Origin of the sequence: Nostoc sp. JL31 (assembly GCF_017114965.1) — a bacterium.
GTDB lineage: Bacteria > Cyanobacteriota > Cyanobacteriia > Cyanobacteriales > Nostocaceae > Nostoc > Nostoc punctiforme_A.
Genome location: NZ_JABXKO010000083.1, coordinates 1 through 57,671, shown reverse-complemented (window position 1 = coordinate 57,671; position 57,671 = coordinate 1). Strand labels below are relative to the sequence as shown.

Annotated in this window: 55 protein-coding genes and 2 pseudogenes (1 of these 57 running past the window's edge); 27 read left to right on the top strand and 30 right to left on the bottom strand. The window is 41.6% G+C overall.

Features of this window, described 5'->3' with window-relative positions:
- Window positions 1-42, bottom strand: the start of a protein-coding gene (gene nifE, locus HWQ43_RS19310) for a nitrogenase iron-molybdenum cofactor biosynthesis protein NifE (protein ID WP_292737015.1). Its footprint begins 1,353 nt before the window's first position; 42 of the gene's 1,395 nt are visible here — the first part of the coding sequence; it begins with the start codon at window positions 40-42; the stop codon falls past the left edge of the window.
- A 359-nt stretch (window positions 43-401) separates the two neighbouring features.
- On the bottom strand, window positions 402-1,358 hold the full coding sequence (nifH, locus tag HWQ43_RS19305; protein ID WP_094331809.1) for a nitrogenase iron protein: 957 nt from the start codon (window positions 1,356-1,358) through the stop codon (window positions 402-404).
- A 254-nt stretch (window positions 1,359-1,612) separates the two neighbouring features.
- Here nifH and HWQ43_RS19300 point away from each other — a divergent pair, with 254 nt between their 5' ends.
- Window positions 1,613-1,819 carry a hypothetical protein gene (locus HWQ43_RS19300; protein WP_292737012.1) on the top strand — a complete coding sequence of 69 codons (207 nt, stop codon included), beginning with the start codon at window positions 1,613-1,615 and terminating at the stop codon, window positions 1,817-1,819.
- A 28-nt stretch (window positions 1,820-1,847) separates the two neighbouring features.
- Here HWQ43_RS19300 and HWQ43_RS19295 read toward each other — a convergent pair whose 3' ends face one another.
- Both HWQ43_RS19295 and HWQ43_RS19290 read right to left on the bottom strand, forming a co-directional pair.
- Complete coding sequence (locus tag HWQ43_RS19295; RefSeq protein ID WP_292737010.1) at window positions 1,848-2,981, bottom strand: substrate-binding domain-containing protein; 1,134 nt, start codon at window positions 2,979-2,981, stop codon at window positions 1,848-1,850.
- 603 nt (window positions 2,982-3,584) lie between these two features.
- On the bottom strand, window positions 3,585-4,223 hold the full coding sequence (locus HWQ43_RS19290; RefSeq protein WP_100900226.1) for a peroxiredoxin: 639 nt from the start codon (window positions 4,221-4,223) through the stop codon (window positions 3,585-3,587).
- 433 nt (window positions 4,224-4,656) lie between these two features.
- Between HWQ43_RS19290 and HWQ43_RS19285 the strand changes: the two genes are divergently transcribed.
- Window positions 4,657-4,803: a hypothetical protein gene (locus tag HWQ43_RS19285; protein ID WP_292737007.1), complete on the top strand. Its 147-nt coding sequence runs from the start codon at window positions 4,657-4,659 to the stop codon at window positions 4,801-4,803.
- Between the two features lie 124 nt (window positions 4,804-4,927).
- On the opposite strand, the gene hpsP is transcribed toward HWQ43_RS19285, so the two are convergent.
- The 6 genes from hpsP to HWQ43_RS19255 form a co-directional block, all read right to left on the bottom strand.
- Window positions 4,928-6,100, bottom strand: a complete 1,173-nt coding sequence (hpsP, locus tag HWQ43_RS19280; protein ID WP_292737033.1) for a hormogonium polysaccharide biosynthesis glycosyltransferase HpsP — start codon at window positions 6,098-6,100, stop codon at window positions 4,928-4,930.
- Window positions 6,101-6,170: 70 nt separating this feature from the next.
- Window positions 6,171-7,346: a hormogonium polysaccharide biosynthesis glycosyltransferase HpsO gene (gene hpsO, locus HWQ43_RS19275; RefSeq protein WP_292737005.1), complete on the bottom strand. Its 1,176-nt coding sequence runs from the start codon at window positions 7,344-7,346 to the stop codon at window positions 6,171-6,173.
- A 59-nt stretch (window positions 7,347-7,405) separates the two neighbouring features.
- A complete protein-coding gene (hpsN, locus tag HWQ43_RS19270; RefSeq protein WP_292737003.1) occupies window positions 7,406-8,386 on the bottom strand; it encodes a hormogonium polysaccharide biosynthesis glycosyltransferase HpsN in 981 nt (326 codons plus the stop codon).
- A gap of 273 nt (window positions 8,387-8,659) precedes the next feature.
- Window positions 8,660-10,315: a hormogonium polysaccharide biosynthesis protein HpsL gene (hpsL, locus tag HWQ43_RS19265; RefSeq protein ID WP_292737001.1), complete on the bottom strand. Its 1,656-nt coding sequence runs from the start codon at window positions 10,313-10,315 to the stop codon at window positions 8,660-8,662.
- A 259-nt stretch (window positions 10,316-10,574) separates the two neighbouring features.
- The gene (locus tag HWQ43_RS19260) at window positions 10,575-11,051 is read right to left on the bottom strand and encodes a hypothetical protein (RefSeq protein WP_292736999.1); all 477 of its coding nucleotides are present in this window, start codon (window positions 11,049-11,051) and stop codon (window positions 10,575-10,577) included.
- 552 nt (window positions 11,052-11,603) lie between these two features.
- Entirely contained in the window at window positions 11,604-12,395 is a 792-nt protein-coding gene (locus HWQ43_RS19255) for an S-adenosyl-l-methionine hydroxide adenosyltransferase family protein (RefSeq protein ID WP_292736997.1), read from the bottom strand.
- Between the two features lie 155 nt (window positions 12,396-12,550).
- Here HWQ43_RS19255 and HWQ43_RS19250 point away from each other — a divergent pair, with 155 nt between their 5' ends.
- From HWQ43_RS19250 to HWQ43_RS19235, 4 genes are all read left to right on the top strand, one after another.
- Window positions 12,551-13,450 carry a hypothetical protein gene (locus HWQ43_RS19250; RefSeq protein WP_292736995.1) on the top strand — a complete coding sequence of 300 codons (900 nt, stop codon included), beginning with the start codon at window positions 12,551-12,553 and terminating at the stop codon, window positions 13,448-13,450.
- Between the two features lie 14 nt (window positions 13,451-13,464).
- Window positions 13,465-15,411, top strand: coding sequence for an Hsp70 family protein (locus HWQ43_RS19245; RefSeq protein WP_292736993.1), 1,947 nt, complete (start codon window positions 13,465-13,467; stop codon window positions 15,409-15,411).
- 85 nt (window positions 15,412-15,496) lie between these two features.
- Entirely contained in the window at window positions 15,497-16,321 is an 825-nt protein-coding gene (locus tag HWQ43_RS19240) for a M90 family metallopeptidase (protein ID WP_292736991.1), read from the top strand.
- A gap of 320 nt (window positions 16,322-16,641) precedes the next feature.
- A complete protein-coding gene (locus tag HWQ43_RS19235; RefSeq protein WP_292736989.1) occupies window positions 16,642-17,049 on the top strand; it encodes a hypothetical protein in 408 nt (135 codons plus the stop codon).
- Between the two features lie 1,096 nt (window positions 17,050-18,145).
- On the opposite strand, the gene HWQ43_RS19230 is transcribed toward HWQ43_RS19235, so the two are convergent.
- Window positions 18,146-18,601, bottom strand: a complete 456-nt coding sequence (locus HWQ43_RS19230; protein ID WP_292736988.1) for an EVE domain-containing protein — start codon at window positions 18,599-18,601, stop codon at window positions 18,146-18,148.
- Window positions 18,602-18,752: 151 nt separating this feature from the next.
- Window positions 18,753-19,397, bottom strand: coding sequence for a class I SAM-dependent methyltransferase (locus tag HWQ43_RS19225; RefSeq protein WP_292736986.1), 645 nt, complete (start codon window positions 19,395-19,397; stop codon window positions 18,753-18,755).
- 137 nt (window positions 19,398-19,534) lie between these two features.
- Here HWQ43_RS19225 and HWQ43_RS19220 point away from each other — a divergent pair, with 137 nt between their 5' ends.
- The 6 genes from HWQ43_RS19220 (at window position 19,535) to HWQ43_RS19195 (ending at window position 27,154) form a co-directional block, all read left to right on the top strand.
- Window positions 19,535-21,193 (top strand): glycosyltransferase family 39 protein, encoded by a 1,659-nt coding sequence (locus HWQ43_RS19220; RefSeq protein WP_292736984.1) that lies wholly within the window; start codon window positions 19,535-19,537, stop codon window positions 21,191-21,193.
- A 74-nt stretch (window positions 21,194-21,267) separates the two neighbouring features.
- Window positions 21,268-21,735 (top strand): MarR family transcriptional regulator, encoded by a 468-nt coding sequence (locus HWQ43_RS19215; protein WP_292736982.1) that lies wholly within the window; start codon window positions 21,268-21,270, stop codon window positions 21,733-21,735.
- Between the two features lie 162 nt (window positions 21,736-21,897).
- Window positions 21,898-23,364 (top strand): HlyD family secretion protein, encoded by a 1,467-nt coding sequence (locus HWQ43_RS19210; RefSeq protein ID WP_292736980.1) that lies wholly within the window; start codon window positions 21,898-21,900, stop codon window positions 23,362-23,364.
- Window positions 23,365-23,494: 130 nt separating this feature from the next.
- Window positions 23,495-24,754 (top strand): MFS transporter, encoded by a 1,260-nt coding sequence (locus HWQ43_RS19205; protein WP_292736978.1) that lies wholly within the window; start codon window positions 23,495-23,497, stop codon window positions 24,752-24,754.
- Window positions 24,755-24,928: 174 nt separating this feature from the next.
- Window positions 24,929-26,524 carry a DHA2 family efflux MFS transporter permease subunit gene (locus HWQ43_RS19200; protein ID WP_292736976.1) on the top strand — a complete coding sequence of 532 codons (1,596 nt, stop codon included), beginning with the start codon at window positions 24,929-24,931 and terminating at the stop codon, window positions 26,522-26,524.
- Window positions 26,525-26,572: 48 nt separating this feature from the next.
- Window positions 26,573-27,154 carry a Uma2 family endonuclease gene (locus tag HWQ43_RS19195; protein WP_292736974.1) on the top strand — a complete coding sequence of 194 codons (582 nt, stop codon included), beginning with the start codon at window positions 26,573-26,575 and terminating at the stop codon, window positions 27,152-27,154.
- Here the strand turns inward: HWQ43_RS19195 and HWQ43_RS19190 are convergent.
- The 3 genes and pseudogenes from HWQ43_RS19190 to acs all read right to left on the bottom strand — a co-directional run bounded on the left by HWQ43_RS19190 (window position 27,151) and on the right by acs (window position 30,800).
- Window positions 27,151-27,929, bottom strand: a pseudogene (locus HWQ43_RS19190) (Uma2 family endonuclease). The gene HWQ43_RS19195 and the pseudogene HWQ43_RS19190 overlap by 4 nt on opposite strands.
- Window positions 27,930-28,019: 90 nt before the next feature.
- Window positions 28,020-28,700, bottom strand: a complete 681-nt coding sequence (locus tag HWQ43_RS19185; RefSeq protein ID WP_292736972.1) for a tetratricopeptide repeat protein — start codon at window positions 28,698-28,700, stop codon at window positions 28,020-28,022.
- A gap of 126 nt (window positions 28,701-28,826) precedes the next feature.
- Window positions 28,827-30,800 (bottom strand): acetate--CoA ligase, encoded by a 1,974-nt coding sequence (acs, locus tag HWQ43_RS19180; protein ID WP_292736971.1) that lies wholly within the window; start codon window positions 30,798-30,800, stop codon window positions 28,827-28,829.
- Between the two features lie 230 nt (window positions 30,801-31,030).
- On the opposite strand from acs, the gene HWQ43_RS19175 reads away from it, so the two are divergent.
- The 4 genes and pseudogenes from HWQ43_RS19175 (at window position 31,031) to HWQ43_RS19160 (ending at window position 33,741) form a co-directional block, all read left to right on the top strand.
- Window positions 31,031-31,675: a restriction endonuclease subunit R gene (locus HWQ43_RS19175; protein WP_292736969.1), complete on the top strand. Its 645-nt coding sequence runs from the start codon at window positions 31,031-31,033 to the stop codon at window positions 31,673-31,675.
- 30 nt (window positions 31,676-31,705) lie between these two features.
- Window positions 31,706-32,451: pseudogene (locus HWQ43_RS19170) on the top strand (Uma2 family endonuclease).
- A 92-nt stretch (window positions 32,452-32,543) separates the two neighbouring features.
- Window positions 32,544-33,233 (top strand): hypothetical protein, encoded by a 690-nt coding sequence (locus tag HWQ43_RS19165; RefSeq protein ID WP_292736967.1) that lies wholly within the window; start codon window positions 32,544-32,546, stop codon window positions 33,231-33,233.
- A gap of 67 nt (window positions 33,234-33,300) precedes the next feature.
- Entirely contained in the window at window positions 33,301-33,741 is a 441-nt protein-coding gene (locus HWQ43_RS19160; RefSeq protein WP_292736965.1) for a hypothetical protein, read from the top strand.
- Window positions 33,742-34,799: 1,058 nt separating this feature from the next.
- Here the strand turns inward: HWQ43_RS19160 and HWQ43_RS19155 are convergent.
- Window positions 34,800-35,003, bottom strand: coding sequence for a DUF433 domain-containing protein (locus HWQ43_RS19155; RefSeq protein WP_292736963.1), 204 nt, complete (start codon window positions 35,001-35,003; stop codon window positions 34,800-34,802).
- 20 nt (window positions 35,004-35,023) lie between these two features.
- Between HWQ43_RS19155 and HWQ43_RS19150 the strand changes: the two genes are divergently transcribed.
- A complete protein-coding gene (locus tag HWQ43_RS19150; protein WP_292736961.1) occupies window positions 35,024-35,185 on the top strand; it encodes a hypothetical protein in 162 nt (53 codons plus the stop codon).
- 89 nt (window positions 35,186-35,274) lie between these two features.
- Window positions 35,275-35,997, top strand: coding sequence for a TerC family protein (locus HWQ43_RS19145; RefSeq protein WP_292736959.1), 723 nt, complete (start codon window positions 35,275-35,277; stop codon window positions 35,995-35,997).
- 84 nt (window positions 35,998-36,081) lie between these two features.
- Here HWQ43_RS19145 and ndk read toward each other — a convergent pair whose 3' ends face one another.
- Complete coding sequence (gene ndk, locus HWQ43_RS19140; RefSeq protein WP_104910011.1) at window positions 36,082-36,531, bottom strand: nucleoside-diphosphate kinase; 450 nt, start codon at window positions 36,529-36,531, stop codon at window positions 36,082-36,084.
- 248 nt (window positions 36,532-36,779) lie between these two features.
- Here ndk and speA point away from each other — a divergent pair, with 248 nt between their 5' ends.
- A complete protein-coding gene (gene speA, locus HWQ43_RS19135) occupies window positions 36,780-38,795 on the top strand; it encodes a biosynthetic arginine decarboxylase (RefSeq protein ID WP_292737030.1) in 2,016 nt (671 codons plus the stop codon).
- Between the two features lie 91 nt (window positions 38,796-38,886).
- Here speA and HWQ43_RS19130 read toward each other — a convergent pair whose 3' ends face one another.
- The 3 genes from HWQ43_RS19130 to HWQ43_RS19120 form a co-directional block, all read right to left on the bottom strand.
- A complete protein-coding gene (locus tag HWQ43_RS19130; RefSeq protein ID WP_292736957.1) occupies window positions 38,887-40,056 on the bottom strand; it encodes an NDP-sugar synthase in 1,170 nt (389 codons plus the stop codon).
- 450 nt (window positions 40,057-40,506) lie between these two features.
- On the bottom strand, window positions 40,507-41,337 hold the full coding sequence (locus HWQ43_RS19125; RefSeq protein ID WP_292736955.1) for a ScpA family protein: 831 nt from the start codon (window positions 41,335-41,337) through the stop codon (window positions 40,507-40,509).
- A 318-nt stretch (window positions 41,338-41,655) separates the two neighbouring features.
- Window positions 41,656-42,741 (bottom strand): AI-2E family transporter, encoded by a 1,086-nt coding sequence (locus HWQ43_RS19120; protein ID WP_292736953.1) that lies wholly within the window; start codon window positions 42,739-42,741, stop codon window positions 41,656-41,658.
- A gap of 127 nt (window positions 42,742-42,868) precedes the next feature.
- Between HWQ43_RS19120 and pdxH the strand changes: the two genes are divergently transcribed.
- On the top strand, window positions 42,869-43,513 hold the full coding sequence (pdxH, locus tag HWQ43_RS19115) for a pyridoxamine 5'-phosphate oxidase (protein WP_292736951.1): 645 nt from the start codon (window positions 42,869-42,871) through the stop codon (window positions 43,511-43,513).
- A 104-nt stretch (window positions 43,514-43,617) separates the two neighbouring features.
- On the opposite strand, the gene HWQ43_RS19110 is transcribed toward pdxH, so the two are convergent.
- Window positions 43,618-44,235, bottom strand: a complete 618-nt coding sequence (locus tag HWQ43_RS19110; RefSeq protein ID WP_292736949.1) for an FMN-dependent NADH-azoreductase — start codon at window positions 44,233-44,235, stop codon at window positions 43,618-43,620.
- 149 nt (window positions 44,236-44,384) lie between these two features.
- On the opposite strand from HWQ43_RS19110, the gene HWQ43_RS19105 reads away from it, so the two are divergent.
- Complete coding sequence (locus HWQ43_RS19105) at window positions 44,385-44,738, top strand: helix-turn-helix domain-containing protein (protein ID WP_292736947.1); 354 nt, start codon at window positions 44,385-44,387, stop codon at window positions 44,736-44,738.
- Between the two features lie 75 nt (window positions 44,739-44,813).
- Here the strand turns inward: HWQ43_RS19105 and pyrE are convergent, their stop codons facing one another.
- The 3 genes from pyrE to HWQ43_RS19090 form a co-directional block, all read right to left on the bottom strand.
- Complete coding sequence (gene pyrE, locus HWQ43_RS19100; protein WP_292736945.1) at window positions 44,814-45,347, bottom strand: orotate phosphoribosyltransferase; 534 nt, start codon at window positions 45,345-45,347, stop codon at window positions 44,814-44,816.
- A gap of 82 nt (window positions 45,348-45,429) precedes the next feature.
- Complete coding sequence (locus HWQ43_RS19095; RefSeq protein WP_292736944.1) at window positions 45,430-46,332, bottom strand: DUF3153 domain-containing protein; 903 nt, start codon at window positions 46,330-46,332, stop codon at window positions 45,430-45,432.
- Between the two features lie 172 nt (window positions 46,333-46,504).
- Window positions 46,505-47,047 (bottom strand): tetratricopeptide repeat protein, encoded by a 543-nt coding sequence (locus HWQ43_RS19090; protein ID WP_292736942.1) that lies wholly within the window; start codon window positions 47,045-47,047, stop codon window positions 46,505-46,507.
- A 170-nt stretch (window positions 47,048-47,217) separates the two neighbouring features.
- Here HWQ43_RS19090 and HWQ43_RS19085 point away from each other — a divergent pair, with 170 nt between their 5' ends.
- On the top strand, window positions 47,218-47,616 hold the full coding sequence (locus tag HWQ43_RS19085) for a hypothetical protein (RefSeq protein WP_292736941.1): 399 nt from the start codon (window positions 47,218-47,220) through the stop codon (window positions 47,614-47,616).
- Window positions 47,617-47,727: 111 nt separating this feature from the next.
- Here the strand turns inward: HWQ43_RS19085 and argB are convergent, their stop codons facing one another.
- A complete protein-coding gene (gene argB, locus HWQ43_RS19080; protein ID WP_292736939.1) occupies window positions 47,728-48,624 on the bottom strand; it encodes an acetylglutamate kinase in 897 nt (298 codons plus the stop codon).
- A 189-nt stretch (window positions 48,625-48,813) separates the two neighbouring features.
- Here argB and HWQ43_RS19075 point away from each other — a divergent pair, with 189 nt between their 5' ends.
- From HWQ43_RS19075 to HWQ43_RS19060, 4 genes are all read left to right on the top strand, one after another.
- The gene (locus tag HWQ43_RS19075) at window positions 48,814-49,041 is read left to right on the top strand and encodes a hypothetical protein (RefSeq protein WP_292736938.1); all 228 of its coding nucleotides are present in this window, start codon (window positions 48,814-48,816) and stop codon (window positions 49,039-49,041) included.
- Window positions 49,042-49,188: 147 nt separating this feature from the next.
- The gene (locus HWQ43_RS19070) at window positions 49,189-50,085 is read left to right on the top strand and encodes a pentapeptide repeat-containing protein (RefSeq protein ID WP_292736936.1); all 897 of its coding nucleotides are present in this window, start codon (window positions 49,189-49,191) and stop codon (window positions 50,083-50,085) included.
- A gap of 26 nt (window positions 50,086-50,111) precedes the next feature.
- Entirely contained in the window at window positions 50,112-50,393 is a 282-nt protein-coding gene (locus HWQ43_RS19065) for a pentapeptide repeat-containing protein (protein ID WP_292737028.1), read from the top strand.
- A 104-nt stretch (window positions 50,394-50,497) separates the two neighbouring features.
- A complete protein-coding gene (locus HWQ43_RS19060; protein ID WP_292736934.1) occupies window positions 50,498-51,100 on the top strand; it encodes a Uma2 family endonuclease in 603 nt (200 codons plus the stop codon).
- An 11-nt stretch (window positions 51,101-51,111) separates the two neighbouring features.
- On the opposite strand, the gene HWQ43_RS19055 is transcribed toward HWQ43_RS19060, so the two are convergent.
- The gene (locus HWQ43_RS19055) at window positions 51,112-51,657 is read right to left on the bottom strand and encodes a shikimate kinase (RefSeq protein WP_292737026.1); all 546 of its coding nucleotides are present in this window, start codon (window positions 51,655-51,657) and stop codon (window positions 51,112-51,114) included.
- An 826-nt stretch (window positions 51,658-52,483) separates the two neighbouring features.
- On the bottom strand, window positions 52,484-52,639 hold the full coding sequence (locus HWQ43_RS19050) for a hypothetical protein (RefSeq protein ID WP_292736932.1): 156 nt from the start codon (window positions 52,637-52,639) through the stop codon (window positions 52,484-52,486).
- Between HWQ43_RS19050 and HWQ43_RS19045 the strand changes: the two genes are divergently transcribed.
- A complete protein-coding gene (locus HWQ43_RS19045) occupies window positions 52,638-52,832 on the top strand; it encodes a hypothetical protein (RefSeq protein WP_292736930.1) in 195 nt (64 codons plus the stop codon). The genes HWQ43_RS19050 and HWQ43_RS19045 overlap by 2 nt on opposite strands.
- Window positions 52,833-52,851: 19 nt before the next feature.
- Here HWQ43_RS19045 and HWQ43_RS19040 read toward each other — a convergent pair whose 3' ends face one another.
- The 3 genes from HWQ43_RS19040 to HWQ43_RS19030 all read right to left on the bottom strand — a co-directional run bounded on the left by HWQ43_RS19040 (window position 52,852) and on the right by HWQ43_RS19030 (window position 56,701).
- Entirely contained in the window at window positions 52,852-53,541 is a 690-nt protein-coding gene (locus tag HWQ43_RS19040) for a LapA family protein (RefSeq protein WP_292736928.1), read from the bottom strand.
- A 167-nt stretch (window positions 53,542-53,708) separates the two neighbouring features.
- A complete protein-coding gene (locus HWQ43_RS19035; protein ID WP_292736926.1) occupies window positions 53,709-54,329 on the bottom strand; it encodes a flavin prenyltransferase UbiX in 621 nt (206 codons plus the stop codon).
- Window positions 54,330-54,346: 17 nt separating this feature from the next.
- Window positions 54,347-56,701 carry a ribonuclease R family protein gene (locus HWQ43_RS19030; RefSeq protein ID WP_292736924.1) on the bottom strand — a complete coding sequence of 785 codons (2,355 nt, stop codon included), beginning with the start codon at window positions 56,699-56,701 and terminating at the stop codon, window positions 54,347-54,349.
- Window positions 56,702-57,671: the final 970 nt, after the last annotated feature.

Genomic DNA, 57,671 nt, shown 5'->3' with positions numbered 1-57,671 from the left:
GTCACTGAGTGAATCGTTGATTTTTCCTGAAGTGGGATTCATTTGTTTGGTGACAATAGGTAGAATTTGTTAGATGTTAACTGAATTCCCCAAGGCTTTTATAGGACTTTCATTTATTAATCTATCTAAAACATGGAATAAAAGGGAATGATCAAGAGAATTTGTCATTCCCTAAAATATAAACATCAACTAGGTTAGAGAAGGAGAAAAGAAAAACACTAACTAAAGTAATAAAGTATTAATTTTGCTGTGTATACTTTATTGGATTAGTGTTAACACGGTACTGATAAAATACTCAGAGGTTAAGATTAGCTATTCGATTACCTCCATTTTAAAAGATTGTTGAGAAAGTGGGCGAGAATAGCCCACTTAATATTTACTTTGTATTTAGCACTTGAGTCTTAGCTACCAGAAACTATTTCTACGTTTCCTTTTTTCACTGCTTCTAGTGCTTCGCCTTGAACGTCTTCTAGCTTTTTCGCAGCATCTGCTTGGCTAATCATTTTTGCAGCATTTTCTTCACTTTCAAGGATACCGAACTCAATCAACAAATCTTCTAGCTCATCCATCTCGATGGGTGTGGGAACTGTAAGATTTGTATTGTTGATAATCTTGTCCGCTAATGTGCGGTATTCATTAGCTTGTTTGCTGTCAGGCGCATACTCGTTCACTGTCATCCGGCGCAATTCGGCGTGTTGCACGATATTGTCACGTGGGACGAAGTGAATCATGTGGGTATTCAATCTGGCTGCCAGGGTGCTAATCAGTTCGTCTTCCCGGTCAGTTTGACGGCTGTTACAAATCAGCCCACCCAAACGTACACCACCAGTATGAGCATATTTGAGAACGCCACGAGCAATGTTGTTGGCCGCAAACATCGCCATCATTTCACCGGAGGTAACGATGTAGATTTCTTGGGCTTTACCTTCACGAATAGGCATGGCGAAACCACCACACACAACGTCGCCCAATACGTCGTAGGATACGAAATCTACGTCTGAGTAAGCACCGTTTTCTTCGAGGAAGTTGATGGCGGTGATGATACCCCGACCGGCGCAACCTACACCAGGTTCTGGTCCACCAGATTCTACGCATCTGATATCCCGGAAGCCAGTGATTACCACTTCTTCGAGTTCGATATCTTCCACAGCGCCTCGTTCCGCAGCCAAGTGCAGCACGGTGGTTTGGGCTTTACAGTGGAGAATCAATCGGGTAGAGTCAGCTTTGGGGTCGCAACCCACAATCAAGATGCGTTGACCCTTTTCTGCCATAGAAGCGAGGGTATTTTGGGAGGTAGTAGATTTACCGATACCACCTTTACCGTAGAAAGCAATTTGTCTAATTTTGCCGTCGGACATGATGATTGATCCTGTAATTGTTTGTTTGGTGAATCTGTCGGTTGATGAGGCGTTGGCACAAAGTGCTTACCGGAGGTACTTGTTCTGTTAAGTTACAGCACTGACCTTATGTAGAACGTCATTGGAGGTGCTCGTTCTACAGCAAAAAGAGTCCGAAGAAAGAACATATTCAAGTTTTAGTCAGTGTTCGTTGGCCATTAGTCATTGTTTTTTCTGACTAATAGCTAGAGCGATAAGACATCACTCAAGGAATATTGCAAGTATTACCATCCACTCACCCAAATGATTTCTCTGACGGTAGTAATACCAACGGGAAAAAGAAAGCTACAGATTCCAAGCTGGAAACCACAATTCAATCCGAATTTCCTAATTATGAATTACGAATTACGAATTATCAAAGGTTGCTCATACCTAAAGAGTGGTTGCAGCAGGAATTTAAATTTACGCCAAGTTTTCCCTAAACCACACAACCAACCATTGCAATCCACTCTAAACAGTCGCTACAACTTCTCCGATTTTGCTGATATCATAACCGCCGAGAATTTCAAATTGGGAGTGAACCATCCGATGTCCCAAAGTACTGAGCAACTGCTGTACAGGTGCTTCTTCCAGATATTCCTTGAGAATCACCAAATCATATCGTGACCGATGTAAAGGGATAAATCCCAGCCCAAAGGCGGTAGCTACAGATGCCGTACTCATACCTGCATCGGCAACTCCTCTGACTACAGCTTGGGCAACATCTTGGTGACTTTTGAGTATATTGTCAAAGCCCTGAACAGCATCAAACGCTATCTGCTCTTTTTGGAGTGTTTGTTCCAAAAGCATCCGACTCCCAGAACCTATTTCGCGGTTGACAATAGTCGCTCCCCCTGACACTAAGTCAGTAACTGTTCTAATTCCCATTGGGTTTCCTGACTTTAACAAAAGTCCCTCCTCCCAGACACCAAGGGTAATCAGAACTGCTTCCCTTCCAGCCAGAACATCTCGAACAAAGGGAGTATTATACTCACCAGTTTCAGGATCATATAGGTGCATCCCAGCGATGTGCGCTTCACCTCGGCATAGACTGTGCAATGCAGCCATACTATTGGCGAAGTTATATTGGACTCGCAGTTGAGGATGCCAGCGTTCGGTGGCTCTTGCCCATAGTGAAATCACAGGGGCACAACCAGCAATCACAACGGTGTTATGAAGTGTTTCGAGATTATCGTCTAAAAGACGGACTCGAACTTTATTTGTACCTGTAAGGCTTGTACTTTCACCATCAGCTGGAATCATATCTTGGCGAAAAGCATCCTTGCCAATCAAGGGATAAGCTATCCATTGTCCTCCCACACGAGCCATGCTAACTCGTAGTTGCTGACCATTAGGAACGGGTTTGGCAAGAATTGCTTCAATTTCAGGTAAATCCCGCTCTAACCAGAATAGATCCTCAACTTGACAGCCAAGCGCTTTGGCCAAGCGAAGTGTTATGGCAACTGAGGGAGCATATAGTCCCGACTCGACACCACTAATTGTCTGACGAGTCACATTAGCGATGTTAGCCAAATCTTGTTGACTCATGCCTAAGCGAGTTCTAATCGACTTCAAGTTATTACGGAGGTCACTATCCTGCTTCATTGGCTTTGTCTCTTAGTTTCAAAAAGCCGTAGCGGATTTAAACATTGCATCTGCCAAGGCGAAAGTGTGGTCTTTGAGTTTATATCATTTCTCTTGGAAGACTTTTTGTGCTTTCGCTGTCTTGATTCCCCATATAAAAAGACTATCACAGAAATTGCCAATTTGCTTGCGAGGCGCAAATTATTTTTGCGGTTGGTTACTTTTTAGCCGCTTTTTTGGCTCAAAAGCCCCAAATTCCGATAAACAGAGCATTTATCTAGCAGTAAATTTTTACCAACTAATTTGGTAAAAAGTGGCGTCTAATACAGTTTTAGAGATTAGTTTCAGCTTTGATGCTTGATAGACGAGTAACACAAATAGTAGAAAACATACCAACCAATTTAGCTTTTAGGGGGAAATTTTGCCCTAATGAAAAATTACCTATTTGACTAAAGTGAATATGCACATAGCATTAGCAAGGAATTGCTGTTTTAAATTTTTGCACAATCAATTAGGTATTTACCAAAGTATGCGATAGATGCCAACAAAGCAATGGAGAGAATAAACAAAGGCGCAAAGATATAACTTTGCGCCTTTGCTTTTTATCCGAAATCATTTTCAGATTTACTTGTTAGGCTGAGGAGTCATCCGCAGATAGGGTTTGATTTCCTCGTAACCTTTGGGGAATTTCTCTTTAAGTACTTCTGGATCTTTCAGTGAGGGGACAATTACAACATCCTCTCCATCTTTCCAGTCAGCTGGTGTCGCCACGCTGTAATTATCAGTCAATTGCAGAGAATCAATTACCCGCAAAAGTTCATCAAAGTTGCGTCCCGTGCTGGGAGGATAGGTGAAAGAGAGACGGAGTTTCTTATTGGGGTCAATCACGAACACCGATCGCACTGTCACAGACGCATTAGCATTGGGGTGAATCATGTCGTAAAGTTCAGAAACCTTGCGATCTGCATCCGCCAAAATTGGGTAGTTAAGGGTGGTGCTTTGAGTTTCTTCAATGTCTCCCACCCAGCCTTTGTGAGATTCTACGTCATCAACGCTGAGTGCGATCGCTTTGACATTGCGCTTGTCAAATTCTGGTTTTAGCTTGGCAACTGTGCCGAGTTCTGTTGTACAAACAGGTGTAAAATCAGCAGGGTGAGAGAACAGCACAACCCAGCTGTCACCTGCCCATTGGTAAAAATCGATGTCGCCGTGTGTTGAGGCTTGCGTAAAGTTAGGTACTGTGTCACCTAGACGGAGAGCCATGAGAGATTCCCTGTAGTTAGAAAGGCATATATATTCTAGTATGCCATCATGACATAAAACCCCGATTTCCCAATCGGACTTTAGCAGTTTGAAACAAAATTTTAGGTTGTCAGCGCTCTCAGATAAGTGATTAAAAGGAGGTAAAAACTATTGACTAAAGTACACATATATGCTTTAGTTTATTATTTTTTCCCTATAGGTTTTTCTTTACATAGAAGATTGCAAATATCAGGGCGATAGCTGACTATAAGCTATTGCACGTCTGGCTTATTGAGTTGCAACATTTCCACATTATTGCAAAATTCCGATAATTTTTCTTCGCATCGATACAATATTATAAGAAATTTATAAGCTATGACAAATTTAATTGTCACAAAACAGGTAATGGGAATAAAGATTACAAATATATTTATTATTTTTAAATTTTGAATTAATGATGATAGTAATCCTTTTGGTTATTGGTGTTATTCTCAGCACAACTGCAAGTTTTGTTTTTGAAGTTCCTTGGTTGATGCCGATTTTAGGTACTGCTGTTCCCTATCCCATTTTCTTGTTACAAATTACGTCGTCAACAATATAAAAGTGCTTTTTGGTGGATGTTATTGTGGGGAGTGTTGCAGAGTATTGCCGTAATTGTAGCAACTGCGATGTCTACGACGGGCTACGCCTACGCACCACAAACAGCAGCAAAAGTTATCCTTCATTCATTTGGTTGCCAGAATTTTTTGGTAGGCTTGGATCGTTTGCTTTGCGATCGCATCCCAGCTAAAATTTTCTAAGGCGTACTTTTGGGCGTTTAATCCCCGGCGTTGGCGTTCTGCGGGATTTTCCAAAGCCTCTTGTAGTAACTCTACCAGTGCTTGAACATCTGTTGCGCCTACCCAACCCGACTCGCTATCACGTATTTGTTGACAAATATGCACTTGGTCAGAAATGACTACGGGTACACCTGCAACCATCGCTTCAGCTACAGCAATTCCAAAATTTTCGTAGTAAGAAGGTAAGACAAATAAATCAGCAGCTTGTAGTAAACTAACTTTGAGTTCACCAGTGATAAAGCCTGTAATTGTAGTGTGCGATCGCAATGGTGAATTTTGAATTTGGGATATTATCTTTTGTTCGTAATCTGGATCTTGAGGATTTGTCCCAGCTAAGACAAAATGAAACTTATAACCAACCGCTAACAGCTTCTCTAGCGCCGGAATCAACAAATTTAACCCTTTTTTCGGGTCAATTCGTGACATAAACAGCACCAAAGGCATATCCTTTGGTATTTCTAACTGACTACATACATTTTTAATAGAAGATTGACGGGGAATCACACCCAAAGGAATCACCAAATCTGGTGTAGATACCCCAAATCTTTCTGATATTTTAGCTTCTTGGTCGCTAGTAAAATGAATTGCTGCTGCACCAGCTAAATTTTGACGTTCTATAATTGCAACATAAAGCTGTTTTAATTGCTTTTTCTTCTGTAAATCAGCCGGATCGAGAGTACCCAAAGGACGAAAAATATAAGGTAGCTTTTGCTGGCGACACACAATAGCAGCAGCGCTAATTATTGGGGAGAATAGAGCATGGATATGTGCTATATCAAACTCGTGAGCATGAAGTTTTAGCCAGTTTAGTAAATCTAGAGAAAATTTGTAGCGACGAAACGGCGCACAACGAAAGTAAATTATTTCATAACCATCTTGTTTAATTGGGCGATTTAAAGGAACATCTAGAGGTGTTTGACCATTATCGCCATTACTATCAGTTGTGAGAATTGTAACTTCCACTCCCTCTTTTACCAATGCTGGAGCTAGCCCTAGTACCATTTGACTGGGGCCACCGTAAATTAGGGAAATTGAGGGAACAATTTGTAATACTTTCATTTTTTTGTCATTCGTCATTTGTCTTTTATCCTTCGTCATTTGTCCTTTATTATTCACTAATGACCAATGACTAATGACTAATGACCAACTCTTGATAAAACTCCAATTGCTGTTTAGCCAAAGCTTTATTTGTATATTGAATCATTGCTTTTTGATAACCTATTTCACCGAGAGTATGAGCAAAATCTGGTTTATCCATTAATTGAACTAAGCAATTAGCAAGAGCTTGAACATCACCTTCAGGAAATACTAAGCCAGCATCGCCAATTACATAGGGAATTTCCCCGGAATCAGAACCAATCACAGGAACTTGGCAAGCCATCGCTTCAATTAGCACATGACCAAATTGCTCTTTCCAGCCAGCAGAAGTTAAGGTTTTAAACTTGTAAGTTGTTTCTGAAGGTAATACTAAAGTACTCATTAAATTGATATAGCTTGCAACCTCATCGTGAGGAACACTTTCGATTAAAATTAACCGTTCTTTAATATTGTTTTCTGCCGCAATTTTCATTAATTCACTTTGCAACTCTCCTCGTCCCAATAACAGTAATTTCCAAGGTTTATTTTTCAATTTAATTAAGGCTTGTAAAAGCGTTAATAAACCCTTTTCTTGCACAAATCGCCCTACAAAACCTATTACAAAATCCTCTTTTTCAATGCCCAACTTAGCTGCTAACTCTGGTTGAGCTTTGGGAGTAAATAAACTTTCATCTACGCCCAGTTGCGGCATGACTTTAATTGCTCCTGTATATGCTCGTTGCCGCAAAACTTCTGCTCCATCCTGATTGCCAGAAATAATGCCGTGGCTGTGGTTGAGGTTATATTTTTCTAATAAAGAAATTGGTAGTTTCAGTTGGTAAGGAAGATTCCACCAAGTAAAAAATATATTTTTTGCCTTGAGTCCTAAGAGCTGATTTAAGGCAATCATTTGAGTATAAGCCAATGCTCTAGACCCTTGTTCCACTTGGATGATTTCGGGGCGAAATTGTTTTAACAAAGATATCAAATCAGCACCAAAGGTAAGAAGTCCCTGATGATTTTGACTAAAATTAGAAACTGGAACTATTCTAAATCTGCCTTCATCACGGTATTCAGTTTCAATAATTCTGTTTTGTACACCGCCTGGTTTCCAGCGCTTTGGGACTACAACTGTCACTTCAATGTCAGGTTCTAGTTGAGATAAAGCGCGTAATTTCTCACAGTTGAGGTCTACGATATAAGTGTGACTAGCAACTAAGATTTTCATCTATCCTTTGTTATTCACTAATGACTAATGACTAATGACCAATGACAAATGACTAATAACTAAACTTGTTTATCCAATCGACTGTAAATTTGACCATCGTTCCATAGTGATTGGATGACAGTAGCCAAGGCTTTGAAAAAACCCAAAATGTAGAAAATACCGCGAGTGGCAATTTTGATGGGGGAACCACTTTTATGGCAAGGTGGTCGTCCCAGAACGTGACAGTCAAATAAACGACCGTATAGGCGTAAAGCTTGAGTCGCAGTCAGGTTTTTCAGCCCTAGTAGGAAATGGTTGTGATAAAAGGTGAGTTGATATTTTAGCGATCGCATACTAATATCATGACAACCCCCTGTTTCTTCGCCTAAATGCACCAAATGGGCTTCTGGGTCGTACCAAATTTTATATCCGGTTTGTCGCACCCGCAAACAAAAATCTGACTCTTCGCGCACTGCACTACCGCGAAACCTCTCATCAAACCTCAGCCCATACTTAGTAAATATTTCGCGGCGAAATGACATATTACAGCCCCTAGCTGTCAGTACTTGCTGAGGTTTGGTGGTATGTACTAAATCAATATGATACCAAGCAATTCCTGGGTCCATAGCTTCGGGAGGCAGATATTCAATCTGTAAATCTCCTCCAGAATCACCTAATTTCATTCTGTCAAACACCCGTCCAGCCACAGCCCCCACCTCTGGGTTTTGCACATAATTTTTCGCATGGGCTGCTAACAATTCAGGGGTTAGCTGAACATCATCATCAATAAACAATATTATTTCACCAGATGACCGCCGCACAGCATAATTTCGCGCCCCTGGCAAACTTGCCCAATCCAAACGCAACCATTTAATTTTACCTACATCTGCCATCTCTTCTAGGTAGGCTTGAATTTCTGGTTGGTGTTTTGCGGTTTGGTCTACAACTAAAACTTCAAAATTTGGATAGTCTTGTTTTAAGACATCCACAATGCTATCGCGTAGCGCTTCTTCCCGTCCGTAGGTCGGGATAACTACAGTAATTAATGGCCAATTATTCACAATTTTTATTAAGTAATTTTACTACTTCTACAATAATAGCCTTGTAGAAATTAATTTTCATGAAATTCAGTAAGTGGCTATTGCTTTAATTTACATGCTGTATTTTCACGGGTTCTGAAAAACCTCACTTCTATCCCTTTCTCTGACTGCGAAATTGCTTACTCATCAATAAGTATCATCGAAAAATAAGTGTATAGCGATAATTTAGAGGTAGGTTGAGAATACTGAGGTATTTTTGACCTCAAATCATATCTTTAGCCATTTTTATTTCATTTAAATTGTTTTTAGACGTTTTTTCTTGTTTTTTTGCTGAGGGTTGGCATCTTCCTTATCTTGTTTCTCCAGTTCTGGCAACTTAAAAAGAACTCCCGCAAAAAACCAATAATAGGCCGCAACAGGATCAACATCCAGAGGATAGTAGTAAGTGTTGGTGCTAATAAATAATATAAACACCCACAAAGCGGCTCCGGAACTACGGAAATTACGGTTCTTTATGGAGCGATAGGTTTTAAAGCCCAGAATTGTTAAACTTGTTACCAAACCCAGAAACGCTAGTAATCCCAAAATTCCCACTTCATAAAGTACTTTGGGGTAGTAGGTTTCCACAAGCTTAGTTTCACCCATCACACGAGCAGAGTTTGTGGCTCGTCCTAAGCCGCTTCCCAAGGGCCCGTCTACGTTTTTCCAATTTTCTTCAAATTGCTGTATGATAAAATCTTGAGGTGGTGAAGCGTTCCAACGACTGACAAAACTCTCTGTTCTCTCTTGTACGACAGCAGGGTTAGTCACCATCGCAATTCCTAGAATGAAGGCAAGTCCCACGCCTATGGGGATAAATCGTTTCAGGTTGCCAAGTTGTCCGGTAAGCAATAGCAAAATCCCGAAGCAGATTGGTACTAAAGCTAAGGCGATTCTCTGTCCAGAGATTACAGCATCGATAAAGACTCCCACTATAGAAGCTAAACCGATGATCCGCCATATTGGCGAGGGATCGGTGAAGCCGGTGGCAAAGGTAAAAAAGGTGCTAGAAATTAAGAACCAAGCCCACTGCCAAGGAGCTACAAATGTCCCTGGTAGGCGAATAACCCCTTCTTCGGGACTATATACTAGCGCTCCACCAAAATAACACCGGGCTTCGAGTGTTGCTCTAAATAAGGCATCTCCTTCCAGACCTCTAGTGCCTTGACATACACCTGTTAGTAGTAATAGATATTGAAGAAATCCCAGCGCGCAGCAAATCAGTGTGAGGACAATCTGGAGGCGCAATAAAAATAGAAAATCCCGCTTATCGCGAATTAGATAGTAGGCACAACCAATCAGGGGAACATAGCCTAAAAATACTTTTAGTCCCAGAATGCCCATACCTAATGGTATTTCTTGGGGTGCTTTTTCTAATAGTCCCACACTCTGCGGGTTAAATTGCTGTCCACCATTGACAAACAACAGTGTTAGCAGACTGCAAGCCAAAACAATATAAAGTGGGATTCTAATGCCTTTGGGAATAATTATAGGTAGCCCCTGTTTACGGCAAGTCTGCCAAAGTCCAATTAGCGCTGGAACGTAAAAGGCATCTTTAGCTAATTGGAGTATGGGACTATTGCCCAAGTAGTAGGTGACAGTACCTCCTATAGGTATGTAAATGATGAAAGCATATAGGGCTTGGCGCGGATATTTGTAGGAAAGCGACATGACTATTATCCCTAACACGCCGGGGACTGCTGCTTTAATTCCAACTAGGAAAAAAAGTAGAATGCCAACGAAGACACCGCCAAAAGTGGCGGTGGTGAGTAAGCTAGTGAGTTCTTTACGTACTTGGGCAGATTTGCGCTTTTGGGCTAACTGTTCTTTGAGGCTAAGGGTAGAAGTTTCCTTTTTAGCCTGCTTTTTCGATTTTTTAGATTTCTGAGATTTTGATTTGAATTTTGGCATAGTGGCACTGTAGCCTATCAGCCTCGCAAAATACTCCATTATATAGGACTAATATTTGATTTGATTTTAAAATACACGTAGGGGAGCCAGTGCGTTGCGCAGGTTCCCGACGCTCCATAACTCGCTAATGCTGCGCTATCCCTTGTAGCAACTGGCGTTGTGTTAGCGTCGAAACTACGGCACAATTTCAAGCTTCTGGTGCTTTACACTCAGCTAATACACCATATAAGACTATTTATGAGATTTTTTCACAAGCAATTTACAACTCTGATAGTTGATAAATCTCTTTCGATTGCTGTAGCTTGTATAATCCGAATTCGTCTCTCAATGATTGATTTAATAATTTCCGATTAAAAATGCTAAATCTTAATCTTTTTGAATTGTTAAAAAGATTTTCTCCTGTTGCCAAAATATAAACCGCGCCTGGAAATGGTAATGATTTAATGGATTTTCCTTTGTTCTTTAAAATATCTCTGACTTTAGCGTGGTCTATATAATATTTATAGTATCCGTAGCCACGATTATATTCTGCGGTTTCTGGCAAATCATTCAAATCATATCGAATAATATTACAAGTTCCGCACATTTTATAAAAATTGCTTCTTTTGATATATATGTAATCATTGCCTTCTTGATATTTATAACCTTTATTTATAAACCATCCATTAGAATCAGGGTGTTGTTGAACAAATTTGGCTAACTTTTCACTCACACAATCGTCAGCATCAACTGTCATAGTGTGAGTGGGACAAAATTGACGAGCATACATCAATCCTTTTAAGATTTTACGCCCTTTATCTGTGTCTCCTTTGGCTTCAGGGCTAGGCTAGTTTGGAGGGGAAAAATCAACTGTAATGTATGTAATATGAGGATGAGTGAATTCTATTTTGGGCTTTTCGTGACAAACAACAATAACGTGAAAGTTAGGTGAGGTTTGATTGCAAACTGATTTAATGCATCTTTCAAATAATTGTATAACACGCTCCCAGGAATTGGAAACTTGCGCACTTTTGAGTGGGATAACAAAAACAAGCACTGTATTTTATCAGAACAAACAGCTAGGAATCTCGAAGCAAATAATAACACGTTAAGACTTACGCTAAGACTAAATGTCATGATGAAGTGGCAAAAGCTGTCGTGTTTCTGGCTTAAGACGACAGCTGTTTTATTACTGGCATCGAATTGTTTGCCGATGGCGGTGTGGCACTAATCTAATCACTTTTGGTCAGGGTAACTCCATAAAGCCAGCCCGCACTCAGCCACAGTAACAGAAGCCAATTACCCGATTTCATGCAATTCGAGTTACTTGCTGATTCACACGAGGACGGCCAAAGCGTTCCCAAGCACTCCCTCCTCGCAAAAATAGCTCTAAAAAGCGTAATGGTTCCCCAGAATCTCCTCTTGACCAACCGGAACTACCAGGAGCAAAGGCTAAAGTTCCTTCAGATACCTTGAAACTACCATCAGAATACACCGCATCACTGACCACATCTCCAATTCGGATCACGATCTTGGTTTGAGGCTCCAAGTTAAGTGTATGCGCCCCAATAGTTGTTTTAATGTTGCCGTAGCCATCAATCCAGGCAATGCGATCTGGTGGAACATCTGGGATTTGCTCACTGTTGAGGCTATCTCCCAGAAGGCTAAAATCTTCATTCATGATGGCAGCCGCAGCCGGAGGAAATACATCCCGTGAGCGAAACTGCGAGCCACCACGAGAAACGTTGATCGATCGCAACTCCTTTGTATAGTCTTTGATAAAGGAGAGGGTGTAGCCCGCATTTACACCCACTACTTTTACACCATTGGATAGAAGGGCATAAGTTAGCCCTTCACCTTCATTGTCTCGACGGGCTTCAGGATCATCCTGACGAGGCGCACAGTTGTGATAAATTAGGCGATCGCTAGGGCCTGGATTCAGTCCTAGTTGGGCAATCCAGAATCCCGTTGCTAAGGTACTGAATGCTGGAACCGAAAGCAAATGAATTTCGGCATGGGGAAAAGTCATCAGCAGACGTTGTGTGACTTCAGTAAATGCCGGATCTCCTGTACCGTAGTCTGCAATGACGCAGATAAACATTCTGCTCCTCCTTTTGATGGGTAGTAATTTGCAATCAACCTAATTCATAATTAGTAATTATGAATTATTCCGTCATGATGTGATTACAGGGTGAAATGAAAAAACGAGTGTTCATTTCACTCCTAATTAATAACGTTAAAGTCTTAGTCAACGCAATGAAAACAATCACTTCACTTTTTAGCGAAGAACGCAACCAACTCCAGACAGATATTGATAATACAATCGGCATTGAGCAAATAGTTAAACTGGTTCAAAATCGGCTCGATAATCTCGAAAGAATTTACATTGAAAAGCTTAATTTAGCTCAAGTTCGTCTGGCTTCCTTTTTCCTGGATACGCTGCGGCAGTCTATCGCCACTCTGGCTGCGGCTAACTATCTTCAAGTTGCTCCAACCGAACAAAGGCAAATTACTAATACAGGGACAAAGTTGTTTAGCAGCAGATTCATCCTAAAACTGCTAAAGGGAATAATTTATATAGGCATCTTAGGTTCGTTGTTTTCCTTAACTAAAACTACCCCAGGTGCGTGGATGGCTATCTTATTAACCTCTCTACTTATCGGACTAGAAATTGTACTTCAACTCGAATCAAACAACCAGCAAAATAATTCTATATCTGAAGGAGTATTAAAATTACCTCAACCAATTCTTCGGGTTGATAGCAAAGTATTTTTAGATCACCTTGGCGATGCTCTCAACACTATCGACCTAGCAGTGGCTAGATTAGAAGAATCAAATAAACATGAAGGCGACATAGCAATAGAAGAACTGCCAGAGTTATTGAATTTTCTCCAAAGATTAATGGGTGCATCCAAACTTGATAAACCCCAAATGGCTTATGAACTGGCGAAACTTCTACCACAGATTTTAATGTCTCAGGGAATTAACGCTCAAATTTACCGATCGAATAGCGATCGCGAGTATTTTGATTTTGAGCCAAGTATCGACCCCGATACCAAAGAACACGTGACTCTAACGCCGGCTTTGTTGAAAGGCGATCGCTTAATTCGGCGCGGTAGGGTAATTGAGCCAGCGTATTCTTCTTCTAGAGAATAATAGACAATAAGGGTATGGAAATTTTAGAAACAATCGGTTTTGATTTAGGACACGGTGAAACGGCTGTAGCCAAAGCTGTAGTGGAAAGCATCGAACCTCCCCAGATGTTGGAGATTAATAACAAGAAGAACCAAATTACAGCCCTTGGCTGGCATCCCAAACTCGGTTATCTTGTCGGCGAACAAGCATTAATTCAAGCTGGCGTTACCCAACTGACAATCTCTTTCAAGCAAAAACCCAACAACGATCCCAAATATCGGGAAACAATTAGCACTTTTGTGGCAACCTACTACCGCCTTTTAAAAGAAAGTAAACAACTTGCAGGTGGGGAAGGTAGCTATTTTTACATTGGCTGTCCATCAGGATGGACAATTAGCGATCGCACCGAATACCAAAAGCTACTTCAAGAAGCTGGCATTTCTCAACTCAATGTCGTACCCGAATCGCGGGCTGCTTTCATGCAAGCCAAAGAAGCCGGGAAGTTGGAGTATGACAAACTTGTTGGATCGGTGCTAATTGTCGATATTGGTTCTTCAACCACAGATTTTACTTTGGTTAAAAGCTTAGAAGAAATCCCGATAGATTTCGGGAGTAATACTTTAGGTGCATCTCTAATTGACAAAGCTATTTTTGCCCGGACTCTCGCCAACCACGAACAAAAAGCATTACTCGAAAAAGTATTTCAGGAATATCCCCATCACCAAGCTCGTTGTGAACTTGCTTGCCGCAAAGCTAAAGAAGATTACTTTTCTAATGAGCAGCTATACAGCGATCCTGAATCCTTTGCGCGTGGCTTCGAGTCGATCAACGAACAGATTTATTTTATTCCCCAAGTGAATAAATTGATGATAGAGGAAATCTTAAACCAACCCTTACCTGAACTGGAGCATCATAGTTGGATTAAATCATTTCGCAACTCTTTAACCGAGGCGAAAGAAAAGCTAGAAAAACTTGGAATCGTGCCGAAACTTTTGTTGATGACTGGCGGTGCATCTCGCATGAAGTTCACGCACGTTCTTTGTCAGGAAATGTTTCCCGAACCAGAAACCCTGCTTCGCCCCGATCCTGAACCGGAACGCTGCATTGCAATGGGTTTAGCACGAGTCGGACGATGGGATTTGCGTGCTGCTGCTTTTAAAGAAGAAGTTAACAAACTATTTAGCTCGAATAAGCTCAAAGGTTTGATTGAAAGGCATATTCCAGAGTTAATCGAATCACTAACTAAGCCTTTAGCAGATGGCTTGATTGTCAATGCAGTTAAACCAGGTTTAAAAGATTGGCAAAAAAACAAAATACGGACTTTAGCCGATTTAGAAACATCTTTGATTGGTCGGGCAGAACAGTGGCTCAAAAGCGATGCCTCTGGCAACGTCTCCGACGAACGCGCTGTGCAGATAATTAATCATCAATCCGCTTCCTGGTTTAGCAATAAAATCCAACCAGATTTAGCCGCACAAACCGATCCAATCTGTCGAAAGTTTCAGATACCTAGAAGCAGCTTACGGTTCAAGGATAGCATTGACCCCAATTTTGTTAACCCAGAGTTACAAATTGGAGATGCTATCTTGGCTGAGACAGTAGCGTTTATCGTCAATGTAGTTATTGGTGGAGGCGCTGTGGCTAGCATTATCACTCTAATACTAACTGGGCATTTAACCTGGCCAATTGCATTAGTATATGGGGCTTCGGTGATGGCGGCAGGAATGGAGCTAAATCGTAAGAGTGTTCAAGAAGTAATTAAGACAAATGTGGATGTACCTAGTTGGATTCGTTCTAGTTTTTTGAACGACAAAAAAATTGAGGATATATGTGAGCAAATAAAACCTGAGTTAGAGAAAGTTCTTCAAGAGCAACTGACAGCAAATCAAGAGGCTTTTGACAAACTGATTGTCAAAGTTGAGCAAGAACTTCAAAATAGCCTTTCCACCAAGGTTCAATCTTGCATAATTCTGATCCAATAGCGGTAGTTAGTGAGCGACAACAATAACAATTATTCTAAACTTTCTGCTTACCAGTGAATTAAATATGTAAGCTGCTAAAAAGCCAATGATTAAAATCATAGTTTTCTTTCTTATGATTGGGCTGATTATCACTGGGATTTTACTCAATCCGATTTTAGTAAAAAGGCGAAGGAACCGTCTCAAACATCGTCCTTTTCCCCCACTTTGGAATGCGATCATTGAGAATAATCTTCCCATTTATCTGTGTATTTCTCCCGATGAAATCAGACGACTTCAGGGACATATTCAAGTGTTCTTAGCAGAAAAGCAATTTATTGGCTGTAGAGGATTACAGGTGACAGAGGAAATGAAAGTTACTCTTGCGGCGATCGCCTGTTTACTTCTATTAAATGAACGTGGGCAGTACTTCCCCAGACTTCGTTCAATTCTGGTGTATCCCAATGCTTATTTTGTTCAGGAAACAACTTCCATCGGAAAATATGTTGTTGAAGAAAGGCGTGTAGCAAGACTAGGTGAATCGTGGACAAATGACCAATTAGTTCTGTCTTGGGAACAGGTGAAACAAGACACTGATAACTGGAAAGATGGACGTAACGTTGTGCTTCATGAATTCGCCCATCAATTGGATCAAGAAGATGGTAAAGCTGAAGGAGTTCCGGTACTGCAACACAACTCAGACTATGCTATTTGGGCGAAGGTGATGACAGAAGCATATCAGCAACTTTGTAATGATGTTCTACAAGGTGCAAAGACGGTAATGGATAGCTATGGCGCAACGAATCCCGCAGAATTTTTCGCCGTAGCGACTGAGACATTCTTTGAGAAACCGCACCAATTGCTGTCTAAGCATCCGGCACTTTATGAGCAACTGCAACGTTACTATCAATTAGATCCTGTGCAATGGGCTTAAACTACGACCATGAGCTACTAAATATAACCTCAGCTTCAGATTGCATGAGTCGGAATAGTAATAAAAACATAAATCTTTGAATTATGCATAAAAAAGAAGTTTAAAAACCTTGAATTACTAGATTTAAGTTCAAAATATTGAAGTGGAGTTAGGCAATATACTAATTTTGATCGCTGATACAAGCTTGCCCAGCCGAGTGGTAAAGTTAGACAACGCCATTTCAACTATTTGATTCAGCCCCAAGGGATTGTATGACCTCAAATAACAAAATAATAGCGGTGCTGTGCCGAGTGCTGGAGGAAGCGTAGAAGCTGGGGCAGATGTCCGCTGTAATTAGAACCATAACTTTTCCGCTAGCGAAAGCTTATGCTTACAGTTACAATTCACCAACGCCTAGATTTTTATGTAAGCCTCATCAGCATTTTCGCAATTCGCTCACTGTAGGTGAGGGCGGGGACAGGATTCCCCTTCTCTCTGTGCGCGAACCACCAGCCGGAATGCTTATGCAAGAACCATCTACTGCAAAAGCCCATATCAGACGAAAACGTTGTGTTCCACTGCAATTATTCGTAGCTGTGGCTACTATTTTATCAGGAGCCAGTCGTATTACCTGTTTCGACTGTCTAAGGTTAACACAAGATGGCGCCGTTGCAGCTTGCACATTATTTGGCCACGATGCAACAGCAAAAAGAACAGCAGGAATCAGCGTTATCAGCTTCTTTAATTGACTTGTATTCGCGATTGACATGATCTTCTCCATCAAAGTTGTGAGATTGAAACGAATGGCGCTAGAGTGTGTCTACAACGTACAAAATCAATGATCTTATGCTTGTGAATATTATCTCAAGGGTACGTCTTTCTTTTCCAGCAAGCTATTAGTTCTCGTAATAAATATTCACAAAATTGACTTTGCAGACACGCCCTAGCTTTAGTAAAGTGTAGGTTTAGTTATAGTTTTATTTCACCTAAATTTATTAGGTAGAACTAAGCCGTCAATGCCTAATCTACTTAATTCAAATTTTATAGGAATTAATCTAGAAAATCAAGATTATACAGCTTGTTTCTAAAATATAACTACAGGAATTATGTTTTGATTATATTAACTTTTGAAACGTCTAAGAGCATTGGTAATGCTAAATAGTAATACTAATTGTTTTTAAGATTGCAATATATAGCACTTCCAGCAGCTATGATGTACATCCTCAAAGCTGAAAGGTATGCTAGGAGAAAAGCAAGGAGAAAAACTGTATTGCATAATAGCAAGAAGCGCTGTATCAGATTCATTCAGACTTCTAAGGAAGAGGAACTGGAAATATCATATCTAGGAAACATTTGGAAAAATGATATAAAGTTTATCTGGCTTCCTGCTTTCCTCAAAACTTGGTTGTTAATAAATCTATAATATTTTGCGCTCAAAACTAGAGCACTTTTGTTTCCGAAAGTTACACAAAAGGTAAAGTAAGCAGTGTAGGGTAAAATCAAGACTAGTATTCAGACAGCAGTCAAACCGCCAATCGTTAGCGAAGGCAAAGGCAATCAGCCAATTAGTAAGGGCAGAAAAACACGATCGCATCCAACAGACCAAGAACGCCAACAGCCAACAAATAGCGCAAAACCTACACTTGACGCTTCAAAAATGGACAACACACTTGTAGCTGATTTGCAACCTCAGAACCAAAATAACCAACAGTTTCTTAACAACCAGACGCGATGATCGAAGACCCGCCTTTCCTACGGAACGCTCCGCGAACAGCGATCGCTCTTAACCTTCAACTTAATAACTGTGTCATTGACTTTTGAATGGGTGACTTCCGCCTTGCGGTACTAGAAGTTTTTCATCGCCAGAATCTTCAAAGCTACTGCTTCAGGGATAGGCATCACTGATAATCGATTTCCTTGTCTCACCAACATTAACTCTTCGGCGCTAAACTTCTCTTTGAGCATTGATAGCAAGATGGGGTTAGAAAAAGTTTCAACAAATTCCACTACAACTGTTTGCCAGCGAGGGGATTCAGAACTTGATTTTGGGTCGTAGTATTTACTTTCTGGCTCAAACTGGGTCGGGTCAGCAATATCTTTTTTCACTACACGCATTAACCCAGCAATACTGGGAGGATTAGTACTGGAGTGGTAGAAAAAAGCTAAGTCTCCTTCATCCATTTGGCGCAAAAAGTTGCGAGCTTGATAATTGCGAACGCCGTCCCAGATAGTCTCTTTCTGCTGTTGGAGATCAGCAATGCTATAGGCTTCTGGTTCTGATTTCATTAACCAATAATTCATCTACACAAATTATCTATATACAAAAGTATTTTAATTTTGAGCAGGTAAGTAAGTTCGTAGTAAGGACTTTAGTCCTTATTTTCTAAGCACTAAAGTGCTTACTACAAACCTTCTTGCACTAGCTTAGACATTGTACTAGTGAACATTGGACTTAACTGCGGTAAGCTATAACGGCATAAAACGGATCTCCTCCAGCTGCACCCAACCACTGTAATAAATTCGGTAATGTTGATTTATGAACTATAACTTCTGCGGTTGTAAATCCTGGAACTGAGGCAAAGTAAGCTTTGACTAATTCTACCCGCTGTGCTTCTGAAGCCTCTCGCCAAGCTTGAATCGCCTTTTCAAAAAACATTCGGTTAGAAAAGCTGATAATTGCAACACCACCGGGTTTCAAGATGCGGTAAATCTCGGAAAATACTGCTTCTGGATATTGCATATATTGCACAGATACGCAATTGAGAACAGCATCAAAATCTCCATCTGGTAAAGGTAGCTGCGGATTTTCGTTAAGATTTTGCACAAAGTAATGATTTAAGCGGGAATTTCGTGCTAATTCCTCAGCGTTGAGTCCGTGTCCCTCCACATGGTCAAACTCCATCTCTTCTGGCAGATGAGACACCCAACTGCTCATCATATCAAAAATGCGAGTATTGGGTTTCAGGCGATCGCGGTATAAATCCGTTAGCTGTTGAATAAATCCTTCATCGACATGGGTGACGAAGCGAGGATAGGCGTAGAACAGCTTATCGTCTGTGTCATCTAATTTCAGGCGTTGATTCGGTCTTAACTGCATAAATCTCTGTTTTGGAGAACTTTTTCCGCAAGATGTGGCAATTTCAAGTATTTTTCAACAATCACTATGTAACATATTTTAATAACAACAGGATACTTAAACGAGTCTAAATAGCAGCATTCAATTTTATCAATTCAATGTTTCATAAACTACACTTTTTGCAGCACATTTGGCGACAAATCCGCCTGGTAGGATCGTTACCCTATTTAAGTTTGTTCCTTTGGATGTTACCCTTATTATTATTTACTTCTGGGCACAATAGTCTGATGGCACATGATGAAGCTCTTTACGCTTCGCGTGCGCGTCTGATGTTTGATTCTGGTAATTGGATAGCTCCTTGGGAAAAGGCACATCATAAAACACCTGGCCCTTATTGGTTAATTGCCAGTTTCTACAAGTTGTTTGGTATCAGTGATACTAGTGCACGTCTTCCTAGTATGATTGCCAGCATTTTTAGCTTATGGCTGGTGTATGAAATTGGCAAAATTATGCTAGGCAAAAAATTAGCCTGGCTAGCTACTACAATTTTAAGTGTGGAATTTCTCTGGCTGCAATACTCTCGCTTAAGTACGCCTGATGTACCGATGATTTTCTTGGTACTCTTAGCTATTTTTTCTTTACTAAAAATAGAATTACATCCTAAATATCACTATTTTTGGAGTTTTCTCGCTGGTTTAAGTTTAGGTTTAGGCTTCTTAGTCAGAAGCTTTATGATTTTTTTACCAATTATCGCTTTATTACCTTATTTAATTTGGGAACATCACCGTCATCGTCATCTGAGTAACCCAATTTTATATCTAGGCTTTTTCGTAGGTTTAATACCCACCTGTGTTTGGCTGTGGTTAAGCTGGCTGCACTATGGAAATCAGAGTTTTGAGGAGTTGCTCAAGTTTGTTGTGCAACTAGGTTCTGAAGATCGCAATCATAATGGGCCACTATTCTATTTATGGAATATTCCTTTAAAAGCATTTCCTTGGGCTTTTTTTGGAGTTTTAGGTTTGTTTTTAACTCTCCGCCGCCCCATTTTTCGTTACCAGTTAATATTAGTTGGCTTTCCACTTGTTTTATTTGTAGAACTTACTATTTTTAGCACTCGTTTATCTCACTATAGTCTTTGTCTTTATCCGTTTATAGCTTTTTTGGCATCTGTGGGTTTAAGCTGGTTAGCCAATATTTACCAGACAGGAATTCCCCCACAATTCCCTCTTAAAAAAAGTCAAAAGAAGATATTAAACCTTTTTGCAAGGAAGAATCTTCCTCGAAATCTCAGTTATGGCTTTGGTGGATTAGGTGTTTTACTTGTAATAGCAAGTATTGTCGTTATTAGTTGCGGTGGTTCTGACATTCGTAAGGAAGCAACTATTGGCTTGGCTATGGGGTTGGGTTGGTTAATTTTACCTGTGGTGTGGATTAGTCGTTACCACTTTGGCAAGAAGTTTCTCACAGCACGTTACTGGATTGCAGGATGGTTAATTCCCTGTTGGCTAACTTTGGCGACGACAGGTAGTATTGGTCTGTTAAGTGACTATAACCCTGTTTTAAGAACTTTTTTACAACAAAGTGCGATCGCTTTAATTCTCCAATCTCATCCTATCTACCTTGTGCAAATAGACCAGAAAATCCAAGTACTGCTTAATTTCTATCTTGCTATTCGCCCCCAAGCAGTAGTCTCTATTTCCCAAGTACCAGCTTTGAGCTATGCTTTGATCTATACTGACCAGTCCCCTAAATTATCTCGGGCTTACCACGTTCTTGGTACAGTAAAAGAGTACCAACTGATTCAAGTTCTTCCCTAAGACAGATGCAAAGCAACTATTGCTAAATAATATGAACTTGGTTATAATAGTACGCATACTAAGTATTATCTGAAATGGTTTCTACATCTAATCACTCCCCAACCTTAGAGTCGTGGCAGCAAAATCTGGCACCATACAATTTGGGCTACAGAATCAAATTAGTCTCACAACTGCTGAGTCGCAAATTTACTGAGAAGCTAGAACCCTTTGGACTGACGCCATTTCACTGGTTGGTGTTGTGCTGTCTTTGGCAAGAAGATGGTTTACCTACTTCAAGTATTGGGGACAAACTCAAACAAGTGGGAGGGACTTTAACAGGCGTACTCGATCGAATGGAAGAACGCGGTTTGGTGCGTCGAGAACGCGACACTCAAGATCGGCGCATCTGGCGGATCTGGCTCACGGATGCAGGTAAGGAACTAGAAGCTATTTTACCGCCAATCGCCGCAGCCGTTCGTGATGAAGCGATGGATGGTATTTCCTTTGCTGACCGAGAACTGTTTTCCCAAATCTTGAATCGAGCGATCGCTAACCTGTCTTAAAGATGATTTTATAATCACCCGACCGGGGGAGGCAGTGTAAAGATTTATTTTGAGATAATATTACGCATACTAAGGAAATAAGGATTTTTTTCAGACAATATTACGCATTCTAAATAAACGACTATTAATCAAGTTATTGAACGAACAAGCGAGGTAAGAATCATGGGTGCTAATACCTTTAACGGACGCAACGGACACAAAACCCCAGTTTTAGAAAAAGAAGTGATTCCTGATTTAGAGACTTTAGAAACTGTCACCACAGAGACACGCGCAACAGCAGAAGCACCTGTTGTAACTCCTGAGATCGAAAAAGAAGTTCCACCGAAACGGAAAAGACCGACCGGCTTAATTTTGGCAGGATTAGGTGTAGGTGCGATCGCCGCAGGTACTTTTGGTTATCACTACTGGCAATATGCCTCCACCCACCAGGAAACAGACAACGCCACCGTTGCGGGAAATATTCACCAAGTTAGTAGCCGCATTCCTGGAACAATAAGTGAAGTGCTGGTGAATGACAACCAACTGGTGCAACCGGGAGAATTGTTAGTGAAGTTAGATCCACGAGACTATCAAAGTAAGGTGCAACAAGCACAAGCCGCCCTCGAAAATGCTCGTGGTCAGGCGCAAGCTGCTCAAGCAAATATTGCTTTAAGTTCACAAACCACTACTGGTAAGACAACTCAAGCGCAAGGAGATGTCAGTGGTGCAGTAGCAGCAATTTCTACAGCCCAAGCAGCAGTACAAGAAGCGCAAGCGGGGATACCAGCAGCACAAGCTGAAGTCAGACTAGCCGAAGCAGGGATTCCCGCCGCCCAAGCGCAAGTAGCCCAAACAAACGCAAATTTGGAAAATGCCCGAGCAGATTACAATCGCTACAACCAGTTGTATCAATCAGGTGCGATCGCTCGCCAGCAACTAGATACAGCCAAGGCTGCTTATGATGTGGCAACCGCACAGAAAAACGCCGCGATTCAGGGAGTACAACAAGCCCAAGCCAAGTTAGCCTCCGCCAAAGTTGGTGTCGCCAAAGCCCAGTCTCAACTTGCACAAGCCCAAGAAAATGTCACCAACGCCCAAGCTAAATTAGCAGCATCTAAGGGAGGATTGCAACAAGCGACCGCAGGCGGACAAGATACCACAGTCAAACGTAGCCAATACGAAGCAGCAAAAGCAGCGATCGCGCAATCAGAAGCATCGCTAAAAGACGCACAATTGCAACTATCTTATGCCAATGTTACCGCCCCCAGTGCTGGACGGGTTGGTAGAAAAAACGTCGAAATTGGCAACCGCGTCGCAGCAGGAACACCATTAATGGCGATCGTGGATAACAGCTATTGGGTAGTTGCGAACTTTAAAGAAACTCAATTAGAAAAGATGCGGCCAGGAGAGCCAGTAGAGATCAAGCTAGATAGTTTCCCTCATCACACCTTTATTGGTCGTGTTGACAGTATTTCGCCAGCTTCCGGCGCTCAGTTTGCCTTATTACCACCGGATAATGCTACGGGTAACTTTACTAAGGTTGTCCAACGCATTCCAGTAAAAGTAGTTTTCGACCAAAAGAGCATTCAAGGATACGAATCGCGGATTACTCCTGGGATGTCTGCGGAAGTTGCTGTAGAAGTCAAGTAATGCCAAATTGTCTGCAAACTAAACGAAAAACCTCTTTCTTGCTGTAAATCTTCCTACACCTATAGAGAGGCGTATAGAGATGAGGTGAGATGATATTTATGAAAGCAGATTGGTATAAAGCAAGCCTGAGATGAAAAAACCGCTACTACCTGCTTTAAGGTCAAAAAACTTTCAGCTATTTTTTGCCGGACAAGGTATTTCCCTAATTGGGACGTGGATGACGCAACTTGCCACGATTTGGTTAGTTTATGACTTGACAAACTCCCCATTAATGCTAGGAGTTGTAGGATTTTCGAGTCAAATTCCGAGCTTTTTTTTAGCTCCCTTTGGCGGAGTATTTGTAGATCGCTTTTCTCGGTATCGTACTTTAATTGGTACGCAAATCTTGGCGATGATTCAATCATTAACATTAGCAGCACTGGCGCTAACTGGAGTGATTGAGGTATGGCAGATCATCGCCTTGAGTTTGTTCCAAGGATTTATTAACGCCTTAGATGCGCCAGCCCGTCAAGCTTTTGTGCCAGAATTGGTTGAACACAGAGAAGATTTAGCCAATGCGATCGCGATTAATTCCACGATGGTTAACGGGGCACGATTAATTGGCCCTGCGATCGGGGGTTTATTAATTGCCAGAGTTGGAACTGGCTATTGTTTTTTAATTGATGGTTTGAGCTACATTGCTGTAATCGCCGCTTTATTAGCAATGCAAGTTAAACCTTGGAAAAATTCGGTAACTGACGGTAATCCCTTGCAAAAAGTTAAAGAGGGATTTGTATATGCCTTTAGCTTTCCACCGATTCGAGCTATCTTGTTGCTATCAGCTTTAGTCAGCTTGATGGGACTGCAAAATACTATTCTCGTCCCAGTTATTGCGGAACAAGTTCTCAAAGGTGGGGCAGAAAGTTTGGGTTTTTTGATGGCGGCATCTGGAGTTGGAGCTTTAACTGGTGGTATTTATTTAGCTACGCGCCAAACAATCTTGGGAATTGGTAAATTGATTGCCTTAGCTCCAGCAATTTTAGGAATAGGTTTAATTGCCTTTTCATTATCTAAATTTTTACCACTCTCGTTATTTACAATGTTATTTGTTGGCTTAGGAACAATTCTCCAGATTGCTGCTAGCAACACATTTTTACAAACCATTGTTGAAGACGATAAACGTGGGCGATTGATGAGCTTATACACAATGTCATTTTTGGGCATGATTCCCGTGGGTAATTTATTAGGAGGTTTACTAGCAAGTCATATTGGCGCTCCAAACACTTTAATTATTGATGGAATAGCTTGTATTTTAGGGTCACTTATTTTTAGCAGACAGTTGCCTGCTTTAAGAAAAATCATGCGCCCAATTTATGAGCAAAAGGGGATTATCACAACTCCAGAAGTTTAAGATAAATAACCGCGCTTAAATCTGCTTTAGATTTATCTAAATGCAACTTTCCATAGCAATTATTTTTTAATTTTTAGCGTTGCTGATTCAAGCTCACGCAGAGGCAAGAACATATTGGTATAAGATTTAATAATAAAGTTTTTTGCTACTTAACCTTGAAACTGGAACAAAGTTATGGCTAATACAGGTGTAATTCGTCAGCAAGGGCAAAATCCTGCTTTACCACCAGAGCGTGTACCGCTAAGAACCTGGATTGGTGTATTAGCCAGTATGCTTGGTGCATTTATGGCGGTATTAGATATTCAAATAACTAATGCTTCGCTGCAAGATATTCAAGCCAGTTTAGGGGCAACTCTCGAAGAAGGTTCTTGGATTTCTACCGCGTATCTCGTAGCAGAAATTGTGGTAATTCCTCTAACAGGATGGTTGTCACGTGTGTTTTCATTGCAGCGTTATCTGTTAGTGAATACTGCACTATTTATTTTATTTTCTATATGCTGTGGTTGGGCATGGGATCTTAATTCCATGATTTTCTTTCGCGCCTTACAAGGTTTTAGCGGAGGAGTTTTAATTCCCACTGCTATGACAGTTGTCTTAACAACTTTACCCCAATCAAAACAATCAGTTGGACTGGCTGCATTTGGTTTTAGTGCAGTTTTTGCACCCTCAATTGGCCCAACATTAGGAGGTTGGTTAACCGAAAATTTTGGTTGGGAATACAACTTTTATATAAATGTAATTCCAGGCGTTTTAATGCTGACTGGTGTTTGGTACGGAATTAAGCAAGAAAAACCCCAAATTAATTTACTTAAACAAGGTGACTGGTGGGGAATTATAGCAATGGCTATTGGCTTAGGTTCCCTACAAGTTGTTTTAGAAGAAGGTAGCCGCAAAGATTGGTTTGGTTCAGCGTTGATTGTGCGCTTAACTGTGATTGCAGTAATTTTTTTGGCGATATTTTTCTATATAGAATTAACTCGGAAACAACCATTTATTAATTTACGGCTTTTGTCTAGGCGAAACTTTGGTTTAGCCAGTATTGTCAATGTATCGTTGGGAGTAGGATTGTATGGTTCAATTTATATTTTACCGTTATATCTCGCTCAAATTCAAAAATACAATGCCCTGCAAATCGGTGAAGTATTAATTTGGGCTGGTATTCCCCAACTGTTTATTATTCCCCTCATACCGAAATTGATGCAACGCATTGACGTGCGTTTCATGGTAGCTTTTGGTGTGACTTTGTTTTCCATCAGTGCATTTATGAACTCTGGAATGACTAATGAAACAGGGTTAGATCAATTACGCTGGTCGCAATTTGTGCGTGCAATGGGACAACCCTTAATTATGGTGCCACTTAGTTCTATTGCTACTGCTGGTTTGAGTCCAAAAGAAGCAGGTTCGGCAAGTGGTTTATTTAATATGATGCGAAATCTAGGTGGTTCTATCGGAATTGCTTCTTTAGCAACTTTATTAGCAAATAGAGAGCAATTTCACTCGAATAGATTGGGAGATGGAGTATCTTTATATAACCCAGAAACCCAGCAGCGAATTGACCAAATGACACAGTATTTTGTTAGTCGCGGGGCAGATTTAAGTACAGCCCAAAATCAAGCGATCGCATCTATATCCAACCTCGTCCGTCGGGAAGCATTTGTAATGGCTTTTAATGATTGTTTCTACTTTATTGGTATTGCATTATTACTCAGTGGGATTGCCATTTTATTCCTCAAAAAGGTGAAGCCAACTGGTGGCGCTGTTGCTCATTAGATTTGTTCTATGGGTTAAAATATTTGATAAAACTACTAAGGTACTAAAATGGTCATTAGCCAAAGTGAGTACTATATCTCTCCAGAAGAATATTTAGAAGGCGAGAAAGTAAGTGAAATCAAACACGAGTACATTGATGGGCAAGTCTATGCAATGGCAGGAGCAAGTGATGCTCATGTCACAGTTAGCATGAATGTATCTATGCTGCTGCGAAACCATCTGCGGGGTAGTGGTTGCCGTGTCTATATGTTAGATATGAAAGCACAAATTGAGGTCATAAATCGCTATTTTTATCCCGATGTAATGGTTACTTGTGATACACGAGATAGAGAGTCTGAATATTTTAAGTCCCATCCTTGCTTAATTATCGAAGTGCTTTCTGAGTCAACCGAAGGCTATGACAGAGGTAAGAAATTTGCTAGTTATCGACACTTAGAATCATTACAAGAATATGTGTTAATTTCACCAGATAGAATCAGCGTCGAATGCTTCCGCCGCAATGAGGAAGGACATTGGGTACTTTACCCTTACGAAAAAGGGGAAGAAGTGCATTTAGCTAGCGTTGATTTTCGGTGTGCGATCGCAGAAATATATGAAGATGTAATATTAGTAGATGAGAATACTTGCTAATCTAACATTTCTGGGTCAATTCCTAAAGCGTTGAGTTGTTCAGCAGATAGCGATGTCTTCGACGGGCTACGCCTACGCAATTTATCTACAATTTTCTCCCTTTTTTGGCGCTCAATCACAGCACGTCCTCACCCGTTAGCAGTAAATTTCCTTGTGCATCCCACCACCGCAACCAAGGTAGCTCTGCATTTTGATAAAATCCTTGCCAGATTCCTAACTCTACACCCATAGGAACAATTGAGTAATGTCCCCGTTCATTGGGTTTCATGAGTTGATAATTAATATCGACTAGACGATACACCTCAACTTGCGCTTTTGCTACTTCATAAATTCCATAATAAGGCACTCGAATTGCCTGCTCATAAACCCAAAATTTACCAACATTTCCATCTTCCCCTTGAGATGGCGGCGTTTTATCTCGTTCTTCTGAACCATCTCCAGAGACAAATTCAATGACAATCAAGGGTGCGACATACTCCTTCCATAGCACATAAGAACGCCGCGTTTTACCGTCGAGGGTCGGTGGTACATTGGGTACATAAAACCAGTCTGGTGCTTCAGCCCCTTTTTCAGGAGGATCTGTCAATCGCCAGTAGATGCCTAAATCTTGTCCAATACAATACTGACTATCTGGATAAAGTTCCTCTAAAACAAGTTTAATCGAGTCAGTGAGTAAGATACTTTGCGGATGCTCTTGCCAGTTTTTCACGAATGTACCATCTGAGTCTGGTAACTCAGTATGGTCAGGTAGAGTTAATGCCGATAAGGAAGTCATAGGCTTTAACGAAGGTTTGTCTGATTCTTATTGTAATCCTCACGCAAAGACAAAAAACTCTTGCGTCTCTACGTGAGATTCTTATGATGTTTATGAAACACCAGGCTCATCAGCAGTTTTGATCTCTTTTAAAATTCGTTCTACTTGGTTAACTTTTTCACCTCTATTCTGTGATTTGAAAATATTTAAAGCTTTTTCTAAAGAAGATAGCGCCTCATCTTTTTTATTTGTTTGCCACAATGCCAGTGCAAAATTAGTCAGCCCTTCGCCATAATTAGGATTAATTTCCAGAGCTTTTTTATATTCAGTAATGGCTTCTTGCCAGCGACTCTGGCTTGCGTAAACAATACCGATCGCATTGTAAGCTAGAGCATATTTTGGCTTGAGGCGAATGGCTTCTCGAAAAGAGCTAATTGCATCTTCTGGTTTCTTTTGCCGAAAAAGTACATTTCCCAGTTGAAAGTGTCCGAAGGCATCTTCTGGGAATTTTTTAATTAATTTGCGTAAACTTTCCTCTGCACCTGTCAAGTCTCCCTGACTAAATAAACCATTGGCTTGTTGCAGGAGTTGCGATCGCTCTGGTGCATCTGTACCTGAAGCTTGTGCTAGTTTTTGTGGTTGTCTCTGTGCAGACTGTTGTGGCGAATTCAAAGAAACTTGTCCAGGAACCGCTAAGACTAATGGTGATATCCCCATTACACTGATAATACTCAGCATCATGCAGCCAATAGGTTGAACAAATGCTGATTTGGATTTGTACTTCACCTTCATCGCCCTGAATGCCTCAATAATGTTCTAATCTTTATGATAAATTGGCCTGCGTTAGCGCGTAATGCATCACAAGAAAGACGATAAGGGCGCATATATGTGCGCCCCTATTAAGCCATTGGGAATTATTTACACACCTTCTCGTAACTTATCCAACACACCCCGATCTTCTAATGTCGAAGTATCTCCAGATACCTCTTGCCCCGCAGCTAGATTCCGCAGCAAGCGCCGCATAATCTTACCCGATCGCGTTTTGGGCAAAGAGTCTGTAAAGCGGATTTCTCCAGGACGTGCGATCGCACCAATTTCTTTGACAACATGCAGTTTGAGTTCTTTACTCAGTTCCTCACTTCCCTGATAAGTGCCTTCTAAAGTCACAAAAGCAACTACTTCTTCACCCTTAAGTTCATCGGGTTTACCCACTACCGCCGCCTCTGCAACCGCTGGATGTGAAACTAACGCTGATTCCACTTCCATTGTACCCAGTCGGTGTCCAGATACATTCAGTACGTCATCCACACGACCCATTACCCAGAAGTAACCGTCTTCATCTTGTCTTGCGCCATCACCAGCAAAGTAAGTATAGTTACCATTTTGGGGTGGAATGTGTTCCCAGTAGGTACGGCGGAAGCGTTCTGGATCGCCGTAGACTGTCCGCATCATTCCTGGCCACGGATGTCGCACTGCTAGATAACCGCCTTCGTTATTAGGTACGGTGTTTCCTTCTAAATCTACGACATCTGCAATAATTCCTGGGAAGGGAAGAGTTGCGGAACCGGGTTTGGTGGGAATCGCCCCTGGTAACGGTGTAATCATGATACCGCCGGTTTCTGTTTGCCACCAAGTATCCACAATCGGACAACGTTCCCCACCAATTACTTTGTGATACCACATCCAAGCTTCGGGGTTAATTGGTTCGCCGACGGTTCCCAGCAAACGCAACGAAGACAAGTTTCGCGCATTCGGATGTTGTTCTCCCATCTTAATAAATGCCCGAATTGCCGTAGGTGCTGTATAAAAAATATTAACGCCGTATTTTTCAATTACATCCCAGAAACAGCCAGGATTTGAAGCACGGGGCGCACCTTCATACATCACTGTGGTTGCACCGTTGGAAAGCGGACCGTAGACTATGTAGCTGTGTCCTGTAATCCAACCAACATCAGCGGTACACCAATATACATCTGTGTCTTGAAGGTCAAAGATCCACTTGGTGGTGATATGGGTATACAAATTATAACCAGCAGTTGTATGCACTACACCCTTCGGTTTGCCCGTGCTGCCAGAAGTGTAGAGGACAAACAGCATATCTTCGCTGTCCATCGGTTCGGCGGGACAATCTGCTGATACACCCTTTTGCAAATCATGCCACCAATGATCGCGTCCGCCCAACTGCATATAAGTTTCTTGTCCAGTGCGCTTGACAACGAGGACATTTTCTACACTGGGAACAGCACCATCAGCTAAGGCTTTATCTACCTGTGCCTTGAGAGGAACGATCGCATCTTTGCGCCAACCACCATCAGCCGTGATTACCAGTTTAGCTTGAGCATCAATTAAGCGATCGCGCAAAGCTTCGGCACTAAAACCACCAAATACCACACTATGGGGTGCGCCAATTCGGGCACAGGCTAACATTGCGATCGCAGCTTCAGGAATCATCGGCATATAAATACCAACGCGATCGCCTTTTTGTACACCCAGTTGCTTCAATACATTGGCGAATTGGCAAACTTCCCGGTGCAGTTGGGCGTAAGTAAGAGTACGGGAATCACCTGGTTCTCCTTCCCAAATCAGTGCTGCTTTATTTTTGCGCCAGGTAGTGAGATGTCTGTCAAGGCAGTTGTAAGAAATATTCATCTTACCACCAACGAACCACTTAGCAAAAGGCGGTTGCCAGTCTAATACTGTATCCCATTTTTGAAACCATTCTAATTCTGTTCCAGCCAAATCTGCCCAAAATTGCTGCGGATCGGCTTTGGCTTTGTTGTAGAGACGCTGATAGTCTTCCAGGCTTTTGATATGGGCATTCTGCGAGAATTCCGAGGGAGGATGGAAGAGGCGGTGCTCTTGGAGGATTGATTCGATATTTGGTTCAGACATAGTTAGTTATGAGTGCGATCGCTATTGTTACTAAAAACTATTCTTAGCCCAGTTGTGCTATGCAGGGTTTAGATTTTCGTTAAGCTAGGTAAAAATTGCCGAGTTATTTAGTTTACATTCATTTTCATCTAGCAAAAGCAAGCGATCAAGAAATTTAAAGACGTTTTACAACCCATCTACCGGGAATGTTGCAATATTGTAAGTAGTCTTGACAAGCAAAATTTGAAACTATGCCCCTCACTGTCGAAGCTAGTACTCTATCTCTCAATGATGTTCATCGCTTTCTCAAATTAGAAAAGCTTTCAAATGGTTCATTTACAAATTTCTTAAGACTAGAACCACTCTCTGAGTTTGAACAGCAGGATTTATTACGAATCAGAGACGACTTTGATCGTTATTTAAGCGCAGGTAAAATTTCTGAAGGATTGGTTAAATTCTTAACGATCGCACCTTTAATGCGGTTAGCTGGATTTTACGATGTGCCGATTCGGTTGACAATGGAAGATAGCATTGCGATCGCAGTTGAGGATGAAGACAGAAGAATTACCGGACGGATGGATATTTTAGCAATCAACAGTCCTCAAAGTAATATTGCGCCGCCATTTTGGGTTCTAGTGATTGAAACAAAAAATAGTTCGGTCAATGTGATTGAGGGTTTACCTCAATTACTCACTTATGCTTTTAAAAGTTTAGATCAACAATCATCAGTTTGGGGTTTGGTAACTAATGGACAGCTTTATCAATTTGTTTATTTAAGACATGACAACCAGTCAACTTATGAGTTAATGCCATTATTAAATTTGAGTCAATCTCCAGATGCAATTGAGTTATTGCAAGTTTTCAAAGGTATTTGTAAGTTACCAAATTTTCAGTAAAATTAACGTATAATTGCGGGGCGATCGCTGATGTCTGAACCTGCTACTCTAGAAATCATCTCTGATGGTATTTCAGAAGACGAAGTTATTTTTCCGGTGATATACTGAGTGACGAACCACCCTTGGAAAGTGACCTACACCGCGACCAAATCGATTTGCTGATTCGCATCCTTAAATTGTGGTGGCGAGATAGGCAAGATTTTTATGCTTCTGGCAATTTGACAATTTACTACAGTCCTAACCAAAAAAAACCAGAAAGCTTCCGTGGTCCAGACTTTTTTGTAGTTTTTGGAACTCAGAAAAAAGACCGTAAGAGTTGGGTAGTTTGGCAAGAAGACGGCAAATATCCCAACTTGATTGTGGAAATTTTGTCAAGCTCAACGGCAACAGTTGATAAAGGTTTAAAAAAACAAGTTTACCAAGAAACCTTCCGTACACCAGATTATTTCTGGTTTGATCCTGTAACAATGGAACTTCAGGGATTTCATTTAGTTGATGGTAAGTATCAAGAAATCCAAGTAACCACTGATGGACGTTTGTGGAGTCAGCAGTTAGAACTTTATTTAGGAGTTTATGAAGGTAAATTAAGATTCTTCACTACTGAAAATCAATTGATACTATCATCAGAAGAATTGGCTGAACAAGAACGTTTACGTGCCGAACAGGCAGAACAACGTGCCGAACAGGCAGAAGAACGCGCCCAATAAGCAGAGCAAGAAATTGCTCGACTGTGGGAGGCTTTACGTATACAGGGCATCGACCTAGAGAATATTTAATTACATCAGAAAATTAACTAAATACATTTTCAAGTTAAAATCTAGTTATCAATGTTAAAAAAAAGCGTAATTTTCTGAAAGTAGGGCATCGATTGCAAGCACAAGAAATTAAGGATAAGCTAAAGTCCCTTATCGAGCAAGCCTCCTCGATAGATCATAATTTAGCGAGAAGATTAGATGAAATCAATCGTTGGGTAAAAAACATCAAGCCAGGTTCCCTGACTGCAAAACCCTTTGTGATTGCCTTTCTGCTAGAGGTGATTACGGATTCGACAATATGGCTGATGATCAAATCCTTACCTTCAGAAGAGGAACAAAACGCAAAGTTCGAGATGATGACGCCGATTGAGAGATATTGGTACGGTTATCTATTTCCCAGATGGATAAATGCAAGTGACTCCAAGTTTTATATTTGGAAACAAAAATTGATGGCAGGTGAATTTAATCAGGTTGATAATGATATTATTAGATCAATAGCCCAAGATATAGTTCAGCGAGAAGGTAGTTTTTGGCAGCGTTATATTGCCGACCTTTCTATGGCAACAGATTTAATTGTTAGTCGTAACAATCAACCACTGTGCATTCAAGTTACCAGTGTTAGTGAAGAACTCAATCAACAAAAGTACCAAGCTTGGCAAAATACACTGCGATCGTGGGAAATAGAGAGAGGATTGTTCTTAAGTTACAATCCCAAGGATACTAATTTTGTGAACCAGCTAGTCAACGTGGCCCTGTATAACAGTGATTACCTTTCTGGTGGCAAATATTTAAAATTTTCGTGAACTTTCAGGAATTTGATATTTCAGATTTGTGTCTAGCCTACATACTTACGTGCTAATTACAGCTTCTATGGCTAATAAAAGAGAAACTCACTGCAACAATCAAGTAGATACATTTGCTGAAGCTTTAGCGACGGCGCGACAAATGCAGCAGAACTGGCTAACTTATGGGGTTGATTTTGTCAATATTTACGTTGAGGATGTGGAGGGAGACTGGCTAGAAACGTGGGGACATGATGAAATATTAGGTAATTTTCAATTAGATACTATTAAAGAATTTCTGGTAAGTAATGATAGTGTAGCTGTTAGGATAAGAGAGCATTTAGGAGAGCGATCGCTATTTGATTTTGCCGTAAACTTAGATGAATCTTGGAGAATTTCTGAAACAGATGACAGGTTATCTGCTGTGAGAAACTTATTAGCTGGTGAAGGAAATAGTATTGATACAGATGAAATTAGGTTCTTGGATTTGGCAAACACTCTGGTGGGAAAGTTAGCAGAGATTTTGTGAGATTTTTAGTTGAGTAGTGGTAAATTCAATTGCCCTTAAAGTATCGAATTCGCAATGGTAATGTTGAGCTACTAAAAGATAATGGTAGCGATCGCATGATTTTATTAATTTTTAAATTTTTACTATAAGACAGCATTTAAAAGAGCGATCGCTGTTTGATTTTACAGTAAAAAACCTCACCCTGTCCTATCAGACATCCCTCTTGTTACTGAGGCTACGGTTACACAAGTCAAATTACCCCCCTCAATCCCCCCGATGAATTGGGAGGAAGCCGGAAATCCAGTTCCCTCCCCTTTGCAAGGGGAGGGTTAGGGTGGGGTAAAACCCTGGTTAATCAGCTACTTCAGACTTGTGTGTACACCATAGGGTTACTAAGGAGAGAGACAAGTTTTACTTAGTCAAATCAAGGTGAAGTATCTTAATTGCACACACCCTAAGTATTTGTTGCAAAATTTCAATTTTTTCTTATCAATGTTGAAGCAGTTGTTACTCAGGTTGAACCATTTATCAGAAAGGTTTAAGCATTTCTTGCAAAGATTAAATATTTTCTTATCAATGTTGAAGCAATTGTTACTCAGGTTGAACCATTTATAAGAAAGGTTTAAGCATTTCTTGCAAAGATTAAATATTTTCTTATCAATGTTGAAGCAATTGTTACTCAGGTTGAACCATTTATAAGAAAGGTTTAAGCATTTCTTGCAAAGATTAAATATTTTCTTATCAATGTTGAAGCAATTGTTACTCAGATTGAAGCATTTATAAGAAAGGTTTAAGTATTTCTTACAAAGATGAAATATTTTATTATTAATGCTGAAGCAATTGTTATTCAGGTTGAAACTGTTCCTTTAAAAAGTACACCCGACTTTAACCAGAGAAACTGGATTAGCTTTTAACTCTCTGGAATGTAAACATCTGCTATTGTATCCATCAGTGAGGATGTCGCTGGATAAGGTACGGTTACTGTTCGGCAAAATCTAGAAAATCTTCAAGCTCAAAAGAGTGATAACCGTAAAGTTAAGAACAATACTAACAATTCTTGGTGACAGAAACTTTTAGGGTTATTTGATTGAAGCAAAAGTTGTAATCGCCAAAATATCTTTAGATTCTAAATCGTCATAATCTTTCAATATTTCTTCAGTACTCATACCAGAACTGAGCAGTTCCAAAATAAACTCAACTGGATAACGAAGTCCTCGAGTACAAGGTTTACCGTGGCAGATATCTGGATTATGAGTAATGCGTTGTAGAAGTGTGTTATCCATAAACTCTTACCATATTTTTGTTGTCATTTTCTAATTTTAGATGCGAACTAACAGCAGTCCATTGCGATCGCACTAAGCTAGATGTTAAAACTTTTGGTGTATTGACTTATACGCAAATTACCCCAGTCCCACTGCGATCGCACACACTCAACCCTCTTCAAAATGCACCACAAGCGCGTTAAGCTGAATTAGAGTGGCAATTTATTGCGCTTTTTAATATGCAAATCTCTCTTCTTGTCAAATTTTAATTTTTCTGCTTGAGAAACCCGGAATGCTAGACCGAATTTTTGATTACCTCGATTTTCATTTCAGCCTTGAAGCCCTTATAGTTCTGGTAATCCTGGTGCTTTTAGAGGCGCTATTATCTGCCGACAATGCCATCGCTCTCGCTGCGATCGCTAGGGGGCTGGAAGACAAAGAACTTGAGCGTAAAGCTTTGAACTTTGGTTTAGTCGTTGCTTATGTGCTGCGAATCTCCCTGATTCTTACTGCCACTTGGGTACAACAATTCTGGCAATTTGAATTATTGGGCGCTACTTATTTGCTGTGGTTGGTATTCCAACACTTTACCTCGGAAGAATCGAAGGACGATCACCATCACGGTCCGCGTTTTACTTCGTTGTTGCAAGCCATACCCGTAATTGCATTTACAGATTTGGCATTTTCTTTGGATAGCGTGACAACTGCGATCGCAGTTTCTCAAGAAAAATGGCTAGTGCTAACGGGTGCAACAATTGGTATTATTACGCTGCGATTCATGGCGGGATTGTTTATCCGTTGGCTAGACGAATATGAAAACCTAGAAGACGCAGGCTATGTAACTGTAGCCTTGGTGGGTTTGCGCTTGTTGTTGAAAGTGGTGAACGATAGTTTAGTTCCACCAGAATGGATCATGATTGCTGCCATCTTCCTGATTTTAGGTTGGGGATTTTCTAAGCGCGTTAGTACTGAATTATCCCAAGTAGAACCGGAAAAGAGCGAAGTCTCTAAATAAGAAGAGGGGAGAGGGAATAGGGTACAGGGTACAGGTACAGATTATTCCCTATACCCTGTAACCTGTAACCTCTCCCCTAATGTCTTACTCGTGCAACCAAGGCGTTAAGTGTGGTTGCCAACTGACCAATTCTTCATCCTTAAACCATAAGGCTACTTCCTGTTGCGCGGTTTCTGGAGCATCAGAACCGTGGATTAAGTTGCGACCAATATTCAGTCCAAAATCGCCGCGAATTGTTCCTGGCTCTGCTGTTAAAGGGTTTGTCGCACCAATAATCTTTCTGGCAGATGCAATAACGCCATCACCTTCCCATACCATCGCTACCACTGGGCTAGAAGTAATAAATTCGACTAGACCACCAAAAAAGGGACGTTCTCGATGAACACCATAGTGTTGTTCAGCCAATTCCCGGCTGACTTTCAGTAACTTTAAACCAACTAGAGTAAAACCCTTGGTTTCAAAGCGACGGATAATTTCCCCCACTAATCCCCGTTGGACTCCATCAGGCTTAATTGCTAAAAATGTACGCTCCATTGCTATCTCCCAAAGCTTAATAAAGTTTTTATCTAGTCATTTGTCATTTGTCCTTTGTCGTCTTTTGTCTTGAATCCAAGGGTTTTCCACTAATGACCAATAACCAATGACTAATGACTAATGACTAATGACATACGACTCTTGACCAATCAGAGTTTATCTCAGAAATTATCTTTAGGTGCATATACGTTCCCAGATGAATGCGCTAAATTGTTAACTCGTGGGTGAAAAACAGAGGTCAAGAAGAAATGGGTGTTGAGTCAACTGCTACATCTGACGAGGTGGTACAAGTACCGTCCAATGGACAAAAAGAAGTGAAAAATCATAAGCACAAAAAACTTTTACCACCGAGTCCTACCACAGGAGATTTACCTCGCTCCTGGAAAATTGAGGATAGCGAAGCCTTGTACCGTATTGAAGGATGGGGACAACCTTATTTTTCCATTAGCGCTGCTGGTCACGTTACCGTGTCACCCAAGGGCGATCGCGGGGGATCTCTTGACTTGTTTGAATTGGTCAACTCCATGAAACAGCGCAACTTGGGACTTCCCATGTTGATTCGCTTTTCCGATATTTTAGAAGACCGGATTGAGCGGTTGAATGCTTGTTTTGCCAAAGCGATCGCTCGCTACAATTACCCTGGTGTCTACCGTGGCGTGTTTCCCGTCAAATGCAATCAAGAACGGCATTTGATTGAGGATTTAGTGAAATTTGGCAAACCCCATCAGTTTGGTTTAGAAGCCGGTTCCAAGCCAGAATTAATGATTGCTCTAGCTGTGTTGGATACACCAGGAGCATTGTTAGTTTGCAACGGTTACAAAGACCGAGAATACATCGAAACGGCGATGTTAGCCCAAAGACTAGGGCAAACACCAATCATCGTCTTAGAACAGATTGAAGAAGTTGATTTGGTGATAGATGCTAATCGCCAATTAGGTATTAAACCGATATTAGGTGTTCGTGCTAAACTCAGTACCCAAGGCATGGGACGTTGGGGAGCCTCTAGTGGCGATCGCGCTAAATTTGGTTTGACAATGCCTGAAGTAATCGAGGCTGTTGACAAATTACGGGAAGCAAACCTGCTCGATTCTTTGCAGTTGATGCACTTCCACATCGGCTCACAAATCTCTGCCATTAATGTAATTAAAGATGCTATCCAAGAAGCCAGCCGCATTTATGTAGAATTGGCAATGCTGGGAGCGGATATGAAATACCTTGATGTTGGTGGTGGCTTGGGTGTGGATTATGATGGCTCCCAAACCAACTTCTATGCATCGAAAAATTACAACATGCAGAACTATGCCAACGACATCGTGGCAGAGTTAAAAGATACCTGTGCAGAGCGGCAGATTCCCGTACCAACACTGATTAGTGAAAGTGGACGAGCGATCGCTTCCCATCAGTCGGTGCTGATTTTTAATGTTCTTAGTACTAGTGATGTCCCTCTCGACAACCCAGAACCTCCACAAGAGGGAGAATCCCCGATTATTAATTATCTTTGGGAAACTTACCAATCCATCAATAAAGAGAATTATCAGGAGTTCTACCATGACGCTGCACAATTCAAAGAAGAAGCCATCAGCCGCTTCAACTTAGGAATTTTACGCCTCAGAGAACGAGCTAAGGCCGAACGCCTCTACTGGGCTTGTTGCCAAAAAATTCTTACCATCACTAGACAGCAAGAATACGTACCCGATGAACTGGAAGACCTAGAAAAAATCATGGCTTCCATCTACTACGTGAATATGTCAGTGTTCCAATCAGCACCAGATTGCTGGGCGATCGATCAACTATTCCCGATCATGCCAATCCACCGCTTAGATGAAGAACCAACGCGGCGGGGAATTTTGGCAGACCTCACCTGCGACAGTGATGGCAAAATCGACCGATTTATTGACCTGCGCGATGTCAAGTCGGTTTTAGAACTACACACCCATAAACCCGGACAACCCTATTATTTGGGAATGTTCTTGAATGGAGCTTACCAGGAAATCATGGGCAATTTGCACAACCTGTTTGGCGACACCAACGCTGTTCACATCCAATTAACCCCCAAAGGCTACCAAATTGAACACATTGTCAAAGGTGACACCATGAGCGAAGTAGTTAGCTACGTCCAGTATGACTCCGAAGATATGGTGGAAAACATTCGCCAGCGTTGCGAGAAAGCATTAGAAGAAAATCGCATCACCCTAGCAGAATCTCAACGACTACTGCAAACCTACGAGCAGAGTCTGAGAAGATATACGTACTTAAATAGTTAGGAGTTAGGAGTGAAGAGTTAGGAATAAAGTTAAGAGTTAGAAGTGAAGAGTGAAACACAAAATAATAACTCCTAACTCCTAACTCCTAACTTTAATTTACGTTCGTCCCCAACAATTCCTCTATTGCTTGTCGCTCAACAGGGGTATGTGATGGTGGTGTCTGACGGGCATCGGTAATCAGCCAGTCTAAAGCAGCAGCTTGAACATCGATCGCAGCGCCAGTTTTATCTACGCAATAACGTCCAAATACTAGCTTATCGACTAACCGGACTCCAGGACCCAGGCGCGACCATTCAAAAATCACGCTATTTTCTACTGTTGCGCCACTACAAATCCAACAATTGGGGCCAATCATTGCTGGGCCGACAATTTTAGCTCCGTCTTCGATTCTCGTCATCCCGCCAATGTAAACGGGGCCTGTGATATCTACTTTGTCCCAATTTACGGCGACATTTAAGCCAGTGTAGATACCGGGGGCGACTTCATGACCAGGAATTTGCACATTTTTGATTTCACCCAGTAGCACACCGCGAATCGCCCGCCAATAGTCTGGTACTTTACCAATATCTACCCATTCAAAGTCCATAGGAATGGCGTAAAAGGGGGCTTTTATTTCTACTAATTTGGGAAACAATTGGCTACCAATGTCATATTCCACGCCAGAGGGGATATAATCAAAAACTTCTGGCTCAAAGATATAAATACCTGTGTTGATGTTGGTGCTGAGGGCTTCTTCAGTTGAAGGTTTTTCTTGGAAAGCTTTGACACGACCCTCTTCGTCAGTCACAACCACACCATAGCTCGAAACTTCTTCCTTGGGGACAGATTTAGTGATAATGGTAGCGATCGCTCCTTTGGATTTATGCCATTTAACAGCCGCAGTTAAATCCAAGTCAATTAAAGCATCACCGCACAAAACCACGAAGGTATCATCAAAAAACGGTGAGAAGTCTTGGATGCGCCGCATCCCTCCAGCTGAACCTATCGCTTCGCCTACCAGTTTACCGTCGTCATCAATTTTTCCTTCAAACGAATAGGCAATCTGCACCCCAAAACGCTGACCATCACGGAAATAGTTTTCTATTTCCTCAGCCAAATGACTAACATTGACTAGAATCTGGTCAAATCCATGATGGCGTAACAGTTCCAGCAAGAACTCCATCACTGGCTTTTGCAGGATGGGCATCATCGGCTTGGGCATAGTGTACGTAATCGGACGCACGCGAGTACCCTTGCCAGCCGCGAGAATCATCGCTTTCATAAAAATTTATTCCTCAACCACAAGCCAGTTTACTTTCATCGAGTGATACTTAATCATCAGTTTTTATTTCTGCTCTAAGTCATCCCCCAGAATAGGGATAACAGGAATTTAGTGGTTATTACAACCATCGGTATACTTAGATGACAAGCGATCGCTTATCTTTTCAATTTACTCGGATTTTGGGGCTGAATCAAAAATCTATGACAATGTAGGAAGCCGCTATGCTGAAAGCTAGGAAGAAAACCCCATAAATAAATTCCTATTTTTCTAATAGCGAATGGACTCAAAAAAACTCTGCGCTATACTTTGCACGACGGCAGCCGTTACAACGGTGAGGCAGCGCGGTCTTGGGGGTTCTCCCCATGAGCGAGTGCCGTGGAAACCTCCGCAACGCGCTGCCTCCCCTCTGCGTTTAAACTTAAACTCTCAATTCGCCACGAATTTACGGACTTAGTTCATCGGATTCTCAAAAGGTTTGCCGATATTAGCTGAATCTCTAATTAAGCGAATTTTAATTTCATGATAAAAGTCCTCTTGAAATAGCTCTACTTTCGATTGAGCCGAGAGTAATAGTAGTGCCCAGAAAACGCTAACTAGGTTACTGTGTTCAGACTCATGTCCAGACCCACTTTGCTTGAAAAGCTTTGTCTTAGTCCACAATTCTACAAGTTGTTCTAAATTCACCCAATTTTGTTCTAAACTTAACTCTCTTGTCGACAATTTCAACACCTGCTCTAGTTCCCCAGCGACTTCTGTCAGATTTTCCTGGTGAGCTAACTCCAGCGCCTCCCGCATACTTTGGACGCTAGGTTGACGCCTGGGACGGATAGGTTTGCTGACTTTTTCTACCAACTTCAGTTGGTTAGCCATAATCTGCAATTGCTCGATTAACTCTTGCAGAGTCACCCGGCGCTTTGGTGGCGGCATTGCCGCTGGACGACGACGCAATTGCCGTTCTAATGGTAGACGATGACCCTGATGTAATACACCGTCTTCACCTTCCAACAGGGCATCATCTTCTAAACCATCTTGTGCATCTCCTATTGTTGACAATTGCATCAAGGTATTGGCTTTGAACAATACCAGCATTGATGCTGATAAAAATGCCTGTCCAGATTGAGACAAGTCCGCTTCATAGCCTCTTGTTATTGCCCCAGGTGCCATCAGTTCTAAATAGCGGTCAATCACCTCAATCACTTGGACATCCCAAGGATCAATTTCCCCCTGCTCGGCTTGATAAATCAAAAATGTGATTGTTTCTAACAGCTCGGAAGCTTCCATCAACAGGTTCTAAGTTAATTAATCAGAATCAAAAGACTGTAAATTCAACACTCAACTAATTGACTATTGGCAAAGCGTTTACTGTATATATTCGCTTGCGCTTCTTTTATTCAGAAATTGCCTGCTGGCAGTATCCTCTAAAATTTGTAATCGATCACCATTGTGAATTGTGATATTAGATTGTGCAACTTTTGACCTTGGGCATTGGACATTGGGCATTGGGCATGGGGCACAAGAGTCAGAGGTGCAAAGGTGCAGAGGGGAAAAACTTACTGCAACTTTTCCTCTGTCCTCTGCTCCCCTGCCCCCCTGCTCCTCTTAATCAGGAGGCGGATCATGGGCAATAGTGACAGTTGAGACAAAATCACTCGGCTTGCCGCTCTTAATAGCATCGAAAGTGCCCTTAATAGTACCAGCAATTGGAACAGCAACAAGTGTCCCCAACAAACCAGCAATCTCAAATCCCATCAAAATAGCTACAAAAATCCAGATGGGATTCAGTCCGATAAAATTGCCGAGTAACCTGGGAGCTAACAGGTTATCTTTAAGCTGCTGCATGAGAATCGCCGCTATGGCAACTTGAACTGCTAACCACCAATTTTGCAGCAGCACTAAAATCGTCACCAGACCAATACCCAGAGACGCCCCAATAAAGGGAATGAGTTCTGAGATACCGATTAATATGGCAAACAACAGGGCAAAAGGCACCTTCATCACTAAGAAAATTGGCGTCAGGGTTAGCACCATGAACAATCCTAGTAACAATTGGCTGAGGAAGAAGTTTTGAAAATTTAGGCGCAAGGATGCGCTAAGGGGATCTCCAATGTTAGAGGGCAAAAGATTGATCACACCATGCCAGACGCGATCGCCATATAAAAGCATATAAAATGCAAGCACGATAACTAATACTACGTCAAGTAATCCTGACAGTAGTGTGCCAGCAAATCCCACTGCCCCAGAAGCTAGCTGTTGCACCACATTCTGAATGTTGGCATTGATTTGACTGCTCACAACCCTCAGATCGATTGGCAAACGTCGTTGTTTTGCCAACATCTCAAACTGCTCTAGGTTTGCTTGACTGGCGGTTAACCAATCAGGGATCTTATTTAACAGTTGAATTGTTTGGTCAATAATCAACGGTACTAGGGTGACGCCCAAAATCCCAAGCAGGGTTAATGTTGCCAGTAAAACTATGATCACCGCCTGAGTGCGGGTGATCTGAGCACGTTCAAAGAACTTAACCGGGTAATTTAAGAGAAAGGCCAAAATCGTCGCAATGCTCAATACAGTAAGAGGATGCTGGAAATAGCGAAAAAGCACAGACAGCAACCAGACATTAAGAGCGATAATGGGACCGCTCAGACCATAAATTAACAAGCGTTGAAGGGAGGCTGAACGGCGCATTTGACGCAACCTATTTTAGATATTTATTCAGAGAATTTGTAAAATTCTTGATGGCACTGATTATCATCATAGATATTTTTGACAAAGATATATATAAGCGTATCTGATAGCAAGGAAACAAATCACAATGGACAAAACGGTAGCTGACCTTCGCAAAGACTACACCTTGGAAGGTTTAAGCGAACTTGAAGTAGAACTTAATCCTTTTATCCAATTTAAAAAATGGTTCGATCAGGCACTAGCAGCACAACTCCCCGAACCCAATGCCATGACTATTGCTACAGCCACACCAGACGGTAAGCCCTCAGCCAGAATGGTGCTACTCAAGGATTTTGATGAACGGGGCTTTGCCTTCTTCACAAACTACAACAGCCACAAAGCACAACAACTGGCTGAAAATCCCCAGGCGGCTTTAGTCTTTTGGTGGGCAGAACTGGAACGTCAAGTCAGAATTTCGGGGTATGTGGAGAAAGTTTCCGAAACTGAATCTGATCAGTATTTTGAAAGTCGCCCTGCCAAAAGTCGCTTGGGTGCGTGGGTATCTAATCAAAGCGAGGTGATAGAAAGCCGAGAAGTTCTTGAGCGACGCGTGCAGCAATTCCAGAGCAAATATGAAAATCAGGAGATTCCTCGACCGCCTCATTGGGGAGGCTTACGAGTGATCCCTACAGAAATTGAATTTTGGCAAGGACGCCCTAGCCGTCTGCATGATCGCTTACTCTATAGCCGTTTAGATAATAGCACTTGGAAAATTGAGCGATTGTCACCCTGAAGAAGGGGCAGGGGGCAGGGGAGCAGGGGAAGAAGAATCTATAACCAATGCCCAATGCCCCATGCCCAATGCCCCATACCCAATGCCCAATGCCCCGCATCACATTACCACTGGGCGATCGCATCTTGAATTGCTTGTCTTGCTTCTGATAGAGATTGGGTACGGGCATCACCCTCATTCAGGCTGTTAGCGTTAATAAATTGAATATCTGTAAGCCCAATAAAGCCGAAAATTGCCCGCAGGTAGGGTTCTTGGAAGTCATAAGCAAGGAAAGGAGATGTCGCGCTAAAGTCACCACCGCGAGCGGTAATGATAACCGCTTTTTTGCCCTCGACTAACCCTTTAAAACCTTGAGCTTCTATTGCAACAGTCCGATTAATGCGAACAATTTGGTCGATGTAAGCCTTAAAAGTGGAAGGTATATTGAAGTTGTACATTGGCACTCCAAAGACGTAGCGATCGGCTGCCAAAAACTCATCAACCAGTTCGTCAGAAATCCTAAGTGCCTCAGTTAATTCTGGGGTATGGGTTTCTGGTGGTGAAAATGCCGCTGCAATCCAAGCTTCATCAACGTGAGGAACTGGGTAATGCCCTAAATCTCGATAAGCGATCGCATCTTCAGGATGCGCTGCTTTCCAAGCACTGACGAATCCCTTAGATAATTCTCTAGAGTGCGATCGTTCACCACGGGGGCTGGAATCAATATGTAGAATATTTACCACAAAATATCTCCTGATTAACTAGGATTTACTGCTTTTACTTTTTTTGAGTCTCTATTTCAAAGCATTACATTAGATACTAAAAGTAACTAGTTACTAAAGTAAAGTAGTTACCATAAAGTAACTAACGAATAATTTTGGCTAACTTATCGATGTCTGCTTCTAAAAATCCTGATGCTTGCCCAATAAATATTTTGATGTCCTTATTATCAGGGCCCTGGACAATGTATATACTGTGGGTGTTGTGTAATAGTGGGCCTACTCGCTTTGGTGCATTGAAACGCCAAGTAGAGGGCATTTCTACCAAAGTTCTAACGGAAAGACTGAGAATGCTTGAGGCAGCAGAAATTATTTATCGTCAGTATGAACCAACTATCCCACCCCAAGTCACTTACGGTCTTACAGAACGCGGACAGGAACTCGTTGAAATCCTTCAGCAACTCAATGGACTTGCTGAACGTTGGTATGGCAGCGAACAACGAGAACATAGCAATAGTAATGTTTAACCCTAAATTACATAAGTCTTATCTCAAACCTAAGTATTTTTAGGGTTATTGTCCAAGATATTTTGATTGTGGGCTTCAAGACAGTTCCATCCACACTGAAAGCTCCTCCATATCAAATAGAGGAAGTTTTTGAATACCAGCTTTTTCAAGACTATTGTCTTCCGTTCTTCCGCGCCAGATTACGCAGAGTACGAAGTCCACGATCGCTCCCTCATTACGCAGCGCTTTGGTACTTTTTACAACCTGACCACCTGTTGTAATTACGTCTTCAATGATACACAATTTTTTCCCTTGAATATCAATTCCTTCTGCTAGCTTCTCAGTACCATATTCTTTTTTTGTCTTCCGAACAAAGACAACTGGTAATTCAACTTCTAATGAAATTGCTGTTGCTAAAGGAACTCCCCCTAATTCCAGTCCGGCTAGAATTTCCGTGTCTGGTGGAATCTTTTTTACCATTTCTTTAGCTAACTGCTTCAGTAACAAAGGATTAGATTCAAACTGATATTTATCAAAGTAATGGTCAGATATCTGACCAGAACGTAACCGAAACTCGCCTTTTAAATAGGAAACACGAACAATTTCTTTGGCTAATTCGCTATGACTCATTTTTACAAAAAGCTGGGGAAAAGGTAAAAAAGCCGATGGAAAATGCATCGGCTTAACTAACAATATTTAACAGATAAATAGTCTACTGTTCCTGGATTGCTGCTGCTTTGGGAGGAAACTGAACTCTAGGATCTGGCATGAAATTGTATCTCAAGTACAATCCTCCCGAAACAAACAGGATAATTAACAACCCACCTATACCAAGGGGGCTAGGAAGCCAGAAAACTGCTTCTATGTGATTTAGCTCACCAGGTTGGAGTTTCCACACTAGTTGATTACCATTTTTTTCTGGCTCAATTGCAGTTTCAGTTAGTTGAATATTTTTGGCTCCCCAAGGGGTCTTCAAGCTAAATTCCAAATCGAGAATTGAACCAGCATTCGCCAGAACATTACCTTTGCTAGCAATTAGAGAGAGCGATCGCAAATCCAAATCATAAATTAACCGATTTCGGACTAAAAGTAAAAAATTATTCTGCTCCAAGAGGACGTTTGATTCAATTTTCGGCAGTTCTGAGTCAGATTCGCTCTGCACAGACTCAGAGGGTTGATTTGTATGGGAGTTAAAGAATTCGTTGAACTTCTCTTGGAATTCCCTACCACTGCTAAAAGGAATTGTGACGATGATTTCTTCTTGGGAAACTCGCTGTGCTTTACCATCAAGTTGACGGGCGCGGCGTTCTATGCTCTTTAACCATTCGTACACAGAATCGCCACTAAAACTAGTTAGCCGTTCTCCCAACTTAATATGCTGTACTAGTTCGCCACTATTTGAGTTGTCAAAATTAAGCCCCACATCGTACTTCACACAGCCAGTCAGTAGCAAAGATGTTAATAGCACGAGCCACAGAATAGGATTTCGCATGGGAAAGACCCGATTCATTCGATTTCGACCATTCAGTGGTGAGATAAATTTCATCTTTGCCAACACAAAACTAAATGGTCTGACTAACCACAAGAAAATCTTTCCGAAAATTGAAGAATTCATAACTATAAATCTCCCCAAAAGTCAAACTTTTTAACCAATCTTGACTTCTTAGTATTGTTTGAGATTCCTGAAATACCATTTTGATCGCTCTGGGACTGAGTAAGAAAATATGAGTAAGATTTGGATCTGAATCTTCATTCAAATCTTCCCAGTCCCCAATCCAAAATTGTTATCAGCCAGGAGTTCCTGAAAAATTCAACCAAACCAAGTACGAGATGGTTAAACCAATGGCGATTAGTGCCACCCAGATAAAGCGATTATCTCTGGTATTGACCTGACTGAGGTCAACAAATTCTGGCTCGGCAGGTTTAGGCTTTTGCTGGACAGAAGATTCTGGAGACTTAGCAGGTACAGAAATTTTGAGTTCATTATCGGCTAATGCACCCAAATCAGGGATTTCTGTCATCCATTCGCTTGGTCTTTTCAGCTTTGGTGCTTTTAAGATATAAAGCATCTGCCGCGCTTGTTTGCTAATTTCAAAATGGGCATGGCGTTTGAGTCTTTCACAAAGAGCGATCGCATCATCCGTGCGTCCAGCCGCTTCATAAGCTGTCACTAGATGAATTTCTACTTCGCCCCCAAGGCGAGAATTACGAGCTAACAGAGCGCTGGCCTTTTCTAAATTTTCTACGGCTTCACGGTATTGCCCATTCTCAAAGGCAACTTTCCCAGCCTGGTAGCGGGTTTTAGCAATTTCTAAACTTTCTGTACTCACGTCTTATACAAAAATTAGCACTATTTTCATTTTGCCAATGCCAGCAATCTTTTTGGAATCTTTTCAAAAGCTGGCAATCTGAAAGTGGATAAACTTCTAAAATTTTAAGTAAGTAGCTGCGACTATTTTCTGATTAAAAATTCCGGTATCAAATGCAAGTGAGCAAAATTATGTTGAAAATCAAGCATTCGCAACTGAATTGGCTCTTAGCAGGTATGACTTTAGCAGTGATCGGTGTAAGCATTGCTCCAGCTTCCGCCCAGCGCTCATTCGTGATTGATGGTGGTTATGGAGTCAGGCGATCGTCGCCTTCTGTGGGTTCCTTTATTTATGGTAGTCCGATTCCCATGCCTATGCCTGTAGACCCAACAACGGGACTAATGATACAACGCAATCATTACCGCGATTATTCCTATCCCCAATTCAGGCAAAATATTAGAAATTCCACCCCGATCAATCCCATAATTCGAGATTCAACCCTAGTTAATCCGGTAATTATCAACAATTCATGGCGTCGTACACCATTTAGTGGTGGGCGATCGCGGGTTATTATTACCTATCCCCGCTAGGAAGCAGAGGGGCAGGGGAGGTGAATATCAAATACTCGTCCACAAGTAAAAAACGAGTTTTAATTTACCCAAAATTACAGTTACAAATCATTTTCCCAGCCTCCCCTGCCTCTACGACGTAAACTGCGAACCGAGAATCATCGTCCCAATCCCAACATCAGTAAAGATTTCTAGTAATAGGGCGTGGGGAATGCGACCATCTATGATGTGTGCTGCACGAACTCCTTGAGCAAGCGATCGCACACAACAACTAACTTTGGGTATCATCCCACCGCTGACTATACCATTAGCAATCAACTCGCGGGCTTCGCGAATATCTACTTTCGGAATCAAAGTAGATTGGTCTTTGTAATCTTTTAAAATTCCACTGGTGTCGGTCAGTAAAATTAACTTTTCTGCTCCTAATGCTGCGGCAATTTCTCCGGCTACAGTATCGGCGTTAATGTTATAAGCTTGCCCCGTCTCGTCTGCGGCGACGCTAGATACTACCGGAATATAGCCATTGCTAGCAAGGGTTTCCAAAATCTTGATATTTACATTGCTGACTTCCCCCACAAAACCGATGCCTTCTTGACCTTGGGGACGGGCTGTAAATAGATTACCGTCTTTACCGCAAAGTCCTACAGCCAATCCACCAGCTTGGTTAATTAGCGCGACAATTTCTTTATTAACTCGACCAACTAAAACCATTTCCACCACATCCATTGTGGCGGCATCAGTGACTCGCAAACCATTTTTAAATTGTGGTTCGATGCCCAGCTTATCTAACCAACTGTTAATTTCTGGGCCACCGCCGTGTACTACAATTGGACGCAAGCCAACGCAGGATAAGAATACAATGTCGCGGATAACTTTGTCTTTGAGTGTGCTATCTTTCATCGCTGCGCCACCATATTTGACAACAACAGTGCGACCGGCAAATTGTTGAATATAAGGTAGTGCTTCGCTTAGTACACGCACACGAGTGGCTTCAGCTTGCCTGATGTATTCAGAATCGTTGTCCGTCATGAGGAGCCTAACAGAGAGAGTTAAAACCTATTTCAGTCAGTGTAGAAGACTTTGTAACTCCTCACAATCTCTGATGCCAAAGTTTAGTATGTTTGTACTGATAAGCCATAGCTGTTTAGTTCGTCTCAGAAATGTGAAAATCTATAAAAGAAGGACTAGCAACCAAAATCGAAAATTATCAGGAGAAATATGGATACACCGATTCTCGATCGGCTAATTGAAGAATTAAAAGTGATGCCTGAAGACTTGCAATATCGAGTGCTGGAGTTTGCCCGAACTTTACTAGGTTCACAAATTCATGGTGTTCCAGGTAAACAATTATTAAATTTTGCAGGTACAATATCACCAAACGATATTCAGTTGATGCGCGAAGCAATTGAAGAAGGTTGCGAACAGGTAGATATAGATGAGTGGTAAATACCTGCTTGACACTAATATTATTATTGCTTTATTTGCAAATGACATAGCAGTAAATAATCAGCTAGTAAATATGTAATGGTGGCAGTATCTCTTTTACAAGAAGATAATATTGTTAGTGGTGTTAAGAAGCGCTTTATTTAAGTTATGGATATTAAAGAATTACTCAGACAGTATGCCTCTGGGGAAAGAAATTTTATTGGCATTAGTTTAAAGAATGCCAACTTAATAGGTATTAACTTGAGCGGGGCTAATTTAAGCAACTCTAATTTAAGAAATGCCGAGCTACATGGGGCTAATCTTCAACGAACTATTCTTAAAGGAGTTGATTTAGAAGGAGCAAAACTACGCTATGTAATGCTAGACGAAGCAGATTTGAGTAATGCCGATTTAACTGACTGCAATTTTCAATATGCCAGCTTGAAAAGGGCAAAATTAACAAACTGTAAAATCTTGCAAAGCAGTTTAGAAGGTGCAAATCTAGAAGGCGCAAATCTAGCAAATACAGAGATAGTTGATAGCAGTTTAGAGGAGACAAATCTCACAAACGCTAATTTAAGTAATGCTGAGATTGTGGAAACAAGTGGTTCCCCAGAATTAAGGTTGGCTATTTTGTGCAACACGATTATGCCAAGCGGCCATATTTGCAACGATAATTGTAATCCTGCTGCGATTAAAGATATTTTGTTGCAACGTTACGCATTAGGGGAACGAGATTTTACAAACAATTTCAGTTGTGTTGAATTAAGGCTTTCTGATTTGCGAGGAGCCGATTTAAGCGGTGTACAGCTTCCTGGTATAAAACTGTGGAATGGTGTTTTACAAGGCGTAAATCTAAGTAATGCAAATTTGAGTGGTGCTTGGTTAATTGAAATTTTTTTCCAAAATGCCAACTTAGAGGGTATTAATCTTGAAGAAAGCAACTTGAGTAGCTCATCTTTTAAATCAACTAATTTAAAAAGAGCAAACTTAAAAGGTGCTAAATTCGACGTGGCTGAACATGGTTCTGCTTTAACAAACTTAACAGATGCAGAACCAATTTAGTAGGAGCATTTTATAATTCAGAAACTATTTTTCCTAATGGTACTGATTTATCAAAAGCTATATATCTTGATTCAGGCGCAAATCTATCTAATATCGGTTTTTCAAAAATTAATTTAAGTAGAGTTAATTTATCTAACACAAACTTAAGTAATTCAATTTTAGACTATATTGACCTAAGTTATGCAAATCTCAGTAATGCTAATCTAACTAATACCAATTTGGAAGGTGCGATTTTAGATGGTGCAAATCTGGAAGGAGCAATATTCTGTAAAACTATTATGCCTGATGGTAGTGTTCGGAATAACTGATACTAAATAAATCACTGTTGCCAGATTACCCGACACAACAAGCAAGCGATCGCTCCTTCAAACATCTAGAATTGAAATCATTCGGCTGAAGCTAGGGAATGAAAATGACCACGCTGCTAATTCAAACTGAAAGCACACCCCTAACGGTAAATTTCCCCTCTCTTGTGCAGATGACAAATGACCAGTTCTATGAGTTTTGCCAAGCTAATGGAGATTTACGAATTGAGCGTACTGCCAATGGGGAAGTCATCATCATGCCACCAGCTTTTTCAGATACGGGCAACCGTAACTTTAACATTGCTGCACAACTTGGGAATTGGACAGAACAAGATGGCACTGGCATAGGCTTTGACTCCAGTACAGGTTTTACACTACCCAATGGAGCAATGCGTTCCCCTGATGCTTCTTGGATTGAACTGGAGCGCTGGAATGCCTTAACAGATGCACAAAAAGCTTCATTTGCACCAATTTGTCCTAGCTTTGTAATTGAGTTACGCTCGTTAAGCGATCGCTTGATAAAATTACAAGAGAAAATGCAGGAGTACATCGATAACAGTGCATCACTAGGCTGGTTAATCGATCGGCAGAATCGAAAAGTCTACATTTACCGTCCTAATCGAGAAGTTGAAATTTTGGAAAATCCCGAAGCAGTTACGGGTAATCCAGAATTACCAGAATTTATCCTGCGGATGGGCAAAATATGGTAACTTGAGTCTTCTTAATGAGAAACTTGTGTTTTGAGAACGTTAGGAATTGCTTCAAGTATTCGCTTGGCAACGTCTTCAGGTGTATCTCCCTCTCGCTCGGTGATGTGCAAATCGGCTTGAGAGTAAAGTGGTGTTCGTTGTTCGAGGAGCGATCGCAACTTACCTTTAGGATCGGCATCTTGCAGCAGTGGTCTCGTGGTATCCACAGCTAAACGGCTGTAAATTATCTCCACTGGCGTATCTAGCCACACTATCAAACCGTGGTGCAAGTAACCCCAATTTTCTCGCCGCAGTACAATGCCCCCACCAGTTGCAATAGTCAACTTTGTAAAAGCACAAACTTGTGAAAGTACGTCGCTTTCTAACTGACGAAACCCGGCTTCACCAACTTGTGCAAATAACTGATTGATAGATTTTCCTGTGGCTTGGGCAATCACATCATCGGTATCTACAAACCCATAACCCAGTTCTTTTGCTAGTAAGCGCCCTACTGTCGTCTTACCAACGCCCATAATACCAATTAAGTACAGGTTGACTCCTTGTAATAAGCTGCTCACCAGTTGCTTCGCTCCAATTATAAGTTTTGAGTGCTGAGTCACAGTTTTAAATTATAAACTCAACGATTCAATCTAGGATTTAAAAATACGGAGTTTTGCACATATCGCGCAAACAAATAAAATTACTTGATTGGCGATCGCTAATCAAGCGATAATCAAAATATAATTTGTTCTTATAGGAGCGTGTCTTGGATAATATGTCTAAGATACCAGTAATCGCAGAACACATTAAAATTACTCCAGATAGGGATAAACCGCGTATTGGTGGACACCAAATTAGAGTGCAAGATATCTGAGTTCAATTTTAATCTGGGAAGTTCTTGAGCCAGAAGAAATGAGCTATCAACTTGAATTTATCTGAAAGCTTTTATTATTTTATTCAAATGTAAAAAAGCGATGCCTTCTGGAGGCAGAAGCTTGCGTAGCTTGCGTTCCCCTTCATGCAGCCTCCCGTAGGGAAGGAGTACAGTCAGGTTTTCTGGGAAATGCTACGCGTCGCTTGCTTAAGAGCAGGAATACTTAATATTTAAAGTAACTTCGGCAAGAAATTAACGATTCTTCTGTAAAATTACCATCAGTAATAATCGGTGAATTTCTTAAGAATGTAGTAATTTTCCTGAAGTAACTAGGTAATTGCTGCATAGTAATCTCTATGCTTAACCAAAAAATTAACTTAGCTTGTTTGAAACTTTATCCAAACAATATCTGTCTATCTAAATAATCAGGGTTTTTATTCTGGTGGGTATTTTTAAGTATACACAATACTGTGTTCCTAACAGCACAGGGTCGTTATTCTAAAAGTTCAGCTATAACAAGACCCGCTCAATTAAACGTTTCTAATAAAGGTGTAAATAATGACTGATTTACCGCGATCGCCCAAAAAAGCTTGCAAAGAAATTGAAGTTTCGACACAAAGACTACTGCATATTCCACGCCGATAAGCCTGAATGAATAAATATAGAATGAATGAGGTGTCAACCATGACTCGAATTCGTGACGTTGTAGAAAGAGCTTTAGCAACTGGCTATTTGACAGTTGAAGCTGAAGATCAACTACGACAACTGTTGACTACCCGATATGACTTGGAAGATTTTAATGCTTTCATGATTTTGCAGGAAGCTGCCATGACTGGTAAGGTCAAGCAGGAGTCTAGAGAGCGGTGTGGCATTAAATAGAGATGTAGCCTCCTACATCTCACCGACGGGGGCGTTTACCATCATCATCATCCTCAAAAAACTCCCAATCATCATCATCCGTTTGATTGGTAGTTGGCGGCTGGTAAGGGGGAATAATTACTCGGTAATCAGCATCGTAAATTGATTCAGTTTTTCCCGCAGCCGTATTTTTTGGCTCGCGGTAACTGTAGGAGTAAACTGAACCAGATTGGGAACTGCTTTTGGCTTCTGATTGACGTTCGTAAGTTGTTGAGTCTCTAGGTTGTTGAGCTTGAGAATTAGGAATAGGCGCTGACTCTGACTTTTCATCAAAGTTCCAATCATCATCTCTACTGCTATTTGTCTCCCAATCATCAAATCCCTCACTGCTAGGCTCTTCATTTTTACTAGCTGGTGGTGGAGGACTGGCAGGGCGAGATGTCGGTTCTTCTCTCCGGGTTGCCTTCGCACGACTTGAAGGGGCGGTTGCTCTGTTAGGAGCTTGGCGTTGTCCTGCCACAAAATAATTGGATAAATTAAATAAGGTAGCAATCAATATCGATGTGAAAGCACCAGTGGCAGTACTGAACAAAATCCATATCGCTAGTGGTAATGGTTGAGTTCGCACGCCCAAAAATACTAGCGATAGGGCAGGTGAGAAATTCTGGACTAATAATAGCGTTAGTCCTCCCAGTACTGCCACCAATAGAATTAAGCGAATTACAGCCATAGCAATTTTGTCAGTTGTCAGTTATCAGTGGTCAGTTGTCAGTGGACAGTTATTCAGTCTGATTATTTTTCACTAATTACTGTTCGCTGACCACTGACACTATCAGCCATCTCTATCATTACCTTTTTAGGACTATTGTGAAATTTACAATAAATCCACTCAGGGCATTAGCGACGACCTTGCCACCGCTGAATTGGGATACAGTCAATATCTAGTTGATCTAAAGCACGGGCAACTACAAAATCAACTAAATCCTCGATGGTTTGGGGATTGTGATACCAGGCGGGAATAGCGGGGACAATTCTCACTCCAACTTCTGCTAAAGAGGTTAAGTTACGTAAGTGGATGAGACTAAAAGGCGTTTCACGCGGGACAATAACCAGCTTTCGCCCTTCTTTGAGTTGGACATCCGCTGCCCGTTCTAGTAAATCGGAACTCAAGCCAACTGCCAGCTTTGCCACTGTACTCATGCTGCATGGAATAATCATCATCCCCAGAGTGGCAAAGGAACCGCTGGCAATTCCGGCTCCGACATCGCTCCAAGGATGACACCGGAGTTTACCGGCAAGTGCAACACCAGCTTGCTCTCGCCAGAATTGTTCTTGCCCGGTTGGTTCTGGTGGCATCCGAATTTCCTGTTCTGACTGCCAAACCATGTAAGTTGATTTAGAGGCAACCAATTCAATGCTATACTCCGCTTCTAGCAAAAATTTGATCGCGCGAACAGCGTAAATCAGACCAGATGCGCCCGATACGCCTAAAATTAAAGGTTTGGTGTTATTTGACACGTAAGTTTTAGGGTATTTTACTCGTCCTCAGAGTAAGGATCTAGGTCATCAGGCTCCATATCATTTGGTAAGTAGAGGTCTGAAAGCTCGTCACGGGAGTCATTGCCAGTTAAACCTTTAGCGACGCCATCGCTGCCGACTGTTACCAAATCAATTTGCTGACGGTAGTAATCGACACTCTTAACTTGCACGGCAACGCGATCGCCTAGTCGATAAGAAGCGCGATTTTTGCGCCCAAATAGTGCCTGTTGTCTGGCGCGATATTCATACCAATCATCTTTGAGAGAACTGACGTGTACTAATCCTTCCACCCGCAAAGGCACACCAGGATTACTACTGGACTCTACCTCGGCTGCTGGTACTTCAATTTCCACAAAGAAACCGTAGGATTGAACCCCGGTAATCACGCCTTGAAATACCTGACCGATGCGTTGCTTCATCAGTTGGGCTTTTTGCAGTCCGGCTAAATCGGCTTCGGCTTCTTGGACTTCTTTTTCTCGGTCGTTGATTTGGACAATTACCCTAGTCAAATCGCTTTGGAGTTCTTGTTGCAATTCTGGGGGTAAAACGTTCCAGTTAATTTCCTCGTGGCTAGAGGAGTGGCGTAGGTTAACCCGCTCTCTGACACGGGTATTGCGGCGATCGCGTCCGTTTTCGAGTAGCGTGTAATACACTCTCTGCATCAGCAAATCTGGGAAACGCCGCAAGGGAGCGCTAAAGTGGACATATTGCGGTAGTGCCAGACCAAAGTGAGATCCTTTGGTGGTACTGTATGCAGACGGCTTAAGTGTATCTTGTAACAAGTAAGTAAGAACTTGCTCAGAGGGAGATTCAGCAAAAGCTGTGGTCAAATGTTGGTAATCTAAGGGTTGGATATCAACTTCTGGATCTAATGTGAGGTCAACGCCTAAATTGACTGCCAATTTCAGCATTTCCTGGACATCTTCAACATCAGGAGTACCTTGGACTCGCCAGATAGCGGGAACACCAAGAGCATTTAAGTGAGTTGCAAACAGTTGATTAACTAACAGTACCAACTCCGTGAGTAGCGATCGCACTGGTAAATCATTCACCACCACAGCGCCGAGAATCCCCTCATCATAATAGGCGTTTTGGCTAGGCGGCAGATTCAACTGGAGACTACCACGAGTCAAGCGTACCTGTTTCACAGCTGTTTGCAAGCTTTGGAGGTCTTGCAGTATTTGGGAAACCTGTGATGATTTATCTTGAGCTTCACCTGTGAGAATTGCTTGAGCTTGTTCTGTAGTCAGTGCAGTCTCGACATTAATGACGCTGGGTTGAATTTCCCATTCCAGCACTTCTCCCGATTTGGGATCAATGGTAATTAAAAAAGAGATGGTTAAGCGATCGCTCCCAGGTACTAAAGAACAGCGTTCTGCCACAGATGGGGGCAAGATTGGCAACACCAATTCTCCCAGATACACTGATTTACCCCGTTTGAGTGCTTCTCTATCTAGGGCTTCGTCAGGTTGGACATAGTGAGAAACATCGGTTATGTGAACGCCTAAAAGCCAATTTCCGGCTAAGTTTTTTTCTAAACTAAAAGCGTTTTCTATAACTTTGGGATCGCCATTTACCCCTTCAATCGTGAGAGTAAACAAATTACGTAAATCCAGCCGATTTTTCAGGTCTGCTTTGAGGAGCTTTTTGGGCAACCTCGCAGATGCTTCGAGAACATTATCTGGAAAAGTCCGGGAAAGGTCGTGTTTGCACGTAACTAAATCTATATCAGCAGCGGCTTCGGCATCACTGCCGAGGATTTGCACTACTCGACCAAGGGGAGGATATTGTGCCAATGGGTAACGCAAAACTTCCACATGAACCAGATGATCGATCGCTTCTTCTAACTTTGCCCCGTTAGGTTGAATCTTGAGTTCAAACAGCAATCGATCGTCTAAAGGCACAGCCCGAAAACCAGTTTCTACCTGCTTAATTCGTGCCAGTAAAGTGTGGTTAGAGCGTTCGAGAATCAGCTTCACCTCCCCTTCGGGAGAGCGACGGCGACTGCCTTCTTTCAGAACTCTCACCAAAACGCGATCGCCATTCCAAGCATTACTCAGATGACTTTCGCGGATGTAAATATCTTCGGCTCCTTCCACATCTTGAATAGCAAAGCAAAAGCCTTTACTAGAACAACGGAGTTTTGCCTCGATTATTCCCTCTTCTGAGACACGGCGGTACTTGCCCCGTTCCTTCACTAAAATACCGATTTTTTCAAGAACATCTAAGGCAATGTGAAGTTTTTGTAAACTTTTTTCATCTTCACAGCCAAGTTTCTTTTCTAAAACCTTCCGAGCTACCAATTTATCATCGGTGAAATTGGCAAGGAGTGTAGCGATTGAAAATTCCATGCAGTGAACCGACCTTTGGTCAAAACATCATTTGTTGTTTAATCTGGTTCTTTTCTGTATACCCTCACGGCTTACAGAAACAAGCTGGAAACTAATTGCCCTGAAGCAAGCTTCCTAAGTTCTAAGGAAAGGAAGCCCGACCCAGTAAGAGGGGGAAACTACTCCCGCAGTTCCTTTGCAAAAAAGCCGACCCACGGACAACTCTGGGGCGTTTACGAACTTCTTACTGCACGATGCTCTCAGAATTTGCCTGCGTTCAACTCCCTTCACCTAACCAAACTTAAGATTGCACGCCTGATTAAAATCTAGCCCCGCTAGTTAATTACGCGACAGGTTTTTGAGAAGCTGGGTTTAGAGAATCCATACTGCCCAAAAGCGCTATGCAGGGGAGCCACTGCCGAACCCGGAGGGTCTTCTCCAAGGGGAGACGCTAAAAGCGATAGCGCAGCGTTAGCGAGTCTGCGAGCGTCTGGGGTCTCCCCAAGTAGAGCAAGTGGCGTGGAAACTACAGGTGTTTGATTGTCTAGAGAGAAGGTAATTTTACGCCATTAGACTCTGATTTTTAACTAGGAGGAACTGCTGGTGAACCCAATTTTCCCACATGTAGAATCGGTAACAATTAGGTAAGCAGCTTAATAAGCAGCGAGGGCGAACCTTATCTCCATTATTGTAGATTTAGAGCGCACTTCCAGAAAATAGTTCTAGATATCGACTTGGGTAATCAGTATAGCATTGCAAGCAAGACTACCCAGATAAGTTAGCACTGACCAAAAATTTCGTCAAAAAGAGCTACTGCTACAATTGGAACACCAGGCAAAGCAAGAATATAACCTTGACGGCTCAGAGCAGAGAATTATACCTACTCATCGCCTGCCAAGAATCTGATGACACATGAACCTATCCCACTAATAATATTTTGTTAATCCAGATATGAATTGTAGCAAGGTCAATGAATGCGTCAAAGTAAACT

Excerpts from the sequence above, each read along its gene's own strand:
- HWQ43_RS19040 (WP_292736928.1), bottom strand. The coding sequence starts at position 53,541 with ATGGCTGTAATTCGCTTAATTCTATTGGTGGCAGTACTGGGAGGACTA.
- HWQ43_RS19285 (WP_292737007.1), top strand. The coding sequence starts at position 4,657 with ATGATGATAGTAATCCTTTTGGTTATTGGTGTTATTCTCAGCACAACT.
- HWQ43_RS19030 (WP_292736924.1), bottom strand. The coding sequence starts at position 56,701 with ATGGAATTTTCAATCGCTACACTCCTTGCCAATTTCACCGATGATAAA.
- pdxH (WP_292736951.1), top strand. The coding sequence starts at position 42,869 with ATGGACAAAACGGTAGCTGACCTTCGCAAAGACTACACCTTGGAAGGT.
- HWQ43_RS19045 (WP_292736930.1), top strand. The coding sequence starts at position 52,638 with ATGACTCGAATTCGTGACGTTGTAGAAAGAGCTTTAGCAACTGGCTAT.
- HWQ43_RS19155 (WP_292736963.1), bottom strand. The coding sequence starts at position 35,003 with ATGGATAACACACTTCTACAACGCATTACTCATAATCCAGATATCTGC.
- HWQ43_RS19120 (WP_292736953.1), bottom strand. The coding sequence starts at position 42,741 with ATGCGCCGTTCAGCCTCCCTTCAACGCTTGTTAATTTATGGTCTGAGC.
- HWQ43_RS19200 (WP_292736976.1), top strand. The coding sequence starts at position 24,929 with ATGGCTAATACAGGTGTAATTCGTCAGCAAGGGCAAAATCCTGCTTTA.
- HWQ43_RS19105 (WP_292736947.1), top strand. The coding sequence starts at position 44,385 with ATGTCTGCTTCTAAAAATCCTGATGCTTGCCCAATAAATATTTTGATG.
- HWQ43_RS19070 (WP_292736936.1), top strand. The coding sequence starts at position 49,189 with ATGGATATTAAAGAATTACTCAGACAGTATGCCTCTGGGGAAAGAAAT.
- nifH (WP_094331809.1), bottom strand. The coding sequence starts at position 1,358 with ATGTCCGACGGCAAAATTAGACAAATTGCTTTCTACGGTAAAGGTGGT.
- HWQ43_RS19160 (WP_292736965.1), top strand. The coding sequence starts at position 33,301 with ATGGCTAATAAAAGAGAAACTCACTGCAACAATCAAGTAGATACATTT.
- hpsL (WP_292737001.1), bottom strand. The coding sequence starts at position 10,315 with ATGCCAAAATTCAAATCAAAATCTCAGAAATCTAAAAAATCGAAAAAG.
- HWQ43_RS19235 (WP_292736989.1), top strand. The coding sequence starts at position 16,642 with ATGTCCGCTGTAATTAGAACCATAACTTTTCCGCTAGCGAAAGCTTAT.
- HWQ43_RS19290 (WP_100900226.1), bottom strand. The coding sequence starts at position 4,223 with ATGGCTCTCCGTCTAGGTGACACAGTACCTAACTTTACGCAAGCCTCA.
- HWQ43_RS19145 (WP_292736959.1), top strand. The coding sequence starts at position 35,275 with ATGCTAGACCGAATTTTTGATTACCTCGATTTTCATTTCAGCCTTGAA.
- HWQ43_RS19220 (WP_292736984.1), top strand. The coding sequence starts at position 19,535 with ATGTTTCATAAACTACACTTTTTGCAGCACATTTGGCGACAAATCCGC.
- HWQ43_RS19060 (WP_292736934.1), top strand. The coding sequence starts at position 50,498 with ATGACCACGCTGCTAATTCAAACTGAAAGCACACCCCTAACGGTAAAT.
- HWQ43_RS19195 (WP_292736974.1), top strand. The coding sequence starts at position 26,573 with ATGGTCATTAGCCAAAGTGAGTACTATATCTCTCCAGAAGAATATTTA.
- HWQ43_RS19250 (WP_292736995.1), top strand. The coding sequence starts at position 12,551 with ATGAAAACAATCACTTCACTTTTTAGCGAAGAACGCAACCAACTCCAG.
- HWQ43_RS19050 (WP_292736932.1), bottom strand. The coding sequence starts at position 52,639 with ATGGTTGACACCTCATTCATTCTATATTTATTCATTCAGGCTTATCGG.
- HWQ43_RS19185 (WP_292736972.1), bottom strand. The coding sequence starts at position 28,700 with ATGAAGGTGAAGTACAAATCCAAATCAGCATTTGTTCAACCTATTGGC.
- hpsP (WP_292737033.1), bottom strand. The coding sequence starts at position 6,100 with ATGAAAGTATTACAAATTGTTCCCTCAATTTCCCTAATTTACGGTGGC.
- HWQ43_RS19125 (WP_292736955.1), bottom strand. The coding sequence starts at position 41,337 with ATGGAAGCTTCCGAGCTGTTAGAAACAATCACATTTTTGATTTATCAA.
- HWQ43_RS19240 (WP_292736991.1), top strand. The coding sequence starts at position 15,497 with ATGATTAAAATCATAGTTTTCTTTCTTATGATTGGGCTGATTATCACT.
- HWQ43_RS19255 (WP_292736997.1), bottom strand. The coding sequence starts at position 12,395 with ATGTTTATCTGCGTCATTGCAGACTACGGTACAGGAGATCCGGCATTT.
- pyrE (WP_292736945.1), bottom strand. The coding sequence starts at position 45,347 with ATGAGTCATAGCGAATTAGCCAAAGAAATTGTTCGTGTTTCCTATTTA.
- HWQ43_RS19210 (WP_292736980.1), top strand. The coding sequence starts at position 21,898 with ATGGGTGCTAATACCTTTAACGGACGCAACGGACACAAAACCCCAGTT.
- HWQ43_RS19130 (WP_292736957.1), bottom strand. The coding sequence starts at position 40,056 with ATGAAAGCGATGATTCTCGCGGCTGGCAAGGGTACTCGCGTGCGTCCG.
- ndk (WP_104910011.1), bottom strand. The coding sequence starts at position 36,531 with ATGGAGCGTACATTTTTAGCAATTAAGCCTGATGGAGTCCAACGGGGA.
- HWQ43_RS19225 (WP_292736986.1), bottom strand. The coding sequence starts at position 19,397 with ATGCAGTTAAGACCGAATCAACGCCTGAAATTAGATGACACAGACGAT.
- hpsO (WP_292737005.1), bottom strand. The coding sequence starts at position 7,346 with ATGAAAATCTTAGTTGCTAGTCACACTTATATCGTAGACCTCAACTGT.
- argB (WP_292736939.1), bottom strand. The coding sequence starts at position 48,624 with ATGACGGACAACGATTCTGAATACATCAGGCAAGCTGAAGCCACTCGT.
- HWQ43_RS19085 (WP_292736941.1), top strand. The coding sequence starts at position 47,218 with ATGTTGAAAATCAAGCATTCGCAACTGAATTGGCTCTTAGCAGGTATG.
- acs (WP_292736971.1), bottom strand. The coding sequence starts at position 30,800 with ATGTCTGAACCAAATATCGAATCAATCCTCCAAGAGCACCGCCTCTTC.
- HWQ43_RS19175 (WP_292736969.1), top strand. The coding sequence starts at position 31,031 with ATGCCCCTCACTGTCGAAGCTAGTACTCTATCTCTCAATGATGTTCAT.
- HWQ43_RS19245 (WP_292736993.1), top strand. The coding sequence starts at position 13,465 with ATGGAAATTTTAGAAACAATCGGTTTTGATTTAGGACACGGTGAAACG.
- HWQ43_RS19260 (WP_292736999.1), bottom strand. The coding sequence starts at position 11,051 with ATGACAGTTGATGCTGACGATTGTGTGAGTGAAAAGTTAGCCAAATTT.
- speA (WP_292737030.1), top strand. The coding sequence starts at position 36,780 with ATGGGTGTTGAGTCAACTGCTACATCTGACGAGGTGGTACAAGTACCG.
- HWQ43_RS19075 (WP_292736938.1), top strand. The coding sequence starts at position 48,814 with ATGGATACACCGATTCTCGATCGGCTAATTGAAGAATTAAAAGTGATG.
- HWQ43_RS19095 (WP_292736944.1), bottom strand. The coding sequence starts at position 46,332 with ATGAATTCTTCAATTTTCGGAAAGATTTTCTTGTGGTTAGTCAGACCA.
- HWQ43_RS19230 (WP_292736988.1), bottom strand. The coding sequence starts at position 18,601 with ATGAATTATTGGTTAATGAAATCAGAACCAGAAGCCTATAGCATTGCT.
- HWQ43_RS19295 (WP_292737010.1), bottom strand. The coding sequence starts at position 2,981 with ATGAAGCAGGATAGTGACCTCCGTAATAACTTGAAGTCGATTAGAACT.
- HWQ43_RS19205 (WP_292736978.1), top strand. The coding sequence starts at position 23,495 with ATGAAAAAACCGCTACTACCTGCTTTAAGGTCAAAAAACTTTCAGCTA.
- HWQ43_RS19215 (WP_292736982.1), top strand. The coding sequence starts at position 21,268 with ATGGTTTCTACATCTAATCACTCCCCAACCTTAGAGTCGTGGCAGCAA.